Below are 56,736 nucleotides of genomic sequence, written 5' to 3'. Positions count from 1 at the left end.
GGGTGTGCTCGCGGGCGTCCTGATCGCGCTGATCATCCTCGGTCGTCGTGCCGAGCGTGCCGCGTACTCGCAGATCGAGGGACAGCCGGGCGCCGTCGGCGCTGTGCTCCGCTCGTCGCTGAAGCGCAGCTGGCGCGGCTCCGAGATGCCCGTCGCCGTCAACGGCAAGACGCAGGATGCGGTGTACCGGGCGACCGGGCGCGGCGGCGTTGTGCTCATCAGCGAGGGCCCGGTGACCCGCACCAAGCGCATGATCGACGAGGAGCGCCGCAAGGTGAACCGCGTGCTCCCGAACGTTCCGGTCACCGTCATCAGCGTCGGGCCGGACGCCGACTCCGTGCCGCTGCACAAGGTGCCGCGCACGCTCGCCAAGATCAAGCCGACCCTCACCAAGGCCGAGGTGCTCGCGATCAGCAACCGCCTCCAGTCGATGGAGAACCAGATGCCGATCCCGAAGGGCATCGACCCCATGAAGGTGCGCGCTCAGCGCGCGCGCTGACCCTCGCACTCCCCCTCCGTCGGGCCGCTCCGCCCGCCGTCGAGTACGCAAAAACTGCACGGATTCCACCCGGAAACCGTGCAGTTTTTGCGTACTCGGCGGCGGGTGGGAACCGCGTCAGGCGCGGATGAGGACGGTGCCGGCGATCTTGTCGTGGAAGCCGCGCTGGTCGGAGTCCCAGACCAGCGCCGGGATCACGATACAGAGGAGCAGCGTCCGGACGATCGGGCGCCACACCCCGACCCAGCCGCCGCGCACGGCGACGACGCGCATCCCGAGCGCCCTGTGGCCGACACTGCCCCCGAGAGTCGGGATGAACACGATCTGCAGCACGGCGAAGATCGAGATCGTCGCCCACGAGTCGTAACGGAAGAACGCGAACGACAGCAGGGATGCGATGGCCCAGTCGATGGCGATCGCCGCGATCCGGCGTCCCACCCGTCCGACGGACCGCGGACCGGCCTCGGGGAGTCCGAGGCGCTCCCCCGGGTAACGACTGGGGGCGATGTCGCCGGGGCGGTTGGCGGGATTCTGCGGCACCCGCCGAGTCTATCGAGAGCTCCCCGGCGCATCCTGAGCCCTGCTGACCGCGATCACGCATCCCCTGCCCGGGTACCCGTAACATGCCGGAAACATTTGCGTCACCCCCGGGAAACGGCCTCCCCTTAGCGTTGACGTGGGCTGCACGCGCAGTCCGGTCACCCGCAAAGCCATTGGGAGTCGTCCGTATGTTCCGTGATTCGTCTGAGGTGCTCAAGTTCATCAAGGACACCGACGTCAAGTTCCTTGATATCCGCTTCACCGACCTTCCCGGTGTGCAGCAGCACTTCAACATCCCCGCCTCGACGGTCGATGAGGAGTTCTTCTCCGTCGGTCAGCTCTTCGACGGCTCCTCGATCCGCGGCTTCGCGTCGATCCACGAGTCCGACATGCAGCTGATCCCGGACGTGTCGACGGCCTACATCGACCCGTTCCGTGCCGAGCGCACGCTGATCATGGTCTTCGACATCTACAACCCGCGCAACGGTGAGATCTACTCGAAGGACCCGCGCCAGGTCGCCAAGAAGGCCGAGAAGTACCTCGCCTCCACCGGCATCGCCGACACCGCGTACTTCGCCCCCGAGGCGGAGTTCTACATCTTCGACGACGTGCGCTACGAGGTGAAGCAGAACTCCAGCTTCTACTCCGTCGACTCCGAAGAGGGCGCCTGGAACTCGGGCCGCGTCGAAGAGGGCGGCAACCTCGCCAACAAGACCCCGTACAAGGGCGGCTACTTCCCGGTGAGCCCCGTCGACAAGCAGGCCGACCTGCGCGACGACATCTCGCTGAAGCTGATCGACGCCGGCCTCATCCTGGAGCGCGCGCACCACGAGGTGGGCACCGGCGGCCAGGCGGAGATCAACTACCGCTTCGACACGATGGTCCACGCGGCGGACGACATCCTCAAGTTCAAGTACATCGTCAAGAACACCGCCAACGAGTGGGGCAAGACGGCCACGTTCATGCCGAAGCCGCTGTTCGGCGACAACGGCTCGGGCATGCACACCCACCAGTCGCTGTGGAACGACGGCAAGCCGCTGTTCTACGACGAGGCCGGCTATGGCGGGCTCTCCGACATCGCCCGCTGGTACATCGGCGGCCTGCTGAAGCACGCTCCGGCCGTCCTGGCGTTTACGAACCCGACGGTGAACTCGTTCCACCGCCTGGTCCCCGGCTTCGAGGCCCCGGTCAACCTGGTCTACTCGGCCGGCAACCGCTCGGCGTCGATCCGCATCCCGATCACGGGCTCCAACCCCAAGGCGAAGCGCATCGAGTTCCGCGCCCCCGACGCGTCCGGCAACCCGTACCTCGCGTTCGCAGCCCAGCTGATGGCGGGCCTCGACGGCATCAAGAACCGCATCGAGCCGCACGAGCCGGTCGACAAGGACCTCTACGAGCTTCCCCCGGAGGAGGCGCGCAACATCCCGCAGGTGCCGGCGTCGCTCGGCGAGGCGCTCGACGCGCTCGAGGCCGACCACGACTTCCTCACCGCGGGCGGCGTGTTCACCCCGGAGCTCATCGAGACCTGGATCGAGTACAAGCGCGAGAAGGAGATCAAGCCGCTCGCGCAGCGCCCGCACCCGTTCGAGTACGAGCTGTACTACGGGGTCTGATCCGCACGTTCTCACGCGAAGGGCCGCATCCGATCACGGGTGCGGCCCTTTCGTGTGTTTCGGTATGTTGCCGTAGAACTGGGAGTCCACCTCCCCCGCTCCTAGCGTTGAAGCATGACTTCCACTTCGCTTTCCTCCCCTGCGCCACGGACCCGGCGCGGCCCCCGCTGGCTTCGCTCCTTCGGCGTCCAGGTCACCGCTGCGCTCGTGCTCGGCGTCGTCGCCGGCCTGATCGCACGCCAGCTCGGCGAACCGGGCGGGCAGCCCAACGGGCTCACTGCCACCCTCAACACGATCGGGCAGTCGTACGTCTCTCTGCTGAAGGCCGCGGTGATCCCGCTCGTCTTCCTCGCGATCGTCTCCAGCATCGGCAACCTGCGCCGCGTCTCGAACGCTGCGCGCCTCGCCGGGCGGACGCTGCTGTGGTTCGCGATCACCGCGTTCATCGCGGTGAGCATCGGCATCGCACTGGGCGTCGTCATCCAGCCGGGCAGCCGGGCGTCGCACGGGGAACTCGCCGCCGCCGATCCCGGTGTCACCGCGACGTGGTGGAACTTCCTGCTCGGCCTGGTGCCGGCGAACTTCGTCGGCGCTCAGGTCAACACCCATGTGGATGTGGTGGATGGCGTGGCCACTGCCACCTCCGCCGTCAGCTTCAACGTGCTGCAGGTGATCGTGGTCGCTGCGGCTATCGGCATCGCCGCCCTGAAGGTGGGCAGGAAGGCGGAGCCGTTCCTCACCTTCACCGATTCGGCGCTGAAGATCGTCCAGCGTGTGCTCTGGTGGATCATCCGGCTGGCCCCGCTCGGCACGTTCGCCCTCATCGGGAACGCTGTCGCGACCTACGGATGGACGACCATCGGATCGCTCGCCTGGTTCGTGTTCGCGATCTACCTCGGCCTCGCGATCGTGCTGTTCGTTGTGTACCCGATCATCGTCCGCAGCAACGGTCTCTCGATCCGCCAGTACTTCTCGGGCGTGTGGCCGGCGGTGCAGCTGGGCTTCGTGAGCCGGTCCTCGATCGGGACGCTCCCGCTCACGCAGCGCGTCGTCGAGCGCAACCTGGGCGTGCCGAGCGGATACGCGTCATTCGCCGCGCCGCTGGGGGCGACGACCAAGATGGACGGTTGCGCCGCGATCTACCCGGCCATCGCCGCGATCTTCGTCGCGCAGTTCTACGGCATCCAGCTCAACATCCTGCAGTACCTGCTCATCATCGTGGTGTCGGTCGTCGGATCGGCGGCGACCGCCGGGACGACCGGCGCGATCGTCATGCTGACGCTCACGCTCTCGACGCTCGGCCTGCCCCTCGACGGTGTCGGCCTGCTGCTCGCGGTGGACGCGATCCTCGACATGGGCCGGACCGCGGTCAACGTGGCCGGCCAGGCGCTGGTGCCGACGATCGTCGCCAAGCGGGAAGGCATCCTGGACCTCGAGCTGTACAACGCGCCGCGCTCCGGCGTGCCGTTCACCGACGAGGATGAGGCGCACGCCACGGAGGCCGGCGACACCGATGCGACGGTGGACGGCGGAGAGCCGGAGACCAGCGACAGCGGCGACGGCGCCCGGGGTAAGGTCGCGCAGCCGGTCTGAGGTCGGCATCCCGAAGATTTTGCACTGCTCTGTCGACCTTTCCTGCCGCCGTTCGACACCATGGTAGGAGGGTGCGACCGAAGCACCCCGGATCTGAGGGAGACACCCCATGAAGTACATGCTGATCATGCGCTCGGACGACGCCGCGAAGCAGGCCTACCAGGAGATGGACTTCAACGAGGTCATCACCCAGATGGGCAAGTACAACGAGCAGCTGATCTCCGCGGGCGTCCTGCTGTCGGGCGACGGCCTCGCGGATGATGTCGCCGAGACGGGATTCGTCGTGGACTTCTCGTCGACGCCCCCGGCGATCACGGACGGCCCCTACGGCGAGACCCACGAGCTGTTCAACGGCTTCTGGATCCTGGAGGTCGGCTCGAAGGAGGAGGCAGCGGAGTGGGCCAGCCGATGCCCGCTCGGCCCCGGCTCGAAGCTGGAGGTGCGCCGCGTCACCGACGAGAGCGACTTCGCCGCCTTCGCCGACAACGAGTACATCCAGAAGGAGGCCGAGTGGCGCGCGGCCTCCGACAAGGCCTGAGCAGAGCGGGAAGCAGCAGAAGATGAGCGGGATCCCGGCACGGGTCGACGCCGTCTGGCGCATCGACGGAGCGCGCGTCGTCGCGACGCTCGCGAAGGTGACCGGCGACGTCGGCCTGGCCGAGGATCTCGCGCAGGAGGCGCTCGTCGAGGCGCTGAACCAATGGCCCCGGGATGGCGTGCCCGAGAACCCGGGCGGCTGGCTCGTCGCCGTGGCGAAGCGCCGCGCGATCGACCAGTGGCGGCGGCGCGAACGGCTCGACGACCGGTACCGGGCGATCGCGGCGACACTGGAGGAGACGGCCGAAGACTCCTGGGAGCCGATCGACGACGACGTGCTCCGGCTCGTGTTCACCGCGTGCCATCCTGCCCTGTCGAGGGAAGGCCAGGTCGCGCTCACCCTGCGCGTGGTGGCCGGGCTCAGCACGGCGGAGATCGCCCGGATGTACTTCGTGCCGGTCGCCACCGTGCAGCAGCGGATCGTCCGGGCCAAGAAGACCATCGCCGCCGCGCGCATCCCCTTCGCCTCCCCCGAGCCGACCGAGTGGAAGCAACGGCTGGCCGGCGTGCTCAGCGTCGTCTACCTGATCTTCACGGAAGGCTACGCAGCGACGACGGGACGCGAGTGGATGCGGGCCGACCTCGCGAACGAGGCGCTGCGGCTGGGACGCATGGTCGCCGCCCTGCTGCCCCGGGAGCCCGAGGCGCATGCGCTCGTCGCTCTCATGGAGTTGCAGGCCGCCCGTTTCCCGGCGCGGACCCGGCCGGACGGGACTCCGGTGCTGCTGACCGAGCAGGACCGGACGCGATGGGACCGCGCGCAGATCCTCCGTGGACGGGCGGCGCTCGCCCGGGCGGACGAGCTGGGTCGCGGGCGCGGGCCGTACGCGCTGCAGGCCGCCATCGCCGAATGCCACGCGGTCGCGCCGAGCGCCGACGACACCGATTGGGACCGCATCGTCATCCTCTACGAAGCGCTCGGCCGGATCGCCCCGAGCCCGGTGGTGGAGCTGAACCGGGCCGCGGCGGTGTCGATGGCGACCGGTCCGGCCAACGCGCTGCGGATCGCCGACGAGCTCGCCGCACGCGGCGCCCTCCCGGGGTCGCACTTGCTGCCGAGCGTCCGCGGCGAACTGCTGGCGCGCCTCGGGCGCACCGAGGAGGCGGCCTCGGAGCTGACCGCGGCGGCGGCCCTCACCGCGAACGAACGCGAGCGCGACGTCCTGCTCGCCAAAGCCGCCCGCCTCCGCGACGCCTGACCCCTCCGCGCCCTCCGCGCCCTCCCCACCACCGTCGAGTCCGCAAACTTTGCACGCTGGGCGCCCCGAAACCGTGCAAAGTTTGCGGACTCGACGGTGGGGGGAAGGGGCGCGGGCGGGTCAGGCGGTGGGGGCGGGGCGCTGCGGGAGGCCGTAGAAGGCGCGCTCGAAGACCTGACGGGCGCGGCGCGTCACCGCGAGGTAGTCCTCCTCGAGGCGGGAGGCGGAGCCGGGCGGGTACTCCATGAGCCGGGCGACGCCGTCGAGCGCGACGCGGTCGGACGGCAGCACATCGGCGGTCTTGTCCGCCCACAGGGTCATCGCCGATCGGGTCCGGGATGCGAACACCCACGCGTCACGCAGCCGCGCGGCGTCCTCGGCGGAGACGAACCCGTGCTCAGCGGCCGCAGCCAGCGCATCCAGAGTGGATGTGGTCCGCAACGCGGGCACCTCGGCGGCGTGCTGCAGCTGGATCAGCTGGACGAACCACTCGACGTCGCTCAGCGAACCGCGCCCGAGCTTGAGGTGGCGCGACGGGTCGGCGCCCTGCGGCAGGCGCTCGTTCTCGACGCGCGCCTTGATGCGCTTCACCTCGCGGATCTCCTGCTCGCCGATGCTCTGCGGATAGCGCACCTCGTCGGCGAGCTCCGTGAAGTCGGCGAGCAGGCCGGTGTCCCCCGCGATCCCGCGGGCGCGCAGGAGCGCCTGCGCCTCCCAGGTGAGCGACCAGCGCTGATAGTAGGCACGGTACGAGTCGAGGGACCGCGCCGGCGGTCCGTTCTTCCCCTCCGGGCGCAGGCCGATGTCGAGGTCGAGCGGGAGCCGGTTGTCCTCGGTGAGCCGGTTCAGCTCCGAGACGATCGCCAGGGCGCTCCGGTTCGCGGCCTCCTGTTCCGCCGCCAGCGGCCGGAACACGTACATCACGTCGGCATCGGAACCGAAGCCGAGCTCGCGACCGCCGAAGCGCCCCATGCCGATGACGGCGAACTCCAGCTGGTCCGCATCCCCTCGGGCGAGCCGGATGGCCTCCAGCACACCCGAGATGATGTTCTCGGTGACGTCGGTGAGCCCGTGCGCCAGCTCCTCGATCGTGGCGAAGCCGAGGATGCCGGAGAACGCGAGCCGCAGGATCTCCCGTCGGCGCACCGCGCGGAGCGCCGCGGCGGCTGTGTCGACCGATTCGTGCCGGGCGAGGATCGCGGCCGTCTCCTCCCGCAGCAGCGCCGCCGGGCGGGGCCGCAGCTCGTCTTCGTCCTCAAGCCACGCAACGGACTCGGGGATGCGTCCCAGCAGCTCGCCGGCGAACCGCGAGCCGGACAGCACGCGCGTGAGGCCTTCGGCCGCCCCCGTGGAGTCGCGCAGCATCCGCAGGTACCAGTGCGTGCTGCCCAGCTCTTCGCTGAGTCGCCGGAAGGTGAGGAGGCCGTAGTCGGGATCCGGACCGCTCGCGAACCACTGCAGCATCACCGGGAGGAGGTGCCGCTGGATCGCCGCCCGCCGCGAGACGCCGGAGGTGAGCGCGCCGATGTGCGAAAGCGCCCCGCGCGGGTCGCGGAACCCGATCGCGGCGAGACGTGCCTCGGCCTGCTCGCTGGTGAGCCCCGCTCCCCCGCCGAGCCGCGCGTCGTCGGCGGGTGTCGCCGCGACCGCGCTGAGCAGAGGGCGGTAGAAGAGCCGCTCGTGCAGCCCGCGCACGCGGTGCTTGATCTCGTTCCACTGCACGAGGAGCCCATCGGCGCTGGGCGCCAAGCCGGTGGCGCGTGCGAGGATGCGCACATCCGCCTCGTCGCGCGGCATCAGGTGGGTGCGGCTCAGGCGGCGCAACTGTAGCCGGTGCTCCATCAGGCGGAGCGACCGGTAGTCGCGCGAGAAGGTCGCCGCCTCCTCCCGCCCGACGTAGCCCTGCTCGGCGAGGGCTGCCAGCGCGGAGAGCGTGTCGCGCTGCCGCACGGCGTCGTCGGTCTGGCCGTGGACGAGCTGCAGCAACTGGACGGTGAACTCGACATCGCGCAGCCCGCCCGGGCCGAGCTTCAGCTGGTAGTGGACCTCGTCGTCCGGGATGTGGTCGGTGACGCGCTCGCGCATCCGCTGCACCGACTCCACGAAGTTCTCGCGGGAGGCGCTGCTCCACACCTTCGGCGCGAGGGCCGCGACGTACCGCTCGCCGAGCCCGGGGTCGCCCGCGAGCGGACGTGCCTTGAGCAGGGCCTGGAACTCCCATCCCTTCGCCCACCGGTCGTAGTAGGCGATGTGCGAGTCGAGCGTGCGGACGAGCGCGCCGTCCTTGCCCTCCGGCCGCAGATTGGGGTCGACCTCCCACAGCCCCGGCTCGATGGCCGGCTCGTGGATGCCGCGCATCGTCAGCATCGCGAGACGGGTGGCGATGTCGACCGCGCGGCCCGGCTCCAGTCCGGCCGCGTCGTCGCCCTCAGTGACGAAGATGACGTCGACGTCGCTGACGTAGTTCAGTTCGCGAGCGCCCGCCTTGCCCATCCCGATGACGGCGAAGCGCGTCGCGCGCACCTGCTCTTCGGGGAAGCGGCCGGGACCGGTGCCGATGGTCATCCGCCGTGCCACGGCCAGCGAGGCCTCGAGCGCCGCCGCGGCGAGGTCGGAGAGCGTCGCGGCGACCGCGTCGAACCCGCCGACGGGGTCGGCCTGCTCCAGGTCGAAGCTCGCCACCTGGACGAGGCGGCGGCGGTAGCGGATGCGGAGGCGCGTCCACGCGCTCTCCTCGCCGTCGGCGGCCACGCCGTCGACCGCTCCGACGACGGCGAGCAGGTCCTCACGCAGTTCGTCGGCCGACGGGAGCTCGGCGATCGGCGCGGCGAGCGCATCCACCTCGAACGGCTGGCGGAGGAAGAACTCGGCCGCGCCCTCCGACGCCCCGATCACGCGGAACACCCGGCGGGCGTCCTCCTCGGCGCGGAGAGCCGCCGTCGCCTGTTCCGGCGCCTGCCGCAGCAGCCGCAGCGCGGAGGCGAGCGCGGTGTCGGGATCGGCCGCAGCGGACAGCGCCGAGATCAGCGTCTCGGGAGTCAGTCCGGTGAGGTCGGCGAGCTCGTCCAGCGCGTCACGGACCGAACTCAGCCCCACGAACCCGGCGCGCGCCAGGGCGGTGAGGGAGAGCTGCTGCCGCGTCACGACGAAGGGGTCAGAGGATCTCGAGGTTGGATCGCAGCTCGTACGGGGTGACCTGCGCCCGGTACTCCGCCCACTCCTTGCGCTTGTTGAGCAGGACGTAGTTGAAGGCCTGCTCGCCGAGCGTCTCGGCGACGAGCTCCGAGTCCTCCATCAGGGAGATGGCGTGGTCGAGGCTGGCCGGGAGCTGGCTGTACCCGAGGGCGCGGCGCTCGGCGTCGGACAGGGCCCAGACGTTGTCCTCTGCCTCCGGCGGCAACTCGTACTGGCCCTCGATGCCCTTCAGGCCGGCCGCGAGCAGGAGCGAGAACGCGAGGTACGGGTTCGCTGCCGAGTCCATCGCCCGGTACTCGACGCGCGAGCTCTGGCCCTTGCTCGGCTTGTACAGCGGGACGCGGACCAGCGCAGACCGGTTGTTGTGGCCCCAGCTGACGAAGCTGGGCGCCTCGTCTCCGCCCCACAGCCGCTTGTACGAGTTCACGAATTGGTTGGTGACCGCGGTGATCTCCGGGGCGTGACGCAGCAGGCCCGCGATGAACTGGCGGCCGATCTTCGACAGCTGGTACTGGGCACCCGGCTCGAAGAACGCATTGGTGTCGCCCTCGAACAGCGACATGTGGGTGTGCATCCCGGATCCCGGGTGACCGTAGAGCGGCTTCGGCATGAAGGTGGCGTACACGCCCTGCTCGATGGCCACCTCCTTGATGACCGTCCGGAACGTCATGATGTTGTCGGCCGTGGTGAGCGCGTCGGCGTACCGAAGGTCGATCTCGTTCTGCCCGGGACCGGCCTCGTGGTGGCTGAACTCGACCGAGATGCCGAGGTCTTCGAGCATGCGCACCGAGCGGCGGCGGAAGTCGTGGGCGGTGCCGCCGGGGACGTTGTCGAAGTAGCCGGCCGAGTCGACCGGCTCCGGCCCCTCGGTGCCGAAGGACGACGACTTGAGCAGGTAGAACTCGATCTCGGGATGCGTGTAGAAGGTGAAGCCGCGGTCGGCCGCCTTCTCCAGCGTCCGCTTGAGCACGTTCCGCGGGTCGGAGACGGCCGGCTGACCGTCCGGCGTCGTGATGTCGCAGAACATGCGCGCGGTCGGGTCGATCTCGCCCCGCCACGGAAGGATCTGGAAGGTCGTCGCGTCCGGAAGGGCGAGCAGGTCGGACTCGTAGGCGCGGGTGAGGCCCTCGATGGCGGAACCGTCGAACCCGAGCCCCTCGCTGAACGCCCCCTCGACCTCGGCCGGGGCGATCGCGACGGACTTCAGTGTGCCGACGACGTCCGTGAACCACAGCCTCACGAACTTGACGCCACGCTCCTCGATCGTGCGAAGAACGAAGTCGCGCTGCTTGTCCATCCTGCCCCTTTCCTCGGCCGTGTCCAGACTACTGGTTGCGGGCAGCGTCCACCCCGCAACGCGTCGGTGCAACACCGAGAAGCGGAGCCTGTTGGAGCCGGTTCCGGCCTGAGCCCAGGCGCCCCGATGTCCGTCACTAGACTGAGCCGCATGAGTGAGCAGTCACCGGTGCCCTCCGTCCATCCCGCGACCTCGTCGATGCAGTCGCTGAAGCGGGTGCGCACCCGCCACTTCCAGGCGGCGAAGGAGGAGGGGGCGCCGTTCACCGGCTTGACGAGCTACGACATGCTCACCGCCCAGATCTTCGATGAGGCGGGCATCGACTTCCTCCTCGTCGGCGACTCCGCCGGCAACAACGTGTTGGGCTACGACACCACGCTCCCGGTCACGGTCGACGACCTCATCCCCTTGACGCGTGCGGTCGCCGGCGCGGTCAAGCGGGCGTTCGTCGTCGCGGACATGCCGTTCGGCTCGTACGAGACCGGCCCGCTCGAGGCGCTGCACACCGCGGTCCGCTTCATGAAGGAGACCGGTGCGCACGCGGTGAAGCTCGAGGGCGGCCGGCGCAGCGCCGAGCAGATCCGCCGGATCGTCGACGCGGGCATCCCCGTCATGGCGCACATCGGCTTCACCCCGCAGAGCGAGCACGGGCTCGGCGGTCACCTCGTGCAGGGACGCGGCCAGGCGGCGGACGACGTGCTCGCCGACGCGCACGCTGTCGAGGAGGCTGGCGCGTTCGCGGTCGTCCTCGAGATGGTGCCGGCCGAGGTGGCCAAGCGCGTGACGGCCGAGCTGCGCATCCCGACGATCGGTGTCGGTGCGGGGCCGCACGTCGACGGCCAGCTGCTCGTGTGGACCGACTGGGCCGGCTTCACGACGGGCCGGGTGCCGCGCTTCGTCAAGCAGTACGCCGACATCAAGACCGTGCTGTCGGATGCGGCGCGCGCGTACAAGGCGGATGTGCAGGAGCGGACGTTCCCGACCGACGAGCACAGCTTCTAGCGGCCGCCGGCGCCGGCGAAGGGCGCCTCGGCGCGGCCGGCCGCGGCAGAGCGGCCGACCGTCGCGGGGCTAGCGACCGTCCTCGGCGTCCTCCTCGGCCCACTTCGCGGAGTTCTCGCGCAGCTTCTCGAGGGCGTGCTCGGCCTCGTCGCGGGTGTCGAACGGGCCGACGCGGTTCGGCGCGGGCGACAGGAAACCCTGCTCCACCTCGCCGGTCTTCATGTTGTACCAGTACTTGTGCTCGGCATCCTGCTTGATGCCGTACTCGTCGCTCGTCATAAGGTTGATCGTATGCCCAAGGATTCCGCCGGTCACCTGATCCCCGGTCGCGTCACACCGATGCGGCCCGTGCCCAGCCGGATCGCGCGCCCCGAGTACGTCGGCCGCCCCGGGCCCGCTCCGTACACCCGCGGCGACGTCTACACGCCCGACGAGGTGGAGCTCATCCGCGAGTCCGGGCGCATCGCCGCGCAGGCGATCGAGCGCGTCGGCGAGGCCGTCCGCCCCGGCGTGACGACGGAGGAGCTGGATGCGATCGGGCACGAGTTCCTGCTCGCCCACGACGCCTACCCGTCGACGCTCGGCTACCGCGGCTACCCGAAGTCGATCTGCAGCTCGGTCAACGAGGTCATCTGCCACGGCATCCCGGACGACACGGTGATCGAGGACGGCGACATCGTCAACATCGACATCACCGCCTACAAGAACGGCTTCCACGGCGACAGCAACCAGACCTTCATCGCCGGCACCGCCTCCGACGAGGTCGCCGGTCTCGTCGAGCGCACCCGCGAAGCCTTGAACCGTGGCATCAAGGCCGTCGCTCCAGGGCGGCAGGTCAACGTCATCGGCCGGGCGATCGAGTCGTACGCCAAGCGCTTCGGCTACGGAGTGGTCCGCGACTTCACCGGTCACGGCGTCGGCGCGGCCTTCCACTCCGGCCTGATCATCCCGCACTACGACTCGGCGCCCGCCCACGACGACGTGATGGAGCCGGGGATGGTGTTCACCATCGAGCCGATGCTCACCCTCGGCACGCACGAGTGGGAGATGTGGGCCGACGACTGGACGGTGGTGACCCGTGACCGGAGCATCACCGCACAGTTCGAGCACACCCTGGTCGTGACCGAGCGCGGCGCCGAGGTGCTCACGCTCCCCTGACGTCCACGGGAGCCGGCGCGACCGGCGCCGGAACTGCGTCGTCGGCCGTCGCCCGCGCGGGCGACGGCAGCACGAACGCGATCCCCACGCCGAGCACCGTCGCCGCCGTCGCCACCCAGAACGCGGTGTCGAAGGCCGACGACACCGACGCCCCGCCCTGCACCGCCGCTTGCAGCAGCACGGCGAACAGCGCCGTACCGAACGATCCGCCCAGCTGCTGCGCCGTCCGGGTCAGGATGCTGGAGTGCGCGATCTGCTCCCCCGCGAGCCCCTGGTACGACGCCACCATGAGCGGCATCGTGATCGCGCCGAGCCCGAACCCGCGCACGAACAGGGCGACAAGCAGCAGCGGATCGGCCGCCGACGTCGGACCGAGCGCGAACGGGATGGTCGCCACCGCGACCACCGCGAATCCGGCCACCGCGATCCACCGCGCACCGATGCGGTCGATGAGGCGCCCGGCGATCGGGCGACACGCCAGCGTCCCGAGCCCCTGCGGCACGAGGAGCAGTCCGGCGCCGAGCGCATCCGTCCCCCGTGCCTGCTGCCAGAACAACGGCAGCAATAGCATCGCGCCGTACAGGGCGACGCTGGAGAGGAACAGCAGAGTGGATGCCGACCAGACCGAGCGGACGCGCAGCAGCCGCACATCCACCAGCGCAGCGCCCTTCCGCCGCAGTGCCCAGAACACGAAGGCGGCGACGAGGATCGCGCCTCCCACCAGGGGCAGCCACGCGTCGAGCCGCGCGAACCCGCCGTCGAGCACCGAGTCGGACAGGCCCAGCAGCAGTCCCGCGAGCCCGGGCACCAGGAGCAGCACGCCGACCAGGTCGAGACGGCGCTTCGGGTCGCGGCCGCGGTCCGATGGCAGCATCCGCCAGGCCAGCAGGAGACCGGCGACCGAGAACGGGATGTTGACCCAGAACACCCAGCGCCAGTCGCCGAGCGCGAGGATGAGGCCGCCGATAACCGGTCCGAGGATCGGGCCGGCCATCGCCGGGAGGCCGATCACCGCCGAGACGCGGCCGAGCTGACGGCCGCCGGCCACCTCCATCACCATCGTCGTCATCACGGGCAGCATGAGACCGCCGCCGACGCCCTGGAGCACGCGGAAGGCGATGAGGGAGTCCGCGTTCCAGGCCAGGCCCGAGAGCACCGAGCCGGCGAGGAAGATCGCCAGTGCCACCATCCACACCCGTTTTCCGCCCCAGCGCGCCAGGCACCACGCCGACAGCGGCACCGTCGCGGCGAGCGCGAGCAGATACCCGGTGGTCACCCACTGGATCTGCGCGACCGTCGTGTGCAGGTCGCTCGCCAGGGTGTGGAGGGCGACGCTGAGGATGGTCGTGTCGAAGACCACCGCCAGCGCGCCGATGACGAGTGCGGTCGCCGTCCGCACGACCGTCCGGTCCAGTTTGTCCGCCATATCCGCTCCTTAAGATGCGCGTTTGTATCTTAACGAGATCGTACGACGATCGGATAAGATGCGCAAATGGACTCTAAAGAAACCGCTGGTCGTCGACGCCGCGGCGCGGCCCTCGAGAGCGCGCTGCTCGACGCCGCCTGGGACGAGCTCGATGAACACGGCTTCGCCGCCCTCACCATGGAGGCCGTCGCCGCCCGCGCGGGCACCAGCCGCCCCGTCCTCGCCCGCCGCTGGGCGACCCGGAGCGACCTGGCGCTCGCGGCCATCCGCCACCACTTCGCCGCCGAGCCGATCCAGGTGCCCGACCACGGCAGCCTGCGGGAGGACACGCTCGACCTGCTGCGCCAGATGAACACCCGGCGGCGCGGACTGGTGACGGAGGTGCTGCTCCGGTTCTCCGGCGTCGTCACCGAGGCCGACGGCGGCATCGCCGGCCTCCGTCAACGTCTGATCGGCGACCAGCCGACACAGCTCGGCGCCATCCTCGAGCGCGCGGACGCCCGGGGCGAGATCGACCTCGCCCGGCTCTCCCCCGTCGTCGCCGACCTCCCGCTCACCCTCGTCCGCCACGAGATGCTGATGCGGCTCACGCCGGCCGACGACGCGACGCTCCAGTCGTTCGTCGACGATGCGTTCCTCCCCCTCGCGCTGGCGACCCGTCGGCCGGGTGGCGGCACGCAGTGAGGTTCGCGGCGCGGTAGATTCGAGGCATGACTTCGCAGAAGCACGCGATCGGCATCGACATCGGCGGAACCGGCATCAAGGGAGGCCTGGTCGACCTGTCGACCGGCGAGCTCGTGAGCGACAGGGTCAAGCTGCCCACTCCGGAGGGCGGCAAGCCGGACGACATCGTCGAGACCACGAAAGAGATCGTCGACCGCCTGGCCCAGGAAGAGCCGGATGCGCCGGTCGGCGTCTGCTTCCCCGCGATCGTCAGCCACGGGGTCACCCTCTCGGCCGCCAACGTCGCGAAGGACTGGATCGGTCTGCACGCCGAGGACCTCTTCGAGAAGGCTCTCGGTCGCGACATCCACTTCGTCAACGACGCAGACGCCGCCGGATACGCCGAGACCCGCTTCGGCGCGGCGAAGGGCAAGGACGGCCTGGTCATCATGACCACGCTGGGCACGGGCATCGGCTCCGCGCTGATCTACGACGGCATCCTCATCCCGAACGCCGAGCTCGGCCACCTGGAGATCGACGGCCACGACGCCGAGTCGCGCGCCGCGTACTCCGCCAAGGAGCGCGAAGACCTCAGCTGGGAGAAGTGGGCGAAGCGCCTGCAGAAGTACTACTCGACCGTCGAGTTCCTGTTCACGCCCGACCTCTTCATCGTGGGAGGCGGTGTCTCGAAGCACTACGAGGAGTTCCTTCCTCTGCTGAAGCTGAAGACCCCGATCGTCCCCGCCGTGCACCGCAACAACGCGGGCATCCTCGGCGCCGCGGCCCTGACCGTCCGCAACGAGCGCCGCGACGCCGGCGAGCGCGGCCGCAGCGCGGAGGCCGGGACGCCCCAGGACGCGCCCGCGCCGACCCCGGCGTAACATCCCATGCCGCGGGGTCGCCTCCGGGTGATGCTGGGTGCCGCCCCGGGCGTGGGCAAGACGTTCGCCATGCTCGAAGAGGGCGAACGGCTCCGCGCGCTCGGGAAGGACGTCGTCGTCGCCATCGTCGAGACGCACGACCGCGCGGCCACAGCCGCTCTCGTCGACACGCTCGAGGTCGTGCCCCGGCGCACCATCGAGCACCGCGGGGTGACGCTCACCGAGCTGGACCTGGATGCGGTCCTGCGCCGCAATCCCCGCGTCGCCCTGGTCGACGAGCTCGCGCACACGAACGCTCCGGGCTCGGAGCACGAGAAGCGCTGGCAGGACGTCGAGACCCTGCTGGAGGCCGGGATCGACGTGATCTCGACCGTCAACATCCAGCACATCGAGTCGCTGAACGACGTGGTCGAGCAGATCACCGGTGTTCCGCAGCGGGAGACCATCCCGGATGCCGTGCTCCGGCGGGCGGACCGCATCGAGCTGGTCGACCTGGCGCCGCAGGCGCTGCGCGACCGGCTGGCCGACGGCCTCGTGTACCCGGCGGCGCGGGTGGATGCCGCCCTGTCGAACTACTTCCGCCTCGGCAACCTGACCGCCCTGCGCGAGCTGGCGCTCCTGTGGCTCGCCGACGAGGTCGACAACGCGCTGCTGGCGTACCGCGCCGAGCACGGGATCGCCGGCACCTGGGAGGCGCGCGAGCGCGTCGTCGTCGCGCTCACCGGCGGCCCGGAAGGCGAGACGCTGCTCCGCCGCGGAGCGCGCATCGCCGCACGGAGCGCCGGCGGCGAACTGCTCGCCGTGCACGTCACCAGCCAGGACGGCCTCCGTGAGGCCCAGCCCGGGGTCCTCGCGGCGCAGCGCGCGCTGGTGGAGCAGCTCGGCGGCAGCTATCACCAGGTGGTCGGCGACGACATCCCGCGCGCCCTGGTGGAGTTCGCCCGCGGCGAGAGCGCGACCCAGCTGGTGATCGGCGTCTCCCGTCGCAGCCGGCTCGCCGCGCTGCTGACCGGTCCGGGGATCGGCGCGACCGTCATCCGCGAGTCCGGTGACATCGACGTGCACATCGTGTCGCATGCGCGCGCCGGCGGGCGGTTCTCGTTGCCGCGTCCGCGCGGCGGGCTGACCGTGCGACGCCGGGTGTACGGGTTCGCGCTCGCCCTGATCGGCGGCCCTCTGCTGACCCTGCTGCTCACCAGTGTGCGGTCGAGCGAGTCGATGACGGCGGATGTCCTCAGCTACCAGCTCCTCGTCGTGCTGGTCGCCCTTGTCGGCGGCATCTGGCCGGCGCTCTTCGCGGCGCTGCTCTCGGGGCTGACGCTCGACTTCTTCTTCGTGGATCCGCTCTACACGATCACGGTCGGCGAGCCCCTGCACCTGCTCGCGCTCATCCTGTTCGTCGTCATTGCGGCGCTCGTCAGCCTGGTGGTCGACCAGGCGGCGCGCCGCAGCCGTGCGGCGATCCGGGCAGCAGCGGAGGCGGAACTGCTGGCCACGGTCGCCGGCGGGGTGATCCGCGGCGAGGATGCGCTGCAGGCGCTCGTCGCTCGCACCCGGGAGGCGTTCGGACTGAGTGCGGTGCGCCTCGTGGTCGCCGCGCAGGACGGCGGACAGACCATCGTGGCCGAGGACGGCGAGGCCGGCGCGTCGGACCCGGTGCAGCGCATCCCGGTCGGGCCGGCGGCGGGCGACGACAGAGGCGGGACGACGGGCCGCGCGTCCACCTCGTCCGCGCTGCGCGAGATCGCGACGTTGGAGCTGTACGGGCGCGACCTGGAGGCGAGCGACCGCCGGCTGCTGTCTGCCATCGTCGCGCAACTGGAGGCCGCGCTCGAACACCGCCGCCTCACCGCCACGGCCGCGGAGCTCGCGCCCCTCGCCGAAGCCGACCGCGTCCGCAGCGCGCTGCTCGCCGCGGTCGGGCACGACCTCCGCCGACCGCTCGCGGCCGCGACCGCAGCGGTGACCACCCTGCGGCAGTCGGACCTCGCGCTCGGCGATGACGACCGGGAGGCGCTGCTGGAGACCGCGGAGGACAGCCTCCACGGCCTCGCATCCCTCGTCACCGACCTGCTCGACGCCAGCCGGGTGCAGGCCGGCGCGCTGGCGGTCTCGCTGGCCCCGACCGAGGTGGATGACGTGGTGCTTCCCGCGCTCGACGAACTGGGGGCCGGCCCCGGCGACGTCGAGCTGGATCTCGGCGCCCACGTGCCGCCGATGCTGGCCGACGGCGTTCTGCTCCAACGTGTCATCGTGAATCTGCTCGGCAACGCCCTCCGCTACAGCCCTCCGGACGCGCGGCCTGTGCTCGCCGCCAGCGAGTTCGCCGGGACGGTCGAGCTGCGCGTCATCGACCGCGGGCCGGGCATCCCCGCCGAGCGCCGCGAGGCAGTCTTCGCGCCGTTCCAGCGGCTGTCGGACACCGACAACGATGCCGGCATCGGTCTCGGGCTCGCCCTGTCGAAGGGTTTCGTCGAAGGGATGGGCGGCACACTCGAAGCGGAGGACACGCCCGGCGGCGGACTCACCATGGTCGTCTCCCTGCCCGCGGCACGGGAGGCGGACGCGTGAAGATCCTCATCGCCGACGACGACCCGCAGATCCTGCGCGCGCTGCGCATCCTGCTCACCGCCCGCGGCTACCAGGTGCTCACCGCGCGGAGCGGGGCCGAGGCGCTCAGTGTCGCGGTCGACCAGCATCCGGAGCTGGTGATGCTCGACCTGGGGATGCCGGAGCTCAACGGCATCGAGGTCATCGAAGGGCTCCGCGGCTGGTCGAGCGTGCCCATCCTCGTGGTCTCCGGCCGCACGGGCTCCGCCGACAAGGTCGACGCCCTCGACGCCGGCGCCGACGACTACGTCACGAAGCCGTTCGCGGCGGACGAGCTGCTCGCGCGCATCCGCGCCCTCACCCGGCGGCAGAGTACGACGGCGGACGAACCGGTCATCACATTCGGTGACGTGACGGTCGACCTCGCGGCGCGCCAGGTGACCCGGCGGGACGGGGACGGCGGGGCCCATGCGGTGCGGCTCACGCCGACCGAGTGGCAGATCCTGGAGGTGCTGCTGCGGAACCCGCGGCGCCTGGTGACGCGCCAATCCCTGCTGACCCAGGTGTGGGGACCGCAGTACACGACGGACACCGGGTACCTGCGGCTCTACCTGTCGCAGCTGCGCAAGAAGCTGGAGCCGGAGCCGTCGCGGCCGCGCTACCTGCTCACGGAGCCCGGGATGGGCTACCGCTTCACGCCCGACGACGCCTGACGCCGAAGATTCGGCACGAATGTGCGTTTTGAGCGCCCGAAAGCGCACATTCGGCACGAATGTCGCGAGGGAATGGGCCGGCTGATACGCCGGGTTCTGTCACGGTGCGAACACCGCGGACGGCCATCTATCTCGGGACGACGTTGCCGCCGCCCTCCAGCGGTCTACCCGGGGACGAGACGAGCAGCCTCATGGTCCCCTGTCCGACCTTGCTCCGGGCGAGGTTTACCCAGCCGGCCGGGTCACCCCGGCCGCTGGTGGTCTCTTACACCACCGTTTCACCCTTACCGCGTGCCGAAGCCTGCGGCGGTCTGCTTTCTGTTGCACTTTCTCGCGGGTTGCCCCGGGTGGGTGTTACCCACCGCCCTGCTCTGCGGAGCCCGGACGTTCCTCGGCGGCCCGCTCTCGCGGACCGACGCGACCGTCTTGCCGACCCATTCCGCGCTCAACGATAGCGCAGGCGTCTGAGGTAGACCGCCGCCCGGCCTCGGATCACGGGGTCAGAGCCCGGAGTCCTCCCCGCGCACCAGGATGGCGCCGCTGTCGGGGCAGAGCACCACGTCGTCGGCCGCAGCGCGACGGATGTCGGAGAGGTCGGACTCGGTGAGCTTCACGTTGGAGCCCATGGAGACGCCGCGGATCAGCGCCGCCGCGCCGATGCCGTAGCGGGTGCGCTGGCGCTCGTACAGCTCGATCAGGTCGGCCGGGAGCGTCTCCGCGATGGCTGCCCGATCTTTCGCGAGCGCCGTGCGCTGCGCCTCCAGCTTGCCGGCCTCCTCGTCGCGTTCGCCTTCGAGCGCGGCGACGCGGCCGTTCAGTTCGGCACGCTCCGCCTCGACTGCGGCGAGCGCCTGCTCGAGGTCTTCGACGCGCTGCATGACGGTCAGCTCGATCTCTTCGAGGTCGTTCTTGCGCTTGGCGAGCGAGGCGAGCTCCGCCTCGAGTGCCTGGACGTCCTTCATCGAGGCCGACTGCTGCACGCGGTCGGAGTCGCGCTTCGCTCGCGCATCGACGACCTGGACGTCGGACTCGATGCGCTTGAGCTCGGCCCGGGCATCCTCGAGCTCTCCGGTCGCGGCGATCCACCGCGCTCTGAGCGCCTCCACCTCCGGCTGCAGCTTCAGGAGCTCGGCCGCCTGCGGCAGGTTCTTGGTGGCGTGGGCGAGCTGCGCCAGGCGGGTGTCGGCCGCCTGGAGGCGCAGCAGCTCGTTCTGGTCGGCGGGGCTGGCTTTCACGGTGTGGTGCTTCCTTCGTGCGAGGTGGTCATTGCAGGATCACGAAATCCCAGGGGTCGGTGCGGAGTTCGCTGACGACGACCTCCACCCCGGGCAGCGCGGCGCGCAGCTGATCGGCGGCGGTGTCGAGCCAGAGCCACTCGCTCGCCCAGTGGGAGACGTCGAGAAGGGCGGGACCACCGCCGAGCACCGCTTGCTCGCGTGCTTCGGAGGCGGGATGGTGCCGCAGGTCGGCAGTGATGTAGACGTCCGCACTGCGCACGGCGTCGCTGCCGAGCAGGGAGTCGCCCGCTCCGCCGCAGACGGCGACGCGCGTGACCGGCTGGTGGTAGTCGCCGGCGGCCCGGACTCCCCCGGCCGTCGGCGGGAGGATGTCGGCGAGCGCGCGAGCGAGCTGTCCGAGCGTCGTCGGCTGCGCGAGGTCACCGACGCGCCCGATGCCCGTCGTGCCGTCGGCCGCCGGTGAGATCGGGCGGGTGTCGCGGAGCCCCAGCCGCGCGGCCAGGACGTCGCTGGTGCCGTCGGCGACCACATCGGCGGTGGTGTGCGCCGCGTACAGGGCGACGCCGCCGCGGATCAGTCGGGCGAGCAGCGCGCCCTTGTAGCCGTCCTCCGCGATGCTGGTGATGCCGCGGAGCAGAAGCGGATGGTGGGCGATCAGCAGGTCGGCATCGAGTTCGACCGCCTCGCCCACGGTCGCCGCGACCGCATCCACAGACAGCAGGATGCGCTCGATCGCGGCAGCCGGATCGCCCGTCACGAGCCCGGGCGCATCCCAGCTCTCGGCACCGGCGAGCGGCCAGAGCTGCTCGATGGTGTCACGGGCGGAGGCGAGGGTGTGGGGCACGTCGTTCAGCCTACGGGATGCGGTCCGAACGGCACCGGACGGGGTCGGAGATGTGGACAACGCGCCAGCGCCCAACCCTGTGGACGGAATCCCCTTCGCGTCACGCGGCGGCCAGCTCCTGCCGCCGGACGGCGGGGACCGCGCTCACGAGCACTCCGAACATCCCGATGACGAGGGCGATGACCACCCCGATATTGCTCGCACCGATGCCCGCGTTCGGGTCGATGCCGACGAGCCGGAAGAGGTACCCCTCCCACGCCAGCCAGGGCAACGGCGAGCTGATCGTGCCCCACCCGACCGCCGTTCCGGCCACCAGCAGGCCCACGTTGATCCACCGCCAATCCGGGTAGACGCCGCCACGGGCGAGCAGCGACGCCTGGTGGAACCGCCGCGTGCGCAGCATCATCTCGCCCGAGAACACGCCGACCCACGCCGCGACCGGCACGGAGAGGGCGGTCGGGACGCCACGGATGACGGAGGAGAGGTCGGTCACCGTCGCGGCCAGCACGACACCCACCGCCGCGATCGCCGCACCGGCGATCAGCGTGCTCCATCGCCGCCCCAGCCGGACGCCCAGCGCGTCGAGCGTGAAACCGGCCGAATACACGGTCAGCACGAGCGCCGAGACGAGCGACAGCCCCACCGCGAGCAGCAGCGGCACGGGGTACCAGGCGGGCAGCCCGAGTTGCACCAGACCCGCCACCGGGTCGCGCGCGAGCTCCCCCGCGAGCCCCGGATTGGATGCGGCCAGCAGTCCCCCGTACGACACCAGCAGAAGCGGGGGGACGCCCGCGCCGAACGTCGCCCACAGCATCGCCGCACCGCCCGACGAGAGCGGCCGCTGGTAGCGCGCGACCTCGGCGCTGCTCATCGCCCATGCCAGTCCGACGTAGCTGAACACGATGACGGCACCGGTGACGACGTGCGTCCACAGCGCATCGGGCACGGCGAGCGCTCGCGACACATCCACGTGCCGCCAGGTCGCCGCCACCATCAGCGCGATGAGCACGGCGGAGGCGATCGTCAGCACCAGCTGCACCCGCGCGACGAGAGCGTACCCGAAGTAGGCCACGGCGACGGCGGCCAGGATGGTGACAGCCAGGCCAGCGGACGTCGCGAGCACCGCATCCCCCGGCCACTGCTCTGCGACCGTGAGCGACCCGGCCGCGGACCCGGCCAGCCAGAGCAGGACCGACCCCCAGAACAGCTTCACGACCAGCGCGAGCACCGTCGGGATGATGTTCCCGCGGAACCCGAACGACGCACGCGAGACGACCAGCGTCGGCTGGCCGCTCCACTTGCCGGCGAGCGTGCCGAGGCCGAGCGGCAGGAACGACAGTGCGACGCCGACGAGGGTCGCCACGAGCAGCTGGCGCAGGCTCAGCCCGAGAGCGAACAGCGTCGCGCCGACTCCCACGCTGATGAGGGAGGAGGTGCCGGCGAACCAGAGCCAGAACATCCGGGAGGCGCGTCCGACGCGGCGCTCGACGGCCGTCGGTTCGAGGTCGGCGGCCTCGGGGATGAAGATCGCTGGACGGCGTTTCGCGGAGGGCTCGGGTGCCGGCGCTTCTCCGGTCGTCGGCGGAGTGGCGGTCGCGGCTGCCGACGCGGCTACGGGAGCGGGGAGGTCGATATCGGTCGATTCGTCGCCGTCGGCCTCCGGCGTGGCTGCCTTGGACTCGATCGGAGGGGCTGCGGGAGCGACCGCCGTCACCACCGGGACGACGGGAACCGGTTCCGAATCCCGCGGCGCCAGCTCTTCCGGCACCAGCCCGAGCGGCTCCGCCCGCGCGAGCGGCGGGTACGCGGGCGGCGCGACGGCCGCGACGGGTTCCGGCTCCGGCTCCGGCTCGGCGTCGGCGGCCGCCGACGCGTGCCGCCCCGGCCGGTGCGCCTCGTCCTCGTCCTCCGGCTCGCGCTCGCCGATCGGCAGGGCGTGCGCGCCGGTGGGATGCGCCTCCCGCGTCACGGGCACCGCCTCGGGCACCGCCTCGGGCACCGCCTCCGGCTCCGGCTCGCTGCGCTGGATCGGGATGGCCGCCGTCGCCACCCACGGGCTGAACGTCGGCTCGGGTCCGGTCGGCTCCCGGCGAACGGGCAGGTCGTCGAAACTGATCGCCTGCGTGGGCGGCCCGATCCAGTCCCCTTCGTCATCTCCGGCGTCGGCATCCGCCTCGTCCGCATCCACCTCGTCGGGCGCCACGACGTCGGGCCCGGTCTCGCCGGGCGCGCCGCCCTCGGACGCCTCCTTCGCACCCCCGCGGAGCGCCTCGGGAAGGATGATCGGGATGGCGGACGTGATGCGCGCGACCTCTTCCTCGAGCACGCTCGCCAGCTCGTCGTCGCTGTGCCGATCGGCCGCTCCCCGGTCCATGGCCCCCAGACTACGACGCGCCGCCTCCCAGCAGCAGAGCCTCCCTCCCGCCGCCGCACCACCCGCCGCCCCACCCACCGACTCCATCCACCGTCGAGTCCGCACATTTTGCACGTTTCGCGCCGAGAAACGGTAAGTCTCTGCGGACTCGGCGGTGGCGGGCCGGGATGCGCGGGCGGGGGAAGTAGCATCGGGGGTGTGAGCGAGATTGCGACCCCGTACGAGGACCTCCTGCGCGACGTGCTGACGAACGGCGCCCACAAATCCGACCGCACGGGCACGGGGACGCGCAGCGTCTTCGGCCGGCAGCTGCGGTTCGACCTCGCCGACGGCTTCCCGCTTGTCACCACCAAGCGCGTCCACTTCAAGTCCATCGCGTACGAGCTGCTGTGGTTCCTGCGCGGCGAGAGCAACGTGGGCTGGCTGCGCGATAACGGCGTCACGATCTGGGATGAGTGGGCCGACGCCGACGGCGAGCTCGGCCCGGTGTACGGGGTGCAGTGGCGCTCCTGGCCGGCCCCGGACGGCCGGCACATCGACCAGATCCAGCAGGTCATCGACACGCTGCGCAGCGACCCGGACTCCCGCCGCATCATCGTGTCGGCGTGGAACGTGGCCGACATTCCGAACATGGCGCTCGCCCCCTGCCATGCCTTCTTCCAGTTCTACGTCGCCGACGGCAAGCTCTCCTGCCAGCTGTATCAGCGCAGCGCGGACATGTTCCTCGGCGTCCCGTTCAACATCGCCAGCTACGCGCTCCTCACGCTCATGGTCGCCCAGCAGGTCGGCCTCGAGCCCGGTGAGTTCGTCTGGACCGGTGGAGACGTCCACATCTACGACAACCACGTCGAGCAGGTCACCGAGCAGCTCACGCGCGATCCCTATCCCGCGCCCACCTTGCGCTTCGCCCGCACGCCCGACAGCATCTTCGACTACCGGTTCGAGGACTTCGTCGTCGAGGACTACCAGCACCACCCGGCGATCCGCGCGGCCGTCGCCGTATGACGATCGCACTGATCTGGGCGCAGGCCCACGACCGGGTGATCGGCGTCGACGGCGTCATGCCCTGGCACCTCACCGAGGACTTGCGGCACTTCCGCGCGCTCACCGGCGACGATCCGGTGGTGATGGGCCGCCGCACCTGGCAGTCGCTGCCCGAGCGCTACCGGCCCCTCCCCGGCCGCGACAACATCGTGGTCACCCGGCAGGCCGACTGGAAGGCCCCCGGCGCGATCGTGGCGCATTCTGTGGATGAGGCGCTCGCCTCCGCGGGAGACGCCCCCACCGTCTGGGTGATGGGCGGCGCCGAGCTGTACCGCCAGACGCTTCCGACGGCAGACCGGCTGGAGGTCACCGAGATCGACCTCGACGTCGCGGGAGACACGTACGCCCCCGAGCCCGGCGACGGCTGGACGGTCGACGCGGGCGAGTGGCTCACCGGCTCCAACGGGATGCGGTACCGCTTCGTCACCTACACGCGCTGAAGCACGTCAGGTCAGCCCGGCCACCAGGTTCACCGTCGCCGCGACGATGACCGTCCCGAACAGGTACGACAGCAGGGTGTGCCGGAGCACCGTCGCCCGGATGTACGCGTTCTGGATGTTCGTGTCGGAGACCTGGAACGTCATCCCGAGCGTGAATGCCAGGTAGGCGAAGTCGCTGTAGCGCGGCGGCTCCTTCTGGTTGAAGTCGATGCCGCCGCCGGTGCGGTAGAAGATGCGGGCGTACCGGAGCGCGTAGACGGTGTGCACCAGCGTCCACGAGAGCGCGACGCTGACGACGGCCAGCAGCGCGACTCCGAGCTGAGCTCCGCCCTTGAGAGTTTTCGCATCGACCAGGATGTACACGACGGCGACGACGCTCGCCAGCGACGCCAGGAGGAGCACCAGATCGGTGGTCCGCCTGCCCGGATCCTCGAGGGTGGCGTGGTCTTTCGTGGAGGTGCCGTCGAGCCGCCAGACCGACAGCCACACCCAGGCGATGTAGACGATGCAGGCGGCCGCCCAGCCCGCGATGATCGCGTAATGCCAGGCGTTCAGCAGCCCGACGGCCACGGCGACCACGACGCCGGCGGCGACGGCGGTCGTCATCTTCGCGCGGGTCCGGCCGCGGCCCTTGTGCAGATCGTCGGTCACACTCCGGATGTTCGCACACGCCGCCTGAGCGCGCCGGGAAGCAGCGCCGGTACGATCGATGTCGTGACGTCAGCAGCCCACTCCGCCTCCGCTCTCCGGCCCTCCTCTCTGGCCGACCTCGACACCGCCGCGCTCCGCGAGGCGCACTCCGCGTTCGCCCGCGCGTACGACGACCTGAAGGCCGCCGGCCTGAAGCTCGACCTCACGCGCGGCAAGCCGTCGGCCGAGCAGCTGGACCTCTCGAACGACCTGCTGCACCTGCCCGATGGCCGCTATCGGGATGCGGCGGGCACCGACCTGCGCAACTACGGCGGCGCGGCGGGGCTGCCCGAGCTCCGTGCGATCTTCGCGGACGCGCTCCGCGTGCCGGTCGAGCAGCTGCTCGCGCTCGGCAACTCCAGCCTGACCCTCATGCACGACACCGTCATGTTCGCCCTGCTGCACGGCGTTCCGGGCGGCGAGCTGCCGTGGGCCGGCCGCCCGATCAGCTTCCTGGCACCCGTCCCGGGCTACGACCGGCACTTCACCATCGCCGAGCGTCTCGGCATCCGGCTCATCCCGGTGCCGTCCGACGACAACGGCCCGGACATCGATGCGGTCGCGTCGCTGCTGGAGACGGATGACAGCATCCGCGGCATGTTCTGCGTCCCGGTGTACTCGAACCCGACCGGCGCCGTGTACTCGGAGGAGGTCGTGCGGGCGCTCGTGTCGCTGCCCGCCGCCGACGACTTCCGGTTGATCTGGGACAACGCGTACGCCGTCCACCACCTCACCGACGAACGTCCAGAGCCGATCGACGTGCTCGCCCTCGCCGCGGAGGCCGGCAACCCGGACCGCCCGCTCGTGTTCGCCTCCACCTCCAAGGTCACCTACCCGGGCGCGGGCGTCTCGTTCTTCGGCGCCTCCCCCGCGAACATCGAGTGGATGCGGCACAACCTGTCGGCGCAGAGCATCGGCCCCGACAAGCTCAACCAGCTGCGGCATGCCGAGCTGTTGCGCGATGCGGACGGCCTGGCGGCGCACATGGAGAAGCACCGCGCCATCCTGGAGCCGAAGTTCGCCGCCGTCGACGCGGCCTTCCGCGAGCGGCTCGCACCGTGGGGCGGCGGCACCTGGACGGCACCGCGCGGTGGGTACTTCGTGAGCCTCGACGTGATCGACGGCGCCGCGAAGCGCGCCGTGCAGCTCGCCAAGGAGGCCGGGATCGCGGTCACGCCCGCCGGGGCGACGTTCCCGTACGGCGACGACCCGCGCGACGCGAACATCCGCATCGCCCCGACGTTCCCGCCGCTCGACGAGCTGACGGCCGCGCTCGACGGGCTCTGCACGGCGATCCTCCTCGCCGAGGCGGAGACCCTGCTGTCCGCGCGGGACTGACCAGCGTGGCCGGCTGGACGGTCCGCGCCAGCACGGAGGACGACTGGCAGGCGTACCGCGCGCTGCGGTTCGAGATGCTCGAGGATGCGCCGATCGCGTTCCTGGAGACGCTCGAGCAGGCGCGCGCGCACCCCGACGAGCATTGGCGGAGGCGCGCGGCGAACACGTCGTCGACGAGCCGGCTGTTCGCCGCGGTCGCGGATGACGGCCGGTGGCTCGGCAGCATGGGCGGATTCCAGTCCGCGCCGTCGCGGGAGCCGTACCTGGTCGGCGTGTACGTGTCGCCGGCGTGGCGGGGCCGGGGCCACGGCATGACGGACGCCCTGCTGGATGCGGTGATCGACTGGGCGCGCGGGCGCGGCAGCCGCCTGCTGCTGGAGGTGCACGAGGACAACGAGCCCGCCATCCGCTCGTACCTCCGCCGCGGCTTCACCTTCACCGGCCGCACGCAGCCGTATCCGCTCGACCGCACCGCCGACGAGCGCGAGATGCAGCTCCCCCTGACCGACGACTCCCCCACGTCCCCCAGCGCCGGCTCCTGAGTTTTTCGCGTTCCCGACGGCGTGTCGGGCGAAAAACTCAGGAGCTGATGGCGTGGATGCGGTCAGACCTCGCCGAAGCCGGTGTCGACGAGGTCGGCGAGAGCGTCCACCGCGGTGCGACCGTCGGGGTCGTCGGACGAGATGCGCGCGGTGGAGCCCGCGGTGAGCCCGAGCGACATGATGCCGAGGAGGCTCTTCGCGTCCTTGCCGTTGACGGTCACCTTCACCGGGAAGGTGTTCGCGAGCTTCACGAACTCCGCGGCAGGGCGGGCGTGAAGCCCCTCCGGGTTGCGCACGAGCACCTCGCGCTCGTACGGGCCGGCGGTCTCGGTTACCACTGGCTCGGCCGCTTCGGCCGGAGTGGATGCGGCCGCCGGCTCGCCGCCGGACCTCCCGGCCCACGCATCCACCGCACCCTCCGCGGCAGCGACGACCTCGTCGAGACTCCCGCCGGACTCCGCGGCGACCGCCGCAGCGACACCGCCCTCGACGAACGGCACGTCCACGACCCGCACGCGAGACCGCTGCGCCTCGTCGAGCATGTCCAGCACCGTCTCCGCGGTGAGCAGAGCAGAGCCGAGGTCGCTGATCACCACGACACCATCGCCGCCGTCGGCCTCCGACACGGCGGACATCACCTTCGTGAAGCTGGTGCCGATCCCGTCGTCGTCGGTTCCGCCCGCCGCGACCAGCCGCACCGAGCCCGCCATCTGACCGGCGAGCTGCACCATCCCCGCGGCGATCTGGGAGCTGTGCGAGACGAAGACGACGCCGACCTTCCCGGTCATCCGGCCGCCTCGGCGGTCTGGGCCGCTGCGCGCAGCAGCAGCGCCGTCGACTGGGCGCCCGGGTCGCGGTGCCCGGCCGACCGCTCGCCGAGGTAGCTCGCGCGGCCCTTCCGGGCGACGAGCGGCTCGGTCGCCTCCGCGCCCTTCTCGGCGGCCTCCGCGGCAGCCGCCAGGATGCCCGCGGCCGAAGCCCCGGACTCCTGGGCGGCCGCAGCGGCGTCCACCGCGGGCGTCCATGCGTCGATCATGGTCTTGTCGCCGGGTTCGGCCTTTCCGCGGGACACAATGCCGTCGCGCGCGGCCGCCAGGGCCGCGACGAGCGCCTTCTCATCGATCGCGGCGGCGTCGCCCACGGGGTCGGCCGCCTTCAGGAACGCCGTGCCGTAGAGCGGACCGGACGCACCCCCCACCGTCGAGATCAGGGTCATGGCGACCGACCGCAGCGCCGCGTTCGGCGTGGTGTCGTCCGGCAGCTTCTCCAGGGCGATGACCGATGCGTGCAGCCCGCGGTCCATGTTCTCGCCATGGTCGCCGTCGCCGATCTCCCGGTCGAGAGTGTTCAGCTCCTGCTTGTGCTCGCCGATGGATGCCGCCGCGGCGGCGATCCACTGCCTCACCCAGTTCGTGTCCAGCGTCATCGACGCCTCCTCCTCGTTGTCGTTCCGGCTTCCTACAGGCCCCAGCGCAGAGCCGCGGTGTGGACGGGGGCGTCCCACAGCTGCGTCAGCTCGTCGTCCAGCTTGAGGAGCGAGATGGATGCGCCCTGCATCTCGAGCGACGTGACGTAGTTGCCGACGAGGGAGCGGCTGAGGGTGATGCCGCGCTCGTCGAGCACCTCGGCCGCCCGCCGGAACAGGATGTACAGCTCCGACAGCGGCGTGCCGCCCATGCCGTTGACGAACAGCAGCACCTGCGAGCCGTCGAACGAGAGGTCGGTGAGCACCGCATCCATCATCCGGTCGACCAGGCGGTCCGCCGGCTCCAGCTTGATGCGCTCGCGACCCGGCTCGCCGTGGATGCCCACGCCGAACTCGATCTCGTCCTCCGGGAGCACGAAACCGGGCTCTCCGGCGTGCGGCACCGTGCCGTCGGTCAATGCCAGGCCGATCGAGCGCACATTCGCGTTGACGCGCTCCGCGATGGCCGTGACCCCGTCGAGGTCGTCACCGCGGTCCGCGGCGGCTCCGGCGATCTTCTCGACCAGGACAGTGCCCGCGACACCGCGCCGGCCCGCCGTGTACAGGGAGTCCTGCACGGCGACATCGTCGTTGGTCACCACGGAGCGGACCGTGATGCCCTCCGCCGCCACCAGGTCGGCCGCCGTCTCGAAGTTGAGCACGTCGCCCGTGTAGTTCTTGACGATGTGGAGCACGCCGGCGCCGCCGTCGGCGGCCTTGGTGGCCTCCACGATCGGCATGGGCGTCGGCGAGGTGAACACCTCGCCCGGCACCGCGGCATCGAGCATCCCCTTGCCGACGAAGCCGGCGTGGAGGGGCTCGTGACCACTGCCACCGCCGCTGACCAGGCCGACTTTCCCCTGCACCGGGCCATCGGCCCGGGAGACGAAGCGCGGATCCTGGGACACCGTGACGATGTCCGCGTGTGCCCGGCCGAACCCCGCGAGGGACTCGGCCACGACGTCGGGTACGTCGTTGATGAGCTTCTTCATCGAAACCCTTCCTTCCATTCCAGTGGAATGCTCCACTTTGTCAGTGCGTCGCCGCCACCCACTCGTCGAGCTTCGCGGCCGCAGCCCCGGAGTCGATCGCTCGAGCAGCGACCGCCATTTGCGAACGGAACCGATCCAGGATGGATTCCTGAACCCTCGACGGGTCGGACGCGAGCTCGAAGGAAACGAGCCCGGCCGCCGCGTTGAGCAGGACGATGTCGCGCACGGGGCCTTCTTCGCCCGCGAGCACGGCACGCACGACCGCCGCGTTGTACGCGGCGTCCTTCCCGAGCAGGTCGTCGATCCGCGCGCGGGGGATGCCCAGATCGCGCGGGTCGATGTCGTGCTCGGTGACGAGGCCTCTCGAGACCTCCCAGACGTGGCTGTGACCGGTGGTCGACAGCTCGTCGAGCCCGTCGTCTCCGCGGAAGACCAGCGCGGTCGCGCCGCGGGTCTGGAACACGCCGACGATGAGCGGGATGCGGTCGAGCGTCGCGACGCCGACCGCGGACGCCTCGGGGCGCGCCGGGTTGCACAGCGGTCCGAGGTAGTTGAAGACGGTGGGGACGCCCAGCTGGGCGCGGACGGGACCGGCGTGGCCGAACCCGGGGTGGAACGCGCTGGCGAAGGCGAACGTGATGCCGACCTTCTTCAGCACCTCGGCGACGCGGTCGGCGGGGAGTGTGAGGTCGATGCCGAGGGCGGCCAGCACATCCGAGGAGCCGGACGACGAGCTCGCGGCGCGGTTCCCGTGCTTGATGACGGGGACACCGGCGGCCGCCGCGACGATCGACGCGGTCGTCGACACGTTAACGGTGCCGAAGCGGTCGCCGCCCGTTCCGACGATGTCGAGCGCCATCGGATCCACCACCAGCGGCACGGCGTGGTCCAGGATCGCGTCGCGGAACCCGACGATCTCATCCACCGTCTCGCCCTTGGCGCGCAATGCGATGAGGAATGCCGCCAGCTGGGCGTCGGTCGCCTCGCCGGTCATCACCTGGTCCATGGCCCAGGCTGCGTCCGCCACGCTCATGTGCTCCCCCGCCAGGAGAGACGTCAGCACGGACGACCAGGACTGCGTGTGGACCATGAAGCGATCCTATCGGCGGGCGACACGCCACGGCGATAGCGGCCGCTGGACGCCTGGTAAGGCTGTCCTAACCGGAAATCCGGTCGATTCACGCCCCTCAGGTGGGAAAACCAAGGGTTCTTTTCAGCCATAATGGGTTACGTGACGAGCACCTCCATTTCTCCCTCAGCGAGTGCGCCGGCGATCAACCGGCCCAATGTCGTGGCCGTCGGCACGATCGTCTGGCTCGGCTCGGAGGTGATGTTCTTCGCGGGGCTCTTCGCGATCTACTTCACCCTCAAGTCGACGTCGCCCGATCTGTGGGCCGCCGAGACGCAGCACCTCAACATCCCGTACGCGGCGACCAACACGCTGATCCTGGTGCTCAGCTCGGTCACCTGCCAGTTCGGCGTCTTCGCCGCTGAGCGCATGCAGCCGCGCCGCACGGGCGGTCTGCTGCAGTTCTGGCGCTGGGGCATGGTCGAGTGGTTCACGCTGACCTACCTCATGGGCGCGGTCTTCGTCTCCGGCCAGGTGCTCGAGTACGCGACCCTCGTCTCCGAGGGCATCTCCCTCAGCTCCAACGCCTACGGATCGGCGTTCTACCTGACGACGGGCTTCCACGCCCTCCACGTCACGGGCGGCCTCATCGCCTTCCTCCTCGTGATCGGCCGCGCGTTCGCGGTCAAGATCTTCGGCCACAAGGAGGCGACGAGCGCCATCGTCGTCTCGTACTACTGGCACTTCGTCGACGTCGTGTGGATCGGACTGTTCGCGGTCATCTACATCATCCGATAGGAAACAGGAGCGTTCTTCACCCCATGCGTCCGAAAAACCCCCGCCCGGCCACCCAGCCTCGCACGGGCAAGCCCGCCCGCAAGGCCGGCCGTCGACACCCTCTGGCCACCGTCGCGCTGCTCGCGATCGGCCTCGGGCTGACCGGCGGCGCGTACGCCGCGTTCACGACGACCACCGCGTCCGCCGACGAGCCGCAGGTGGCCGCCGCCAGCCAGAACTCGGTCGACGAGGGCAAGAAGCTCTTCCAGGCCAACTGCGCCACCTGCCACGGGCTCGACGCCCAGGGCAGCTCGGTGGCCCCGAGCCTGATCGGCGTCGGCGCCGCCGCCGTCGACTTCCAGGTCGGCACCGGCCGCATGCCCATGCAGATGCAGGGCCCGCAGGCGCAGGAGAAGCCGGTCCAGTTCACCGACGACCAGGTCAAGGCACTCGCCGACTACGTCGCGTCCCTCGCCCCCGGGCCGTCCATCCCCGAGCAGAAGTACCTCGACGGGAAGGGCGACGCGGCCCACGGCGCCGAGCTGTTCCGCATCAACTGCGCCATGTGCCACAACGTGGCCGGCGCGGGTGGAGCGCTCACCGAGGGCAAGTACGCCCCGCCGCTCACCGGCGTCAGCGCCGAGCACATCTACGAGGCCATGGTCACCGGCCCGCAGAACATGCCGGTCTTCAACGACCTGAACATCACGCCGCAGGGCAAGGCCGACATCATCACGTACCTGAAGTACATCCAGAACAACCCGTCCCCGGGCGGCTTCGAGCTGGGCAACCTCGGCCCGGTCGCCGAGGGCCTGTTCCTCTGGATCTTCGGTCTGGGCGCCATCGTCGCCCTCACCGTGTGGATCACGGCCAAGTCCAACTAGTCGGCCCGCACAGGCACGAACCACAGCGTAAGAAGGAGAGCAATGGCACAGGACGAGAACGGCGGTCGCGAGCTGACGCCCGCCAGTTCGTCTGAGGCGCACCGCACCGGCGACCCCGGGACGGCGGTGATCATCCGCGACGCCGTCGAGAACCCCGGCTTCCCGCCTCACCGCCCGCGCGTCACCGACCTCGACCCGCGGAAGGAACGGCGCGCCGAGCGCACCGTCTACACGCTGTTCTACCTGTCGATCGCGGGCTCGGTCTGGGCGGTCGCCGCCTACCTCGCCTTCCCGATCGTCGACGGCGACCCCGGCTCGGTCCGCCTGAACAACCTGTTCATCGGCATCGGAGGGGCGCTCGCGCTCCTCGCGATCGGCATCGGCGCCGTCCACTGGGGCAAGGCGCTCATGCACGAGAAGGAGGGCGTCGACCTCCGCCACCCGGTGCGCGGCAGCGAGGCGACCACCGAGCGCGCCGCGGAGATCTTCCGCCAGGCCGACGAGGAGTCCGGCTTCAGCCGACGCACGCTCGTGCGCAACAGCCTCATCGGCGCGCTGATCGCGTTCCCGCTGCCCGCCGTCGTCCTGTTCCGCGGCCTCGCGCCCGAGAACGAGGACCCGGTCGAGCTGCTCTCGAACACGATGTGGGCGAAGGGGGTCCGCCTCACCCGCGACCCAACCGGAACCCCGATCAAGGCCTCGGATGTGACCCTCGGGAGCGCGTTCCACGTGATCCCGGAAGGCCTCAACGAGTCGGAGAACATGCTGGAGGAGAAGGCCAAGGCGGCCGTGCTCCTCATGCGCCTCAAGCCCGAGGACCTGCACGTGTCCAAGGGCCGTGAGAACTGGAACTACGACGGCATCGTCGCCTACTCCAAGATCTGCACGCACGTCGGGTGCCCGGTGGCGCTCTACGAGCAGCAGACCCACCACCTGCTCTGCCCGTGCCACCAGTCGCAGTTCGACATCACGCACGAAGCGCAGGTCATCTTCGGACCGGCGAAGCGGCCGCTGCCGCAGCTGCCGATCACCGTCGACGCCGATGGCTACCTGGTCGCCCGCAGCGACTTCACCGAGCCCGTCGGCCCAAGCTTCTGGGAGCGCCATTGAGCACCACGACCGCCGCACCCGCGGCAACGACGACGGCCAAGAAGGGTGGCTTCACGGCGGCAGCCGCGAACTACCTCGAAGACCGCACCAGCATCTCAGGGGCCGTCAAGGAGTTCGGTCGCAAGATCTTCCCCGACCACTGGTCGTTCCTCCTCGGTGAGGTCGCGCTCTACAGCTTCATCGTCATCCTGCTGTCCGGCACGTTCCTGACGTTCTTCTTCCAGGCGTCGATGGCCGAGGTCACCTACAACGGCTCGTACGTGCCGCTGAAGGGCATCGAGATGTCCTCGGCGATGCAGAGCACACTGAACATCTCGTTCGAGGTGCGCGGCGGTCTGCTTGTCCGTCAGATCCACCACTGGGCGGCTCTGCTGTTCGTGGCGTCCATCGGCCTGCACATGCTCCGCATCTTCTTCACGGGCGCGTTCCGCAAGCCGCGTGAGCTGAACTGGGTGATCGGCTTCGTGCTGTTCATCCTGGCGATGGCCGAGGGCTTCACGGGCTACTCGCTCCCGGACGACCTGCTCTCGGGCAACGGCCTCCGCATCATCGACGGCCTCATCAAGGGCCTTCCGGTGGTCGGAACGTGGATCTCGTTCCTGCTCTTCGGCGGCGAGTTCCCGGGCACGGCGATCGTCGGGCGCCTCTATACGCTGCACATCCTGCTTCTGCCCGCGTTCGTCGTGGCGTTCATCGCGCTGCACCTGATGTTCGTGGTCATCCACAAGCACACGCAGTACGCGGCTCCCGGTCGCACCCAGGGCAACGTCGTCGGCTACCCGGTCCTCCCGGTGTACGCGGCGAAGGCCGGTGGATTCTTCTTCATCGTCTTCGGTGTCCTGGTGCTGATGGCCTCGCTGTTCACGATCAACCCGATCTGGAACTACGGCCCGTACGACCCCTCCCCGGTGTCGGCCGGTACCCAGCCGGACTGGTACATCGGCTTCGCGGACGGCGCCCTGCGTCTGGTCCCGCCGGGCTGGGAGTTCGTGTGGCTCGACCGCACCTGGTCGTTCAACATCATCATCCCGGTGGCGATCCTCGGTCTGTTCATCGTGACCGTCATGATCTACCCGTTCCTCGAGTCGTGGATCACCGGCGACAAGCGTGAGCACCACATCCTGGACCGCCCGCGCAACGCGGCCACCCGCACCGCCATCGGCGCTGCCGGTGTCACGTTCTACGCGGTCTTCTGGGCAGCGGCGAGCTCTGACATCATCGCGACGCACTTCAAGCTGACGATGGAGGGTGTCATCCACACCCTGCAGGCGCTGCTGTTCGTCGGTCCTGTCGTCGCGTACGTCGTGACGAAGCGCGTCTGCCTGGCGCTGCAGAAGAAGGACCGCTCGATCGCGCTCCACGGCTACGAGAGCGGCCGCATCGTGAAGCTGCCCGGTGGCGAGTTCATCGAGGTGCACGAGCAGCTGAGCGACTACGAGCGCTGGCGTCTGGTGTCGTTCGAGTCCTACGAGCCGCTGATGCTGCGTCCGAACCGTCGGGGCAAGATCACGGCGGCGAACCGCATGCGCGCTGGCCTGTCCCGCTGGTTCTTCGAGGACCGCATCGTTCCGCCGACCCGGAACGAGCTCGAGTCGGGTCACGACCACCACTGAGGCCCGCCTCCGTCGGAAGCGCCGGTGCGTTCATTCGCGCCGGCGCTTTCGTGTTCCCGCCCGTTGTTCCCGTTCCTTGACCGAGGGGCTGCCGATGTCCGCTGATCCGTCCCGCCTCTCGACCTGGCTGCGCTGCCCCGCCTGCGAGGCCGACCTGGAGCCGGTCGACCGCCTCACACTCGGTTGTGTCAACGGGCACCGTCACGACGTGAACAAGCGCGGCTACGTCTCGCTTCTGGGCGGAGGCACCAAACACCTGGGCGACACCGCCGAGATGCTGGATGCGCGCGACCTGGTGCTCGAAGGCGGCGCCTACTCCCCCATCGCCGACGCCGTGGCGGCCTCTGCCGTCGGGACGCGCGTGCTGGATGCGGGCGCCGGGACCGGCCACTACCTCCGCGCGGCTCTGTCGGCCCTGCCGGATGCCCTGGGGCTCGCCATGGACCTGTCCCCGCAGGCGGTCGCTCGCGCCGTGCGGTCCTCGGACCGGATGGACGGCCTCGTCGCCGACACCTGGCGTCCGCTGCCCGTGCGCTCGGACACGGCCGACACCGTGCTCGACGTGTTCGCCCCGCGCAACCTCCCGGAGTTCCACCGCGTCCTGCGTTCCGGCGGAACCCTCGTGGTGGTGGTCCCCCGCGCCGACCACCTCGGCTCGCTGCGCGCCGCGGGGACCATGCTCGACATCCCCTCCGATAAGGCGGACGACGTGATCGCCGCCGCAGAGCCGCTGTACGCCCTTCTGGCGCGCGAACCGGTCGCATATGACCTGGCGCTCGCGCCGTCTTTGCGCGAGGCTCTGGCGGGCATGGGGCCTTCGGCCCGTCATGCGGCCGCGGGCGCTGCCGTTCCGGCCGACGTCGACGCCACGCGCGTCTCCGTCGACGTCCTCCGCTTCACCCGCCGCTGAAGCCGCCTGCCTCGCCTTCACCCTGAAGGCCCCGTCCTCAGCACCTGGTGGACGCAACACGCCGTCCAGGGCGTCGCAGCCACGGCGTGTTGCGTCCACTGGGTGGAGCAGGCCGCGCCCGGCGGCCACCTCCGCCCCGGCCGGAGCACGAGACCAGCCCGCGCGGGACATCATCCGTGGGTCGCAACACGCCGTTACGGCTGCGGGATAACGGCGTGTTGCGTCCCACAGAGCGACAAACGCGGGCCACACTGCGACTCGCGTCTCACGTGCGCAGGGCGCCAGGCGGGACGACGCGACGCCGCACTCGTGCGCAGCGCCAGTTAGAGGCGCAACCCTCGTTGCCCACGACCGCGCCATCCCTGGGTCGCAACACGCCGTTATGCCGGCGGGATAACGGCGTGTTGCGTCCCGCGCGCGAGGAGTGCGCGTCACACACGCTGAGTGCCCACGTCCGTGTCATCCCTGGGTCGTGACACGCCGCTATGCCGGCGGGATAACGGCGTGTCACGTCCCACACGCGAGGAGTGTGCCACACACTCTGAGTGCCCGCGACCGCGCCATCCCTGGGTCGCAACACGCCGTTTGGGCAGGGGGGTAACGGCGTGTTGCGTCCCACACGCGAGGAGTGTGCCACACACGCTGAGTGCCCGCGACCGCGCCATCCCTGGGTCGCAACACGCCGTTTGGGCAGGGGGATAACGGCGTGTTGCGTCCCACACGCGAGGAGTGCGCGCCACACACGCCGAGTGCCCACGTCCGTGTCATCCGGGGGTCGCAACACGCCGTTATAGCGGCGGGATAACGGCGTGTTGCGTCCCATAGACAACGTGCTCGGACACGCAGCGAGGGCCGCCTCCCGTGGGAGACGGCCCTCAACAGGCGCGGACGGCGCGCTCAGCGCGCGAAGTAGCCGCGGTAGTACTCGTAGACCCAGCCGACGATGCAGACCAGGGCGAAGGCGACGCCGATGTAGCAGATCCAGAAACCGACGGCGAGGCCCAGGACGACCAGGCCCGCGCCGAACGCGAGGGCGACCGGCCACCAGCTCCACGGGCTGAAGTGACCCAGCTCGGGGTCACCGTCGTCGATGTTCGCGTCGAGACGGTCCTCCGGCAGCTCCCCGCCCTGCGAGGCGTGGGAGCGGCCGACATAGAACGCGATGAACGCGGCGAGGATCGCACCGAGCAGCATGCCGATGGTGCCGACCCACTCGACGTTGCGGTGGGACTGGTCGAGCAGGTTCCACAGCGTATAGACGACCGCCGAGAGCAGGAAGAAGATCGACAGGATCCAGAACAGGATGGCATTGGCGCGCATGGGTTACTTCACCTCGTCGTTCGCGACATCGTGCACAGGGGCGTCGGGGGCGTCCTTCGCGGGACCCACACCGATCGGGATGCCCGCCTCGGGGTGGTTCAGGTCGAACGCCGGCGACTCCGAACGGATGCGCGGGATCGACGTGAAGTTGTGCCGCGGCGGCGGGCAGCTGGTCGCCCACTCGAGCGAACGGCCGTAGCCCCACGGGTCGTTGACCGTGACCTTGGGCGCGTTGCGCGCGGTCAGGTACACGTTCACGAAGAACGGGATCATCGAGATCGCCAGGATGCCGGCGCCGATCGACGAGACCTGGTTCATCCAGGTGAAGCCGTCCGACGGCAGGTAGGTGGCGTACCGGCGCGGCATGCCCACGACTCCCAGCCAGTGCTGGATGAGGAAGGTCGTGTGGAAGCCGATGAACAGCAGCCAGAAGTGCCACTTGCCCAGCCGGTCGTTGAGCATCTTGCCCGTCCACTTGGGCCACCAGAAGTAGAAGCCGGCGAACATGGCGAACACGACCGTTCCGAAGACCACGTAGTGGAAGTGCGCGACGACGAAGTACGTGTCGGACACGTGGAAGTCGAGCGGCGGCGACGCAAGGATGACGCCGGTCAGACCACCGAAGGTGAACGTGATCAGGAAGCCGATCGACCAGAGCATCGGCGACTCGAACGTGAGCGACCCGCGCCACATCGTGCCGATCCAGTTGAAGATCTTCACACCGGTCGGGACGGCGATGAGCATCGTCATCAGCGAGAACCACGGCAGCAGCACCGAGCCGGTGACGTACATGTGGTGCGCCCACACCGTCACGGACAGGGCGGCGATCGCGATCGTCGCGTACACCAGCGTCTTGTATCCGAAGATCGGCTTCCGGCTGAACACCGGGAAGATCTCGGACACGATGCCGAAGAACGGCAGAGCGATGATGTACACCTCGGGATGGCCGAAGAACCAGAACAAGTGCTGCCAGAGCAGGGCTCCGCCGTTCGCCGCGTCGTAGATGTGCGCGTCGAACACGCGGTCGGCCGCGAGGGCGAAGAGGGCGGCGGCGAGCACCGGGAAGGCCATCAGCACGAGGATCGACGTCACCAGGGTGTTCCAGGTGAAGATCGGCATGCGGAACATGGTCATGCCCGGGGCACGCATCGTGATGATCGTGGTGATGAAGTTCACCGCGCCGAGGATGGTGCCGAAGCCCGACAGACCGAGGCCGAGCACCCAGAGATTGCCGCCGATTCCTGGCGAGAACGTCGTGCTCGAGAGCGGTGCGTAGGCGAACCAGCCGAAGGACGCTGCGCCCTGCGGGGTGAGGAAGCCGGCGACCGCGATCAGCGAACCGAACGAGTAGAACCAGTACGCCAGCGCGTTCAGACGCGGGAACGCCACGTCGGGTGCGCCGATCTGCAGCGGCATGAGCACGTTGGCGAAACCGGCGAAGAGCGGCGTCGCGAACATGAGCAGCATGATCGTGCCGTGCATGGTGAACAGCTGGTTGTACTGCTCCTTGGTGGCGACCACCTGCAGGCCCGGCTCGAACAACTGGGCACGGATGATCAGCGCCATCACGCCGCCGATGAGGAAGTACACGAACGACGAGACCAGGTACATGTACCCGATGGTCTTGTGGTCCGTCGACGTGATGTAGTTCACGAGGATGTTGCCCTTGCGCTCCACACCGTTCGCGGTGAGGAACGTGGGCGCTGGCTTGGGGGCGGTGGTCGCTCCCGGTGCCGGTGCTGTCGTCGTCATCTGTGCGTCCTACTCGTTGCCCTGCGGGGCGCCCGTTCCGGGCAGGTTCTGGTTGCGGTCGTACTCGGAGCCCAGCTGACCCTCGTAGCCCTGGGCGCGGAGGCTCTTGATGTGTGCGTCGTACTCGGACTGCGGGACGATCTTCACGTTGAAGAGCATCGCGGAGTGGTACTCGCCGCAGAGCTCGGCGCACTTGCCGACGAAGGTGCCCGTGCGGTCGGTCGTCTCGAAGTACATGTAGTTGGTCTTGCCCGGGATGACGTCCTTCTTGTAGAGCATCGCCGGCACCCAGAAGGAGTGGATCACGTCGCGCGAGTCGAGCTGGATCGTGATCTTCTTGTTCTCGGGGAGGTACAGGGTCGGGACTTCGCCCTCCTGGACCGATCCGGGGGTGGCGCTGTTGTCATCCGGCTGGACCTGGATTCCCGGGTCGTAGACGTTGTCGCTGACGTAGTTGAAGTCCCATGCCCACTGCTTGGCGTAGACCTGGATCTTGACGTCCGGGTTCGCGTAGGGCTGCTCGATGGCGTTCTGGTCGCGCGCGGTGAAGGCGAAGAAGCCGAGCACCAGGATGAGCGGCACGATCGTGTAGAAGATCTCGATCGGCATGTTGTAGCGCAGCTGCACGGGGAGGCCGGTCTGGCCCTTCCGGCGGCGGTACACGATGACCGCCCAGAGCGTGAGGCCCCAGACGACGATGCCGACGATGAGCAGGACGATCCAGCTGGTCACCCAGAGGCCGCTGATGCGGTCGGTGTGGTTCGTGACGGGCGGCTCGCCCTCGACGAAGCCCGGGAGGAATCCGTGCAGCTGAGCCTGCGTGCAGCCCGCGAGTGCCACGACGAGCGTCGCGGCGATCGGGATGGCAGCCCATCGGAGACGGCGATTGTGACGCACCGGTGACCTTTCGAGTGACTACTGGACAGTTCACATGCAACTGTATGTGGCTGTGTCTACCCTACTCCGACTGACACCCTGATCCGAACAAAAGGGCCGCCCTGTGGAGGGCGGCCCGATGTGTTTCTCTGTGCTATATGAGGCTCAGTGGAAGGAGTCTCCGCACGCGCAGGAACCGGTCGCGTTGGGGTTGTCGATCGTGAAGCCCTGCTTCTGGATCGTGTCCTCGAAGTCGATCGACGCACCGTCGAGGTACGGGACGCTCATCTTGTCGACGATGACCTCCACTCCGTCGAAATCGACGGTCGCGTCCCCGTCGAGCATGCGCTCGTCGAAGTACAGCTGGTAGATCAGACCCGAGCATCCGCCGGGCTGGACGGCGACGCGCAGACGCAGGTCGTCGCGGCCCTCCTGCTCGAGCAGGCTCCTGACCTTGGATGCCGCGGCGTCGGTCAGGCCGACTCCGTGGGCCTTGGTCGCGGTCAGCGTTGTGTCGGTCATGGGACTCCTCACGAAGGTGAAACGGGACTTCGGAACGAAATCTGCGTCGATTGTACGTCGCCGAACTGGAAATTCGGCAGAGCGCGGGATCTGCTCAGGATGCGGTGCGCCCGTTGAGCCGCGAGAGCAGGAGCGCCTCGGTCAGCACGGCGCGCTTGAACACGCCCAGGTGCAGCGACTCGTTGGGGCTGTGAGCCCGCGTGTCCGGGTCCTCGACGCCGGTCACGAGGATCTGCGCGGCCGGGAACTCGCGGACGAGATCGGCGATGAACGGGATGGAGCCGCCGACGCCGGTCTCGACCGCTTCGGCGCCCCAGGCGTCGGTCATCGCGCGCTTCGCCTCGGTCGCCGCCCATCCGTCGGTGTCGACGAGGAACGGGTCGCCGAGGTCGACGTCGTCGATCGCGATGTGCGCGCCGAACGGCGCGTGCGCCCGCAGGTGGCGTTCGAGCGCCTCGTACGCCTCGCGAGCGGGCTGGCCGGGTGCGACGCGGGAGCTGATCCGCACGGCGACGCTGGGCAGCAGGGTGTTGGATGCGTTGGCCACGCTGGGCGCGTCGATGCCGGTGACGGTGATGGTCGGCTGCGACCACATCCGCGACAGGATCGGCCCGCGGCCGACGCTGGTGACGCCGGGCAGGAACGCCGCGTCCTCCGCGAGCTGCTCCTCCGTGAACGCCGGCGGCTCGGCCGCGGCGTCGTACGAGGTGAGCCCCTCGACGGCCACCGCCCCATCGTCGTCGTGCAGGGTGGCGAGCAGCTTGACCATGGCGAGCATCGCATCCGGTGCCGCTCCCCCGTACATGCCCGAGTGGGACGCGTGCTCCAGGGTCGAGACGGTGAGCCGGAACGTCACGTTGCCGCGCAGCGACACGGTCAGCGCGGGAGTGTTCACGTCGACGTTGTCGGAGTCGGCGACCACGATGACGTCCGCAGCGAGGGCCGCGGTGTTCTGCTGCAGGAAGTTCGCGAACGAGCGCGAGCCGAACTCCTCCTCCCCCTCGATGAAGACGGCGAGACCGACCTCCAGGTCGTCGCCCAGCACATCGCGCAGGGCGCGGACGCTCGCGACGTGGGTCATCACGCCGGCCTTGTCGTCGGCGGCGCCGCGGCCGTAGAGGCGGTCACCGCGCACGGTCGGCTCGAACGGCGGCGTGTCCCAGTTCGCCTCGTCGCCCTCGGGCTGGACGTCGTGGTGCGCGTAGAGGAGCACGGTCGGGCGGCCGTTCTTCGCGGCCCGTGTCGCCAGCACGGCCGGCTGCCCGAGCGCGTCGCCGTCGCCGATCGGCGCCTGCTTGATCTCGACGCTGTCGAACATCCCCGTGTCCGTCAGAAGCGCGGCGACGGCTTCGGCGCTGCGGCGCACGTTCTGCGGGTCGAACGCGGACCACGACACCGAGGGGATGCGGACGAGCTGCGAGAGGTCGGCGACGGCCGACGGCAACCCCGCCTCGACCGCGGCGCGGACCTCCGCCTCGACGCCGGGGGTCGCTCCGCCCGACGCATCGTCGGCGGCCGCGGGAACTGGGGTCTGCTGGCTGTCTGTCATGCGGGTAATCTTAAGCGGACCCCACAAGCGAAGGCTCGAAGTTGGCGAAACGACAGAATGCGGCAAGCGAGGCGGAGACGCCCGTCGCCGAGACCCCCGAAGAGACGGCTGCCCGGCTGAAGCAGGGCAAGGGCGCACCGACGCCCTCGCGCCGCCAGCAGGAGGCCGCCCGCAAGCGCCCGCTGGTGCCGACGGACCGCAAGGAGGCGGCACGCGTCGCCCGGCAGAAGCAGGCGGAGGCACGCGAGAAGGCGCGCATCGGCATGGCGGCCGGCGACGACCGCTATCTGACCGCTCGCGACCGCGGACCGCAGCGCCGGTACGTGCGCGATTACGTCGACGCCCGGTTCTCGATCGGCGAGTTCCTCATCCCGGTGATGCTGATCGTCATCATCCTGACCTTCCTGCCGTGGCCGGAGATGCAGGTCTACGGCCTGTTCGCGCTCTGGGGCTTCTTCCTGATCGCGGTGATCGACTGCTTCGTGCTCGGTTTCCTGGTGCGCAAGCGCATCGGCGCCAAGTTCGGCACGACGAAGGTGGAGCGCGGCCTGCGCTGGTACGCCGCGATGCGCGCACTGCAACTGCGGGTCATGCGCCTGCCGAAGCCGCAGGTCAAGCGCGGCCAGTTCCCGAGCTGACGTGGCGATCGTCGCGGCGGCGGACGGCTCCGCCCTCGGCAATCCCGGCCCGGCCGGCTGGGCCTGGTACGTGGACGACGACCACTGGTCCGCGGGCGGCTGGCCGCACGGCACCAACAACCAGGGCGAGCTCATGGCGGTCATCGACCTGCTGGAGACGACCGCCCACCTCGGCGACGACCTGCACATCTTCTGCGACAGCCAGTACGTGATCAACGCGGTGACCAAGTGGATGCCGGGCTGGAAGCGCAAGGGATGGCGCAAAGCCGACGGCGCTCCGGTGCTGAACCGCGAGCTGTTGGAGCGTCTCGACCGTGCCCTGCAGGGCCGCAGCTATCGCTTCGAGTGGGTCAAGGGCCACGCGGGCCACGAGCTCAACGAAGCGGCGGACGAGCGTGCTCGCGCCGTCGCGCTCGCGTATCAGAAGGGCGATCCCATCCCGATCGGTCCGGGCTGGCCGGGTCGCGCGGCCGCCGTGGAGGAGCCGGCTCCGGCACCCGCGGCAGCGGCGCCCGCGACTGCACCGGCTGCTGCCGCTGCAGCCGCCGCACCCGCCCCCGCGCAGGACGCCTCTCTCGAGCTCGACCTCTTCGCCGACCTCGCGGCCGACGAGACGGACGAGCAGGTCGTCGCGCGACTGGAGCGCGAGTTGCTGGAGCCCGCGGTTCGCTCGGACGCATCCCGCCTCGCCGAGCTGCTGCATCCCTCGTTCGAGGAGATCGGGCGCTCCGGCCGGCTCTGGGGTCGGGATGCGATCATCTCCGAGCTGGCCGTCGAAGACGACCAGGCGGCCGCCATGGAGGTGCTCGCGGTCGACCGCGTCGCCTCGGAGACGCTGCTGCTCACCGCACGGACGACGGATGCCCGCGGGGCGACCCTGCGCAGCTCGCTGTGGGTGCGCAGCTCCGGACGCTGGCGCCTACGCTTCCACCAGGGCACGCCGGAGGCGTAGCAGCCCCCGGTTGATCTGCCGGGCCCAGAGCGGGCCGCGGTAGAGGAACGCGGTGTAACCCTGCACGAGCGTGGCCCCGGCATCCAGCCGCTCCTGCACGTCCTCCGCGGTGTCGACGCCTCCGACGGAGATGACGCAGAGCTCGGCGGGCACGACGGCCCGGATGAGTCGCAGCACCTCCAGGGAGCGTGCGGCGAGCGGGGCGCCGCTGAGGCCGCCCGCCCCGGCCGCCTCGACGACGGAGGGATCGGTGCGGAGCCCGTCGCGCGAGATCGTGGTGTTGGTGGCGATGATGCCCGCGAGCCCGAGCTCCACGGCGAGGCGCGCGATGCGCTCGACCTGCTCGTCGGTGAGGTCGGGGGCGATCTTGACCAGGAGCGGCGTCGTACCGGCGACATCCTTGACGGTGGTGAGGAGCGGGCCGAGCAGTTCGAGCTCCTGCAGACCGCGGAGGCCGGGGGTGTTCGGGGAGCTGACGTTGACCACCAGGTAGTCGGCGACCGGTGCGAGCGCGCGGGCGCTGGTGAGATAGTCCTCCGTCGCGTCCTCGACGGCGACGACCCGCGACTTGCCGATGTTCACGCCGAGCACGGGACGCCGGGATGCGCGTCGCACGCGGAGCAGCCGGTTGGCAGCGGCACCGGCGCCGTGGTTGTTGAAGCCCATCCGGTTGATGACCGCACGGTCCGGGATGAGACGGAACAGCCGCGGCTTGTCGTTGCCGGGCTGCGGCCGCGCGGTGATCGTGCCGACCTCGACGTGGCCGAAACCGAGTGCGCCGAGACCGAGCACGCCCTCGCCGTCTTTGTCGAAGCCGGCGGCGACGCCGAACGGCGAGTCGAACCGCAGACCGAGCGTCTCGACGGCGAGCGACGAATCTGGGGCCGTGAAGCGCCGGGCCAGCCCGCCGAGCCCGACGGCCGGGAGGGCGCGGATCACCACGAAGGCGAGGTGATGGGCCCGCTCGGGGTCGAGTCGGGACAGGACGAGGTCGAAGAGTGCGCGATACATGCCGGTAAGAGAATACCTGGCTTAGTCGACCTGCACCGGCTCCGCGTGGTGCGCCAGCCGCAGCGAGCGGATGGCCTCCTCGAAGTCGTCGAGCGAGTCGAAGCCCTGGTAGACGCTCGCGAAGCGCAGGTACGCCACCTCGTCGAGCTCGCGCAGCTCCGGAAGGATCGCCAGGCCGATGTCGTTGGCCTCGATCTGCGACGCACCCGTCGAGCGGATGGTCTCTTCCACCTTCTGCGCCAGCACGGCGAGATCGGAGTCGGTCACCGGCCGGCCCTGGCAGGCCTTGCGGACGCCGAGCACGATCTTCTCGCGGCTGAACGGCTCCGCCACCCCGCTGCGCTTGATCACGCTGAGGCTCGCCGTCTCCGTCGTCGAGAAACGACGGCCGCACTCCGGGCACTGCCGGCGGCGGCGGATGGACAGCCCGTCGTCGCTCGTCCGAGAGTCGATGACGCGGGAGTCCGGGTGACGGCAGAAGGGGCAGAACATGGAGGGATTCTATCGCTCAGCGGGTGCGGAACCGCTGGGTGACCGCTTCGCCGTGCGCGGGCAGGTCTTCCGCCGTCGACAGGGCGACGATCCGGTCGGCGACCTCCTGCAGAGCCTCGCGGTCGTACTGCACGACCTGCTGCGGGCGGAGGAAGGAGTACGCGCCGAGTCCCGACGAGAACCGCGCCTGACCGCCGGTCGGCAGCACGTGGTTCGACCCCGCCAGGTAGTCGCCGAGGCTCACCGGCGACGTCGGCCCGAGGAAGATGGCGCCGGCGTTGCGGATGGAGGCGAGGAGCTCCTGCGGGTCGGCGGTCTGGAGTTCGAGGTGCTCCGGGCCGTAGGCGTTGCTGAACGCGGCCGCAGCGGCCAGGTCATCCACGAGCACCACCGCGGACTGCGGGCCGCCGAGCGCGGTGCGCACCCGCTCGCTGTGCTTGGTGGCGCCGGCCAGCGCATCCAGCTCGGCCACGACTCGCTCGGCGAACGCCGGGCTGTCGGTGACCAGCAGGGATGCGGCGGCCTCGTCGTGCTCGGCCTGCGACACGAGGTCTGCCGCGACGTAGGCGGGGTCCGCCGTGTCGTCGGCGATCACGAGGATCTCGGTGGTTCCGGCCTCGGAGTCGATGCCCGCCTGACCGCGCACCACACGCTTCGCGGCGGCGACGTAGATGTTGCCCGGGCCGGTGATGACCTGGACCGGGTCGAGCCCGACCTCTTCGACGCCGTACGCCAGCGCGCCGATCGCACCCGCGCCTCCCATCGCGTACACCTCGTCGATGCCGAGGAGGCCCGCCGCGCCGAGGATGACCGGGTGGACCGCTCCCCCGAACTCGCGCTGCGGAGGGCTCGCGAGGGCGACGGAGGCGACGCCGGCGATCTGCGCCGGCACGGCGTTCATGACCACGCTCGACGGGTACACGGCCTTTCCGCCCGGCACGTAGAGTCCGGCACGCTCGACCGGCTCCCAGCGCTGCACGATGGAGGCGCCCGGGCGGATGACGGTCTCGGTCGGCGGCGGGACCTGCGCGGCCGTCGCCTCGCGCACGCGGGCGATCGCCTCCTCCAGCGCCTCTCGGACGTCGGCGGGAAGCGCCTTGACTGCCGCATCGATCTCGGCCTGAGGAACACGGACGGAGGCCGGGGCCGCGCCGTCGAAACGCTCGGCCTGCTCGGCGAGGGCGGCGACGCCGCGATGGCGCACGTCGTCGATCAGCTCGGAGGCGACCGACATCGCCACCTGCACGTCCACGACGGGACGGGGCACGAGTCGCTGGAAGGCGGCGCGAGTAGGCTGGACACCGCGGAGGTCGATGGTCTGGATCATGGCCCATCCACCTTATCCGCTCGGGCGAGTCCCTCCCCCGCGGAATGGTCCACACAGATTCGGGCTTGTATCCAACAGTATGAACAGCGCATCCCCCGACCCCACCGACGGCGCCATCGCCGACGCGACCCCCGACCTCGCGGCCTTCCGGCAGACGTTCCGGCGGCACGCGGCCGGGGTGGCCATCATCACGGCCCAGCGGGAGGACGGCACGCCCGTCGGGTTCACCGCGACCTCGCTCGCCTCACTCGCCGCCGTCCCGCCGCTCGCGACGTTCAACATGGCGCTGTCCGCCTCGAGCTGGCCGGCGATCGCGGAGACCGATCGCGTCGTCATCCACACCCTCGGTGTGCGCAACCGTGAGGTCGCCCAGACGCTGTCCGGCGACAACAGCCAGCGGTTCCTCGGCGACCACTGGTACCGCGGCCCGCACGGCCTGCCGGTGATCAAGGACACGACGGCGTGGATGATCGGACGGATCGTCGACCGCGTGCAGGTGCACCAGAGCGCCGTCGTCATCGTGCAGATCGAACAGGGCGGACTCGGCGAGGACGACGCGCCGCTGGTCTACCACGAGCGCACCTACTGGCGTCCCGGCACCCCGGTCTGACCCGGCGCCCTCCGGACCCCGGTCAGACCAGGCAGTGCGGGCCCAGCAGGCCCTTCAGCTCGCCGTAGAGATCGGCGCTCACCGTCACCGGCTTCGGCACCTCGAACACGCGCGCGACCTGCCCCTTCACCAGCCGGAGACGCACCTCGCTCTCGCCCGGATGCCGCGCGAGCACCTCGCTCAACGACATGACCGTGTCGGTCGTCGCCCGCTGGTCGGGCATCGTGATGACGAGCGGACCGGAGTCGTTCGCCTGCCCGAGGTCGGGCGTCATCAGCGAGAACGCGTGCAGGTTCATCCCGTCGTCGCGCAGGCTCACCCGGCCGCGGACGACGACGATCGCGTCTCCCTGCAGCTGCGCCGAGTACTCCTGGTACGCCTTGCCCATGAACATCACGGTCAGCTCGCCGCCGAAGTCCTCGACCTGGATCATGCCGTACTGATTGCCCGACGCCTTCGCCACGCGATGCTGCACGCTCGTCACGAGGCCCGCGATCGTCACCGTCTCGCCGTCCTGGATGTTCTCCGACGCCACGAGCTCGGCGATCCCTGTGCTGGCGAGCTTCGCCAGCTGTAGTTCGAGGCCGGCGAGGGGATGGTCGGAGACGTACAGCCCGAGCATCTCGCGCTCGAACGCCAGCTTGTCGCGCTTCGCCCACTCCGGCCGCTGCGGGATGTGGTGCTGCGTCTGCGACACCTCGTCCTCGCCCCAGAGGCTGTCGAAGTCGAACCCGACGTCGCCGTTGGCCTCGTTGCGCTTGATCTTCACGGCCGATTCGACCGCATCCTCGTGCACCTCGACGAGCGCACGGCGGGTGTGGCCGAGCGAGTCGAACGCGCCCGCTTTGATCAGCGACTCCACCGTGCGCTTGTTCGCGGCGTGGATGGGCACCTTGTTCAGGAAGTCGTGGAACGACTCGAAGCGGCCCTTGCTCTCGCGCGCCTCGCGGACGCCCTCGACGACGTTGGCGCCCACGTTGCGGACGGCGCCCATGCCGAAGCGGATGTCCTCGCCGACGGCGGCGAAGTAGAGGTTGGACTCGTTGACGTCCGGCGGGAGCACCTTGATGCCCATGCGGCGGCACTCGTTGAGGTAGAGCGCCATCTTGTCCTTGGAGTCGCCGACGCTGGTGAGCAGCGCGGCCATGTACTCCGCCGGGTAGTGCGCCTTGAGGTACGCCGTCCAATACGAGATGACCCCGTAGGCCGCCGAGTGGGCTTTGTTGAACGCGTAGTCGGAGAACGGGAGCAGGATCTCCCACAGCTTGTTGACGGCGTCCATCGAGTAGCCGTTGGCCTGCATGCCCTGCGAGAAGCCCTCGAACTGCTTGTCCAGCTCCGACTTCTTCTTCTTGCCCATCGCGCGGCGCAGGATGTCTGCTTGACCGAGCGAGAAGCCGGCGACCTTCTGCGCGATCGCCATCACCTGCTCCTGGTAGATGATGAGGCCGTAACTGGTCGAGAGGATGTCGGCGAGCGGCTCGGCGAGCTCCGGGTGGATGGGCGTGATCGCCTGCTGCCCGTTCTTGCGGAGCGCGTAGTTGGTGTGCGAGTTCGCGCCCATCGGGCCCGGGCGGTACAGCGCGATGAGTGCCGAGATGTCCTCGAAGTTGTCCGGCTTCATCAGGCGCAGGAGGGACCGCATGGGGCCGCCGTCGAGCTGGAACACGCCCAGCGTGTCACCGCGCGAGAGCAGTTCGTAGGCGGGCCGGTCGTCGAGCTCCAGGTCTTCGAGCACCAGCTCTTCTCCGCGGTTGTCGCGGATGTTGTCGAGGGCGTCGTTGATGATGGTGAGGTTGCGGAGCCCCAGGAAGTCCATCTTGATCAGACCGAGCGACTCGCAGGCCGGATAGTCGAACTGCGTGACGATCTGGCCGTCCTGCTCCCGCTTCATGATCGGGATGACGTCGATCAGCGGGTCGGACGACATGATCACACCGGCGGCGTGCACACCCCATTGGCGCTTCAGGTTCTCGAGCCCGAGCGCCGTGTCGAAGACGGTCTTCGCCTCGGGGTCGGTCTCGACGACCGCCCGGATGTCGACGGCCTCCTTGTAGCGCGGGTGGTTCTTGTCGAAGATCCCGGTCAGCGGGATGTCCTTGCCCATGACGGGCGGGGGCATCGCCTTCGTGAGCTTCTCGCCCATCGAGAAGGGGAAGCCGAGGACGCGGCCCGAGTCCTTGAGCGCCTGCTTCGCCTTGATCGTGCCGTAGGTGACGATCTGGGCGACGCGCTCCGAGCCGTACTTCTCGGTCACGTACTTGATGACCTCGCCGCGGCGACGGTCGTCGAAGTCGACGTCGAAGTCGGGCATGGAGACGCGGTCGGGGTTGAGGAAGCGCTCGAAGATGAGGCCGTGCTGCAGCGGGTCGAGGTCGGTGATCCGCATCGCGTAGGCGGCCATCGAGCCGGCGCCGGAGCCACGGCCCGGACCGACGCGGATGCCGTTGCGCTTCGACCAGTTGATGAAGTCGGCGACGACGAGGAAGTAGCCCGGGAAGCCCATCTGCGAGATCACGCCGATCTCATAGTCCGCCTGCTTGCGCACCTCGGGCGTGATGCCGTTCGGGTAGCGCTGCTCGAGGCCCTTCTCGACCTCCTTGACGAACCAGGTCTGCTCGGTCTCGCCCTCGGGCACCGGGAAGCGCGGCATGTAGTTGGCCGCCGTGTCGAACTTCACGTCGCAGCGCTCGGCGATCGCGAGCGTGTTGTCGCAGGCGTCCGGATAGTCGCGGAACAGCTGCCGCATCTGCTCCGGGGTCTTCAGGTAGAACTCATCGGCGTCGAACTTGAAGCGGTTCGGGTCGTCGAGGGTCGAACCGGACTGCACGCACAGCAGCGCCGCGTGGCTCTTGGCGTCCTCCGCGTGCGTGTAGTGGAGGTCGTTGGTCGCCACGAGCGGGAGGCCGAGGTCTTTCGCCAGCCGGATGAGGTCGGACATGATCCGGCGCTCGATGCCGAGGCCGTGGTCCATGATCTCGGCGAAGAAGTTCTCCTTGCCGAAGATGTCGCGGTAGTCGGCCGCCGCGGCCCGTGCCGCCTCGTACTGCCCCAGCCGCAGGCGGGTCTGCACCTCGCCGGACGGGCACCCCGTCGTCGCGATGATGCCCTTGGAGTACTTGCTCAGCAGCTCGCGGTCCATGCGCGGCTTGAAGTAGTAGCCCTCCATCGAGGCGTACGACGACAGCCGGAAGAGGTTGTGCATCCCCTCGGTCGTCGCCGCGAGGAGCGTCATGTGCGTGTAGGCGCCCGACCCGGAGACGTCGTCGCCGCCGCCGTCGCCCCACCGGATGCGGGTCTTGTCGGAGCGGTGCGTACCCGGGGTGAGGTAGGCCTCCGTGCCGATGATCGGCTTGATCCCGGCGTCGGTCGCCGTGCGCCAGAAGTCGAACGCGCCGAACATGTTGCCGTGGTCGGTGATCGCGACGCCGGGCATTCCCTGGGCGGCCGCGGACTCCACCAAGGGTTTGACACGCGCCGCCCCGTCGAGCATCGAGTACTCGCTGTGGACGTGGAGGTGGACGAAGGAGTCGGACATCGATCTAAGCCTAAGGCCGTCCTCCGACGTCGGCCCTACGACTCTCGGAGGACGTCCAGAGCGTGCTGCAGGTCGGCGGGATACGTCGTCGTGAAGGTGACCCACTCCCCCGTCGCCGGGTGGTCGAACGAGAGCTGAACGGCGTGCAGCCACTGCCTGGTGAGGCCGAGCTTCGCGCTGAGGACGGGGTCGGCGCCGTACATCGCATCCCCCACACACGGGTGCCGCTGAGCGGCCATGTGGACGCGGATCTGGTGCGTGCGCCCGGTCTCCAGGTGGATCTCCAGCAGGCTGGCGGAGGGGAACGCCTCGATGGTCTCGTAGTGCGTCACGGAGGGCTTGCCGCCGGCGACGACCGCGAACTTCCAGTCGGATCGGGGATGCCGGCCGATCGGGGCGTCGATGGTGCCGGTCAGCGGGTCGGGGTGCCCCTGGACGACCGCGTGGTAGATCTTCTCGACCGTGCGGTCGTGGAAGGCGCGCTTCAGCACCGTGTAGGCGTGCTCCGACTTGGCCACGACCATGAGCCCGCTGGTGCCCGCGTCGAGCCGGTGGACGATGCCCGCTCGCTCGGCGGCGCCGGAGGTGGAGATGCGGAAACCCGCGGCGGCCAGGGCCCCGAGCACGGTCGGGCCCTCCCAGCCGACGGAGGGATGCGCAGCGACGCCGACGGGCTTGTCGATGACCACGATGTCGTCGTCATCATGGACGATCGTCAGCTCGGGGACCGCGATCGGCACGATCTCGACGTCGGACTTCGGCTGCCACGAGACCTCGAGCCAGGAGCCGGCGGAGAGGCGGTCGGACTTGCCCGCCTCGCGGCCGTCGACGGTGACCCCGCCGGCCTCGGCGATCTCGGCGGCGAAGCTCCGGGAGAAGCCAAGCAGCTTGGCGAGGCCCGCATCGACCCGCGAGCCCTCCAGGCCGTCCGGGACGGGGAAGCTGCGCGACTCCATCTAGGCCTGCGGTTTGTCGTCGTGCGGTTCGGGCGCGGGGCGAACGGTGTCAACGGCCGCTGCATCCGCGGCCTCAGCATCCGCATCCACGGCCTCCGCATCCACGTCGTCCGCATCCACCTCATCCTCGTCCTCGTCGCGCGCATGCCGGCCGTCGAGGCCGACACCACGGAGGGTGAGGATGAGGAAGAGCGCCATGCTCGACACGATGGCGACGTCCGCCAGGTTGAAGATCGCCGGCAGCAGCGGGATCTGCAGGAAGTCGACCACGTGGCCGACCCCGAAGCCCGGCTCGCGGAACAGGCGGTCGGTCAGGTTGCCGAGCAGGCCGCCCAGCAGGAGGCCGAACAGCACGGCCCAGGCGGTGGAGCGGATGCGCGGGGCGTACCAGATCACGAAGCCCAGGACCCCGACCCCGACGATGGAGAAGATCCACGTCGAGCCGCTGCCGATGGAGAAGGCCGCGCCGGCGTTCTTGACGAAATGGAACTGGAGCAGCTGCCCCAGGACCTCGATCTGCTGGCCCTCGTACAGGTTCGAGACGACCAGGACCTTGGCGATCTGATCGACGAGGTACACGCACAGCGCGACCACCGCCAGGACCGCCAAGGCCCTGATGCTGACCTTGGACCGGGAGGGACTAGCCTCCAAAGCCGGGGAACGCCGGGGGCTGCTGCCCCTGGCCGGAGTCGTCGGAGCCGCCCGCGGGGACCGGCGCCGGGACGGAGCCGCTCACGGGCGCCGCGGAACGGCTGCCGGACGCACCGCCGGGCTGGGCTCCGCCGCCCTGCACCGGAGCGTCGAGGTCGCGGAGCTGGCCCTCGATGTAGCTCTTGAGGCCCTTGCGGTAGTCGCGCTCGAACGTGCGCAGCTCGTCGATGCGGCGCTCGAGGCCGCTGCGCTCCTGGTCGAGGGCGCTGATCTGCGCGCGCTGCTTCGACTCGGCCTCTGCGACGATCCGGGCCGCCGTCGCGTGACCCTCGGCGATGAGCTGGTCGCGCTTCTCGACGCCCTCGCGCACGTGCTCCTCGTGGAGACGGCGGGCGAGCTGGAGCAGGTTGTTGGTGGCGTTGGGGTCGTTCGCGTCGTCCGCGGGCGCCTGGTAGGCCGGAGCGGCCTGCGCCTGCTGCTCGGCCTGCTGCTTCGCCTGCGCGGCCTCCTGCTGGGCCTGGGCGAGGCGCTGCTTGAGCTCCTCGTTCTCGCGCTGGAGGCGCTCGGTCTCGGCGTTGTCGGCCGCCTGCGGCGCTGCGGCGGCGACCGGGGCGGCACCGCCCTGACCGCCGCTGCGCTGCAGCTCGGCGATCCGCGAGTCGGCCGCCACGAGGCGCTGCTTGAGCTCTTCGTTCTCCTGGTTCAGGCGACGCAGCTCGACGACGACCTCATCGAGGAAGTCGTCGACCTCGTCCTGGTCGTAGCCCTCGCGGAACTTCGTCGGCTGGAACCGCTTGTTGACTACATCTTCCGGAGTCAGCGCCATGGCAAGCCACCTTAGATCGTGAAATTGGAACAGAAACGCGTTCAGCCAACGCTAGCAAAGCGGGCGGGAGTCGCGCACTCCAGCGCCTGTCCGGCGCGTCGGCTCGTCAACGATACAACGGGCCTTCCCCCGAACCGCGGACCGACGCTCAGCGGAATCCCAGGGTCACGTACAAGCCGATGATCACCACGAGCATGGTGAGGCTCCAGCCGAAGTCGATCGCCACCGGGCCCATCGAGACGCGCGGGATGATCCGGCGGAAGAAGCGGATAGGCGGATCGGTCACCACGTACGTCGACTCGGCGAGCACGAGCCCGAAGCCCCGCGGGCGCCACTGGCGCGCGAAGACGCGCACCAGATCGAGCACGAACCGGGCCCACAGAACGAAGAAGTAGAGCAGCAACGCATAGTAGAGGACGGTCGCGATGAGGGAGACGACAAACACCTTCCCAGTATGGACGAAAGCGCACCGCGTCCCCTGAGCGTCCGCAATGGACGACGAGGGAGGCGGTGCGCTTCGAGCGTCGACGGGCCGGAGCCCGCAGGTTCAGGCCTGGGCGAAGAAGGAGGCGTCGACCTCGGCGTCCTGGCCGCCGTGCTCGCCCGAGACGACGACGTGGCTGGGCGACAGCAGGAACACCTTCGGGGTGACCCGCTCGATCTTGCCGTAGAGGCCCTGCGAGAGGCCGCTGGCGAAGTCGATGAGGCGGCGGGCGTCGCCCTCGCTCATCTGCGAGAGGTTGATGATGACCGGGATGCCCTCCCGGAACGACTCGGCGATCGCCTGGGCGTCGCGGTACTGGCGGGGGTGGACCGTGAGGATCTCGTTCATTTCCTGTACCGATCCATTCCGTGCGGTGGACGACTTGCGCAGCGGCGTGACCGGAGCGCGACCGGCCGCGGGAGCGACCGGAGCGGGGTGGGGGACGGCCTGGACCGGCGACGGGGCCGGGGTGTGGACCGGTGCTTCGCGGCGCGGCTGGTGATGAGCCTGCTCCTGCGGCTGCTCCTCGAACTCCAGTTCCTCGTCGGCGAGGCCCAGGTAGACCATCGTCTTCTTCAGCGGGTTGGCCATGGTTCCTCCGTACAGACCTGCGCGTCGACGCCTCGCCACGCACTTCGAACTCTTCGTTTCGAGATTAACGAAGCTCCGGCCGATTCCCGGTAATGGCGGTCCCGATCCGAAGGTGTGTCGCGCCGGCCGCGATGGCTTCGCGGTAGTCCTGCGACATCCCCGCGGAGATCGACGCGGCCTCCGGCGCGAGGGTACGGACGCGGTCGGAGGCGGCACGGACCCGCTCGAAGGCGCTGGCCGGCGTCTCGCCGAGCGGGGCGACGGCCATGACGCCGAGCAGGTTGAGCCCGGGCGCGGCGAGCACGTGCTCCACCAGCGGTTCGAGGTCGCGGTCGGCGACACCGCCGCGCGCGGGGTCGTCGGTGAGGTTCAGCTGGACGAACACGTCCACATCCGGGTCGCCTTCGCCCTCGCGCGCGGCGAGGGCGTCGACGAGCGAGAACCGGTCGACCGAGTGGATGACGGACGCGTAGCGCCGCGCCTGCCGCGCCTTCTTGCTCTGCAGCTGGCCGACGAAATGCCAGGTGAGGTCGAGGTCGGCGAGCTCCGCCGCCTTCTCCTGCGCCTCCTGGTGGCGGTTCTCCCCCACGTCGTGCACGCCGAGCGCGCCCAGCTCGCGGACGAGCGAGGCCGGGTGGAACTTGGTCACCACGATCGTCGTCAGCTCGTCGGGCGAACGGCCGGCGGCCCGGGCGGCGTCGGCGACGCCCTCCCGGACCGCGGCGAGCCGCTCGGCCAGCGGACTACTTGAGGAAGTCGGGGATGTCGAGGTCGTCATTCTCGTCGTCGAACGCCGGGTCCTTCTGCTGGGCGGCCTCGGTGACCGGGCTCTCGCCGGTCTGCCAGGCGTCGGTCGTCACGGGCGCGGGGATCTCGCCGGCCTCGACCTCGGCGGAGGAGGCCACCTGGGACTCCTCGGAACCGGCCTCGATGTAGCTGGCGCGGCGCGCATCCACCGCGGCCGGCCGCGTGCTCGGCTCGCCGCCGTCGAATCCGGCCGCGATCACGGTCACGCGCACCTCGTCGCCGAGCGTGTCGTCGATGACCGCACCGAAGATGATGTTCGCCTCCGGGTGCACCGCCTCCTGCACCAGACGGGCGGCGTCGTTGATCTCGAAGATGCCGAGGTTCGATCCACCCTGGATCGAGAGCAGGACGCCGTGGGCGCCGTCGATGGACGCCTCCAGCAGCGGGGAGGCCACGGCCAGCTCCGCCGCCTTGATCGCCCGGTCGGCGCCACGGGAGGAGCCGATGCCCATGAGGGCGGAGCCGGCTCCCTGCATGACCGACTTGACGTCGGCGAAGTCGAGGTTGATGAGGCCGGGGGTCGTGATGAGGTCGGTGATGCCCTGGACACCGGCGAGGAGCACCTGGTCGGCGGTGGAGAACGCCTCCAGCATGCTGATGCCGCGGTCGCTGATCTCCAGCAGCCGGTCGTTCGGCACCACGATGAGGGTGTCGACCTCTTCCTTCAGGCGCTGCACGCCGGCCTCGGCCTGCTGCTGGCGGCGCTTGCCTTCGAAGGAGAACGGCTTGGTGACGACACCGATGGTCAGTGCGCCGATCGACTTCGCGATGCGCGCGACGACGGGTGCGCCACCGGTTCCGGTGCCGCCGCCCTCTCCCGCGGTGACGAAGACCATGTCGGCGCCCGCGAGGGCCTCCTCGATCTCCTCCGCGTGGTCCTCGGCGGCGCGACGGCCGACCTCGGGGTCCGCTCCGGCGCCGAGGCCGCGCGTGATCTCACGGCCGACGTCGAGCTTCACGTCGGCGTCGCTCATCAGCAGCGCCTGGGCGTCCGTGTTGATGGCGATGAACTCGACGCCGCGGAGGCCGAGCTCGATCATGCGGTTGACGGCGTTGACGCCGCCTCCGCCGATGCCGACGACCTTGATCACGGCGAGGTAGTTCTGTTGTGCTGTCACGTCCGGCCTCCACTGGAACCTTCAACCTCTAGCTGAGGCTTAAAGTCTTGCTGAGTATGCAATTCTCGATCCGACGTTAGGTGGGCCGGGCCGCCGCCCCGGTATCCGGTCAGGCGTGTCGGAAAAGTCGTGCCCAACCCGGTCATCCCGTCGTCACGCTGTGGGGCGAGGAGACGTCGTACCGCGACGATCCCGGCGCACTCTTCAGCAGGGCGCCCAGGTCCGCCGCCTTGAGCGACGAGTCCTCCGCGCTCCCCCAGACCACGGTCGCACCGTTGCCCCGGAGAGTGAAACTCACGTCGTCCTTCGTCTTGGCCGCGATGGTGTCGACCTGCGCCAGCACGTCGGCCGGGAGGGCGCTAAGGACGCTGGCCGCCGCCGCGAAGCCGGAGTCGGCATCCACGTCGGCCGCCCCGCCGCTCGCCGCGATCAGGGGGTACCCGTCCGGCCGCTTCTCGCT

Annotated in this window: 53 protein-coding genes and 1 other RNA gene (2 of these 54 cut by a window edge); 23 read left to right on the top strand and 31 right to left on the bottom strand. The window is 70.0% G+C overall.

What is annotated here, in order from left to right:
• A protein-coding gene (locus H284_RS0118660) for a DUF4191 domain-containing protein (protein WP_020077407.1) crosses the window boundary here: on the top strand, positions 1-499 show its 3' portion. 197 nt of this gene lie to the left of the window's left edge; only the last 499 of its 696 coding nucleotides appear in the window; its start codon lies off the left edge, out of view; it ends in the stop codon at positions 497-499.
• A 117-nt stretch (positions 500-616) separates the two neighbouring features.
• Here the strand turns inward: H284_RS0118660 and H284_RS0118655 are convergent, their stop codons facing one another.
• Positions 617-1,039 carry an RDD family protein gene (locus H284_RS0118655; RefSeq protein ID WP_018191310.1) on the bottom strand — a complete coding sequence of 141 codons (423 nt, stop codon included), beginning with the start codon at positions 1,037-1,039 and terminating at the stop codon, positions 617-619.
• 188 nt (positions 1,040-1,227) lie between these two features.
• Between H284_RS0118655 and glnA (H284_RS0118650) the strand changes: the two genes are divergently transcribed.
• The 4 genes from glnA (H284_RS0118650) (at position 1,228) to H284_RS0118635 (ending at position 6,041) form a co-directional block, all read left to right on the top strand.
• Entirely contained in the window at positions 1,228-2,652 is a 1,425-nt protein-coding gene (glnA, locus tag H284_RS0118650) for a type I glutamate--ammonia ligase (protein WP_018191311.1), read from the top strand.
• 114 nt (positions 2,653-2,766) lie between these two features.
• Entirely contained in the window at positions 2,767-4,245 is a 1,479-nt protein-coding gene (locus H284_RS0118645) for a dicarboxylate/amino acid:cation symporter (protein WP_231371278.1), read from the top strand.
• Between the two features lie 109 nt (positions 4,246-4,354).
• A complete protein-coding gene (locus H284_RS0118640; RefSeq protein ID WP_020077405.1) occupies positions 4,355-4,783 on the top strand; it encodes a YciI family protein in 429 nt (142 codons plus the stop codon).
• Between the two features lie 22 nt (positions 4,784-4,805).
• Positions 4,806-6,041, top strand: a complete 1,236-nt coding sequence (locus H284_RS0118635; RefSeq protein ID WP_020077404.1) for an RNA polymerase sigma factor — start codon at positions 4,806-4,808, stop codon at positions 6,039-6,041.
• Positions 6,042-6,161: 120 nt separating this feature from the next.
• Here H284_RS0118635 and H284_RS0118630 read toward each other — a convergent pair whose 3' ends face one another.
• Together H284_RS0118630 and glnA (H284_RS0118625) are read right to left on the bottom strand one after the other, a co-directional pair.
• Positions 6,162-9,185 carry a bifunctional [glutamine synthetase] adenylyltransferase/[glutamine synthetase]-adenylyl-L-tyrosine phosphorylase gene (locus H284_RS0118630; protein WP_020077403.1) on the bottom strand — a complete coding sequence of 1,008 codons (3,024 nt, stop codon included), beginning with the start codon at positions 9,183-9,185 and terminating at the stop codon, positions 6,162-6,164.
• Between the two features lie 10 nt (positions 9,186-9,195).
• Entirely contained in the window at positions 9,196-10,533 is a 1,338-nt protein-coding gene (gene glnA / locus H284_RS0118625; RefSeq protein ID WP_020077402.1) for a type I glutamate--ammonia ligase, read from the bottom strand.
• Positions 10,534-10,683: 150 nt separating this feature from the next.
• Here glnA (H284_RS0118625) and panB point away from each other — a divergent pair, with 150 nt between their 5' ends.
• Positions 10,684-11,535 carry a 3-methyl-2-oxobutanoate hydroxymethyltransferase gene (gene panB, locus H284_RS0118620; protein ID WP_018191319.1) on the top strand — a complete coding sequence of 284 codons (852 nt, stop codon included), beginning with the start codon at positions 10,684-10,686 and terminating at the stop codon, positions 11,533-11,535.
• 69 nt (positions 11,536-11,604) lie between these two features.
• On the opposite strand, the gene H284_RS0118615 is transcribed toward panB, so the two are convergent.
• Entirely contained in the window at positions 11,605-11,814 is a 210-nt protein-coding gene (locus tag H284_RS0118615) for an SPOR domain-containing protein (protein ID WP_018191320.1), read from the bottom strand.
• Between the two features lie 12 nt (positions 11,815-11,826).
• Here H284_RS0118615 and map point away from each other — a divergent pair, with 12 nt between their 5' ends.
• Entirely contained in the window at positions 11,827-12,693 is an 867-nt protein-coding gene (gene map, locus H284_RS0118610) for a type I methionyl aminopeptidase (protein ID WP_020077401.1), read from the top strand.
• On the opposite strand, the gene H284_RS0118605 is transcribed toward map, so the two are convergent.
• The gene (locus tag H284_RS0118605; protein ID WP_020077400.1) at positions 12,680-14,119 is read right to left on the bottom strand and encodes an MDR family MFS transporter; all 1,440 of its coding nucleotides are present in this window, start codon (positions 14,117-14,119) and stop codon (positions 12,680-12,682) included. The two genes, map and H284_RS0118605, sit on opposite strands and share 14 nt — an antisense overlap.
• A gap of 66 nt (positions 14,120-14,185) precedes the next feature.
• Between H284_RS0118605 and H284_RS0118600 the strand changes: the two genes are divergently transcribed.
• The 4 genes from H284_RS0118600 to H284_RS0118585 are packed head-to-tail and all read left to right on the top strand — an operon-like array spanning position 14,186 to position 18,926.
• Entirely contained in the window at positions 14,186-14,803 is a 618-nt protein-coding gene (locus H284_RS0118600; RefSeq protein WP_020077399.1) for a TetR/AcrR family transcriptional regulator, read from the top strand.
• A gap of 26 nt (positions 14,804-14,829) precedes the next feature.
• Positions 14,830-15,663 carry a polyphosphate--glucose phosphotransferase gene (gene ppgK / locus H284_RS0118595; RefSeq protein ID WP_018191324.1) on the top strand — a complete coding sequence of 278 codons (834 nt, stop codon included), beginning with the start codon at positions 14,830-14,832 and terminating at the stop codon, positions 15,661-15,663.
• Between the two features lie 6 nt (positions 15,664-15,669).
• Positions 15,670-18,234 carry an ATP-binding protein gene (locus H284_RS0118590; protein ID WP_020077398.1) on the top strand — a complete coding sequence of 855 codons (2,565 nt, stop codon included), beginning with the start codon at positions 15,670-15,672 and terminating at the stop codon, positions 18,232-18,234.
• On the top strand, positions 18,231-18,926 hold the full coding sequence (locus tag H284_RS0118585) for a response regulator (RefSeq protein ID WP_020077397.1): 696 nt from the start codon (positions 18,231-18,233) through the stop codon (positions 18,924-18,926). The genes H284_RS0118590 and H284_RS0118585 overlap by 4 nt, the downstream gene beginning before the upstream one ends.
• 69 nt (positions 18,927-18,995) lie before the next feature.
• Here H284_RS0118585 and rnpB read toward each other — a convergent pair.
• The 4 genes from rnpB to H284_RS0118570 all read right to left on the bottom strand — a co-directional run bounded on the left by rnpB (position 18,996) and on the right by H284_RS0118570 (position 23,382).
• Positions 18,996-19,363: RNase P RNA component class A (gene rnpB / locus H284_RS20610), an RNA gene on the bottom strand.
• Between the two features lie 63 nt (positions 19,364-19,426).
• The gene (locus H284_RS0118580; RefSeq protein ID WP_020077396.1) at positions 19,427-20,161 is read right to left on the bottom strand and encodes a zinc ribbon domain-containing protein; all 735 of its coding nucleotides are present in this window, start codon (positions 20,159-20,161) and stop codon (positions 19,427-19,429) included.
• A 28-nt stretch (positions 20,162-20,189) separates the two neighbouring features.
• Positions 20,190-21,008: a Nif3-like dinuclear metal center hexameric protein gene (locus tag H284_RS0118575; RefSeq protein WP_020077395.1), complete on the bottom strand. Its 819-nt coding sequence runs from the start codon at positions 21,006-21,008 to the stop codon at positions 20,190-20,192.
• 100 nt (positions 21,009-21,108) lie between these two features.
• Positions 21,109-23,382 carry a purine-cytosine permease family protein gene (locus H284_RS0118570; RefSeq protein WP_020077394.1) on the bottom strand — a complete coding sequence of 758 codons (2,274 nt, stop codon included), beginning with the start codon at positions 23,380-23,382 and terminating at the stop codon, positions 21,109-21,111.
• A gap of 198 nt (positions 23,383-23,580) precedes the next feature.
• Here H284_RS0118570 and H284_RS0118565 point away from each other — a divergent pair, with 198 nt between their 5' ends.
• Together H284_RS0118565 and H284_RS0118560 are read left to right on the top strand one after the other, a co-directional pair.
• Positions 23,581-24,387 (top strand): thymidylate synthase, encoded by an 807-nt coding sequence (locus H284_RS0118565; protein WP_020077393.1) that lies wholly within the window; start codon positions 23,581-23,583, stop codon positions 24,385-24,387.
• The gene (locus H284_RS0118560) at positions 24,384-24,866 is read left to right on the top strand and encodes a dihydrofolate reductase (protein WP_020077392.1); all 483 of its coding nucleotides are present in this window, start codon (positions 24,384-24,386) and stop codon (positions 24,864-24,866) included. The genes H284_RS0118565 and H284_RS0118560 overlap by 4 nt, the downstream gene beginning before the upstream one ends.
• Positions 24,867-24,872: 6 nt before the next feature.
• Here the strand turns inward: H284_RS0118560 and H284_RS0118555 are convergent, their stop codons facing one another.
• Positions 24,873-25,472 (bottom strand): DUF1345 domain-containing protein, encoded by a 600-nt coding sequence (locus H284_RS0118555; RefSeq protein ID WP_020077391.1) that lies wholly within the window; start codon positions 25,470-25,472, stop codon positions 24,873-24,875.
• A gap of 108 nt (positions 25,473-25,580) precedes the next feature.
• Between H284_RS0118555 and H284_RS0118550 the strand changes: the two genes are divergently transcribed.
• Positions 25,581-26,894: an aspartate aminotransferase type Ic gene (locus H284_RS0118550; protein WP_155885519.1), complete on the top strand. Its 1,314-nt coding sequence runs from the start codon at positions 25,581-25,583 to the stop codon at positions 26,892-26,894.
• A gap of 5 nt (positions 26,895-26,899) precedes the next feature.
• Positions 26,900-27,436, top strand: coding sequence for a GNAT family N-acetyltransferase (locus H284_RS0118545; RefSeq protein WP_020077389.1), 537 nt, complete (start codon positions 26,900-26,902; stop codon positions 27,434-27,436).
• A gap of 62 nt (positions 27,437-27,498) precedes the next feature.
• On the opposite strand, the gene dhaM is transcribed toward H284_RS0118545, so the two are convergent.
• The 4 genes from dhaM to trpD are packed head-to-tail and all read right to left on the bottom strand — an operon-like array spanning position 27,499 to position 30,983.
• The gene (gene dhaM, locus H284_RS0118540) at positions 27,499-28,224 is read right to left on the bottom strand and encodes a dihydroxyacetone kinase phosphoryl donor subunit DhaM (RefSeq protein ID WP_018191335.1); all 726 of its coding nucleotides are present in this window, start codon (positions 28,222-28,224) and stop codon (positions 27,499-27,501) included.
• Positions 28,221-28,862, bottom strand: coding sequence for a dihydroxyacetone kinase subunit DhaL (dhaL, locus tag H284_RS0118535; protein ID WP_020077388.1), 642 nt, complete (start codon positions 28,860-28,862; stop codon positions 28,221-28,223). Before dhaL ends, dhaM begins: the two co-directional genes overlap by 4 nt.
• 32 nt (positions 28,863-28,894) lie before the next feature.
• Positions 28,895-29,893, bottom strand: a complete 999-nt coding sequence (gene dhaK, locus H284_RS0118530; RefSeq protein WP_020077387.1) for a dihydroxyacetone kinase subunit DhaK — start codon at positions 29,891-29,893, stop codon at positions 28,895-28,897.
• Between the two features lie 40 nt (positions 29,894-29,933).
• Positions 29,934-30,983: an anthranilate phosphoribosyltransferase gene (trpD, locus tag H284_RS0118525; RefSeq protein ID WP_018191338.1), complete on the bottom strand. Its 1,050-nt coding sequence runs from the start codon at positions 30,981-30,983 to the stop codon at positions 29,934-29,936.
• Between the two features lie 132 nt (positions 30,984-31,115).
• On the opposite strand from trpD, the gene ctaE reads away from it, so the two are divergent.
• From ctaE to H284_RS0118500, 5 genes are all read left to right on the top strand, one after another.
• Entirely contained in the window at positions 31,116-31,760 is a 645-nt protein-coding gene (gene ctaE, locus H284_RS0118520; RefSeq protein WP_026307206.1) for an aa3-type cytochrome oxidase subunit III, read from the top strand.
• Positions 31,761-31,783: 23 nt separating this feature from the next.
• Positions 31,784-32,623, top strand: coding sequence for a cytochrome bc1 complex diheme cytochrome c subunit (qcrC, locus tag H284_RS0118515; protein ID WP_018191340.1), 840 nt, complete (start codon positions 31,784-31,786; stop codon positions 32,621-32,623).
• Positions 32,624-32,665: 42 nt separating this feature from the next.
• On the top strand, positions 32,666-33,733 hold the full coding sequence (gene qcrA, locus H284_RS0118510) for a cytochrome bc1 complex Rieske iron-sulfur subunit (RefSeq protein WP_018191341.1): 1,068 nt from the start codon (positions 32,666-32,668) through the stop codon (positions 33,731-33,733).
• Positions 33,730-35,346 (top strand): cytochrome bc1 complex cytochrome b subunit, encoded by a 1,617-nt coding sequence (qcrB, locus tag H284_RS0118505; RefSeq protein WP_018191342.1) that lies wholly within the window; start codon positions 33,730-33,732, stop codon positions 35,344-35,346. The genes qcrA and qcrB overlap by 4 nt, the downstream gene beginning before the upstream one ends.
• A 94-nt stretch (positions 35,347-35,440) precedes the next feature.
• A complete protein-coding gene (locus H284_RS0118500) occupies positions 35,441-36,256 on the top strand; it encodes a methyltransferase domain-containing protein (RefSeq protein WP_020077386.1) in 816 nt (271 codons plus the stop codon).
• Between the two features lie 897 nt (positions 36,257-37,153).
• On the opposite strand, the gene H284_RS0118495 is transcribed toward H284_RS0118500, so the two are convergent.
• The 5 genes from H284_RS0118495 to H284_RS0118475 all read right to left on the bottom strand — a co-directional run bounded on the left by H284_RS0118495 (position 37,154) and on the right by H284_RS0118475 (position 42,275).
• A complete protein-coding gene (locus H284_RS0118495; RefSeq protein ID WP_018191344.1) occupies positions 37,154-37,576 on the bottom strand; it encodes a cytochrome c oxidase subunit 4 in 423 nt (140 codons plus the stop codon).
• A gap of 3 nt (positions 37,577-37,579) precedes the next feature.
• Positions 37,580-39,328 carry an aa3-type cytochrome oxidase subunit I gene (ctaD, locus tag H284_RS0118490; RefSeq protein ID WP_018191345.1) on the bottom strand — a complete coding sequence of 583 codons (1,749 nt, stop codon included), beginning with the start codon at positions 39,326-39,328 and terminating at the stop codon, positions 37,580-37,582.
• Between the two features lie 9 nt (positions 39,329-39,337).
• A complete protein-coding gene (gene ctaC / locus H284_RS0118485) occupies positions 39,338-40,225 on the bottom strand; it encodes an aa3-type cytochrome oxidase subunit II (protein ID WP_018191346.1) in 888 nt (295 codons plus the stop codon).
• Between the two features lie 144 nt (positions 40,226-40,369).
• A complete protein-coding gene (erpA, locus tag H284_RS0118480) occupies positions 40,370-40,726 on the bottom strand; it encodes an iron-sulfur cluster insertion protein ErpA (RefSeq protein ID WP_018191347.1) in 357 nt (118 codons plus the stop codon).
• Between the two features lie 94 nt (positions 40,727-40,820).
• Entirely contained in the window at positions 40,821-42,275 is a 1,455-nt protein-coding gene (locus H284_RS0118475) for a dipeptidase (RefSeq protein WP_020077385.1), read from the bottom strand.
• A 41-nt stretch (positions 42,276-42,316) separates the two neighbouring features.
• Here H284_RS0118475 and H284_RS0118470 point away from each other — a divergent pair, with 41 nt between their 5' ends.
• Together H284_RS0118470 and H284_RS0118465 are read left to right on the top strand one after the other, a co-directional pair.
• Positions 42,317-42,913: a DUF3043 domain-containing protein gene (locus tag H284_RS0118470; protein WP_018191349.1), complete on the top strand. Its 597-nt coding sequence runs from the start codon at positions 42,317-42,319 to the stop codon at positions 42,911-42,913.
• Between the two features lies 1 nt (position 42,914).
• Positions 42,915-43,865 (top strand): ribonuclease HI family protein, encoded by a 951-nt coding sequence (locus tag H284_RS0118465; RefSeq protein WP_020077384.1) that lies wholly within the window; start codon positions 42,915-42,917, stop codon positions 43,863-43,865.
• On the opposite strand, the gene H284_RS0118460 is transcribed toward H284_RS0118465, so the two are convergent.
• From H284_RS0118460 to hisD, 3 genes are read right to left on the bottom strand one after another with little or no spacing between them, the layout of a single operon-like run.
• Positions 43,833-44,876 (bottom strand): quinone-dependent dihydroorotate dehydrogenase, encoded by a 1,044-nt coding sequence (locus H284_RS0118460; protein ID WP_020077383.1) that lies wholly within the window; start codon positions 44,874-44,876, stop codon positions 43,833-43,835. The two genes, H284_RS0118465 and H284_RS0118460, sit on opposite strands and share 33 nt — an antisense overlap.
• A gap of 21 nt (positions 44,877-44,897) precedes the next feature.
• On the bottom strand, positions 44,898-45,368 hold the full coding sequence (gene nrdR / locus H284_RS0118455) for a transcriptional regulator NrdR (protein WP_018191352.1): 471 nt from the start codon (positions 45,366-45,368) through the stop codon (positions 44,898-44,900).
• 16 nt (positions 45,369-45,384) lie between these two features.
• The gene (hisD, locus tag H284_RS0118450) at positions 45,385-46,695 is read right to left on the bottom strand and encodes a histidinol dehydrogenase (protein WP_020077382.1); all 1,311 of its coding nucleotides are present in this window, start codon (positions 46,693-46,695) and stop codon (positions 45,385-45,387) included.
• Positions 46,696-46,774: 79 nt separating this feature from the next.
• Here hisD and H284_RS0118445 point away from each other — a divergent pair, with 79 nt between their 5' ends.
• Entirely contained in the window at positions 46,775-47,305 is a 531-nt protein-coding gene (locus tag H284_RS0118445; protein WP_020077381.1) for a flavin reductase family protein, read from the top strand.
• A 22-nt stretch (positions 47,306-47,327) separates the two neighbouring features.
• Here H284_RS0118445 and dnaE read toward each other — a convergent pair whose 3' ends face one another.
• The 9 genes from dnaE to H284_RS0118400 form a co-directional block, all read right to left on the bottom strand.
• Positions 47,328-50,843, bottom strand: coding sequence for a DNA polymerase III subunit alpha (gene dnaE, locus H284_RS0118440; protein WP_020077380.1), 3,516 nt, complete (start codon positions 50,841-50,843; stop codon positions 47,328-47,330).
• A 35-nt stretch (positions 50,844-50,878) separates the two neighbouring features.
• Complete coding sequence (locus H284_RS0118435; RefSeq protein WP_020077379.1) at positions 50,879-51,799, bottom strand: RluA family pseudouridine synthase; 921 nt, start codon at positions 51,797-51,799, stop codon at positions 50,879-50,881.
• The gene (gene lspA / locus H284_RS0118430) at positions 51,800-52,408 is read right to left on the bottom strand and encodes a signal peptidase II (RefSeq protein ID WP_020077378.1); all 609 of its coding nucleotides are present in this window, start codon (positions 52,406-52,408) and stop codon (positions 51,800-51,802) included.
• A 31-nt stretch (positions 52,409-52,439) separates the two neighbouring features.
• Positions 52,440-53,276 (bottom strand): DivIVA domain-containing protein, encoded by an 837-nt coding sequence (locus H284_RS21235; RefSeq protein ID WP_020077377.1) that lies wholly within the window; start codon positions 53,274-53,276, stop codon positions 52,440-52,442.
• Between the two features lie 148 nt (positions 53,277-53,424).
• Positions 53,425-53,721, bottom strand: a complete 297-nt coding sequence (locus tag H284_RS0118420) for a YggT family protein (RefSeq protein ID WP_018191359.1) — start codon at positions 53,719-53,721, stop codon at positions 53,425-53,427.
• A gap of 102 nt (positions 53,722-53,823) precedes the next feature.
• Positions 53,824-54,351: a cell division protein SepF gene (locus H284_RS0118415; protein WP_020077376.1), complete on the bottom strand. Its 528-nt coding sequence runs from the start codon at positions 54,349-54,351 to the stop codon at positions 53,824-53,826.
• Positions 54,352-54,415: 64 nt separating this feature from the next.
• Positions 54,416-55,129, bottom strand: coding sequence for a YggS family pyridoxal phosphate-dependent enzyme (locus tag H284_RS0118410; protein ID WP_020077375.1), 714 nt, complete (start codon positions 55,127-55,129; stop codon positions 54,416-54,418).
• The gene (ftsZ, locus tag H284_RS0118405; RefSeq protein ID WP_018191362.1) at positions 55,095-56,276 is read right to left on the bottom strand and encodes a cell division protein FtsZ; all 1,182 of its coding nucleotides are present in this window, start codon (positions 56,274-56,276) and stop codon (positions 55,095-55,097) included. The genes H284_RS0118410 and ftsZ overlap by 35 nt, the downstream gene beginning before the upstream one ends.
• Before the next feature lie 142 nt (positions 56,277-56,418).
• Positions 56,419-56,736, bottom strand: the end of a protein-coding gene (locus tag H284_RS0118400; RefSeq protein ID WP_155885518.1) for an FtsQ-type POTRA domain-containing protein. 705 nt of this gene lie beyond the right edge of the window; 318 of the gene's 1,023 nt are visible here — the last part of the coding sequence; its start codon lies beyond the right edge, outside the window; its stop codon occupies positions 56,419-56,421.

Source organism: Cryocola sp. 340MFSha3.1 (assembly GCF_000383315.1).
Taxonomy (GTDB): domain Bacteria; phylum Actinomycetota; class Actinomycetes; order Actinomycetales; family Microbacteriaceae; genus Leifsonia.
This window is presented reverse-complemented; position numbering and strand designations above follow the sequence as displayed.

Bases quoted from the DNA above. Each gene is read 5' to 3' on its own strand.
- glnA (WP_018191311.1), top strand. From the start codon at position 1,228: ATGTTCCGTGATTCGTCTGAGGTGCTCAAGTTCATCAAGGACACCGAC.
- H284_RS0118645 (WP_231371278.1), top strand. From the start codon at position 2,767: ATGACTTCCACTTCGCTTTCCTCCCCTGCGCCACGGACCCGGCGCGGC.
- H284_RS0118640 (WP_020077405.1), top strand. From the start codon at position 4,355: ATGAAGTACATGCTGATCATGCGCTCGGACGACGCCGCGAAGCAGGCC.
- H284_RS0118635 (WP_020077404.1), top strand. From the start codon at position 4,806: ATGAGCGGGATCCCGGCACGGGTCGACGCCGTCTGGCGCATCGACGGA.
- glnA (WP_020077402.1), bottom strand. From the start codon at position 10,533: ATGGACAAGCAGCGCGACTTCGTTCTTCGCACGATCGAGGAGCGTGGC.
- panB (WP_018191319.1), top strand. From the start codon at position 10,684: ATGAGTGAGCAGTCACCGGTGCCCTCCGTCCATCCCGCGACCTCGTCG.
- H284_RS0118615 (WP_018191320.1), bottom strand. From the start codon at position 11,814: ATGACGAGCGACGAGTACGGCATCAAGCAGGATGCCGAGCACAAGTAC.
- map (WP_020077401.1), top strand. From the start codon at position 11,827: ATGCCCAAGGATTCCGCCGGTCACCTGATCCCCGGTCGCGTCACACCG.
- H284_RS0118605 (WP_020077400.1), bottom strand. From the start codon at position 14,119: ATGGCGGACAAACTGGACCGGACGGTCGTGCGGACGGCGACCGCACTC.
- H284_RS0118600 (WP_020077399.1), top strand. From the start codon at position 14,186: ATGGACTCTAAAGAAACCGCTGGTCGTCGACGCCGCGGCGCGGCCCTC.
- ppgK (WP_018191324.1), top strand. From the start codon at position 14,830: ATGACTTCGCAGAAGCACGCGATCGGCATCGACATCGGCGGAACCGGC.
- H284_RS0118590 (WP_020077398.1), top strand. From the start codon at position 15,670: ATGCCGCGGGGTCGCCTCCGGGTGATGCTGGGTGCCGCCCCGGGCGTG.
- H284_RS0118570 (WP_020077394.1), bottom strand. From the start codon at position 23,382: ATGGACCGGGGAGCGGCCGATCGGCACAGCGACGACGAGCTGGCGAGC.
- H284_RS0118560 (WP_020077392.1), top strand. From the start codon at position 24,384: ATGACGATCGCACTGATCTGGGCGCAGGCCCACGACCGGGTGATCGGC.
- H284_RS0118555 (WP_020077391.1), bottom strand. From the start codon at position 25,472: ATGACGACCGCCGTCGCCGCCGGCGTCGTGGTCGCCGTGGCCGTCGGG.
- dhaM (WP_018191335.1), bottom strand. From the start codon at position 28,224: ATGACCGGGAAGGTCGGCGTCGTCTTCGTCTCGCACAGCTCCCAGATC.
- dhaL (WP_020077388.1), bottom strand. From the start codon at position 28,862: ATGACGCTGGACACGAACTGGGTGAGGCAGTGGATCGCCGCCGCGGCG.
- dhaK (WP_020077387.1), bottom strand. From the start codon at position 29,893: ATGAAGAAGCTCATCAACGACGTACCCGACGTCGTGGCCGAGTCCCTC.
- trpD (WP_018191338.1), bottom strand. From the start codon at position 30,983: ATGGTCCACACGCAGTCCTGGTCGTCCGTGCTGACGTCTCTCCTGGCG.
- ctaE (WP_026307206.1), top strand. From the start codon at position 31,116: ATGGGTTACGTGACGAGCACCTCCATTTCTCCCTCAGCGAGTGCGCCG.
- qcrC (WP_018191340.1), top strand. From the start codon at position 31,784: ATGCGTCCGAAAAACCCCCGCCCGGCCACCCAGCCTCGCACGGGCAAG.
- qcrA (WP_018191341.1), top strand. From the start codon at position 32,666: ATGGCACAGGACGAGAACGGCGGTCGCGAGCTGACGCCCGCCAGTTCG.
- H284_RS0118500 (WP_020077386.1), top strand. From the start codon at position 35,441: ATGTCCGCTGATCCGTCCCGCCTCTCGACCTGGCTGCGCTGCCCCGCC.
- H284_RS0118495 (WP_018191344.1), bottom strand. From the start codon at position 37,576: ATGCGCGCCAATGCCATCCTGTTCTGGATCCTGTCGATCTTCTTCCTG.
- ctaD (WP_018191345.1), bottom strand. From the start codon at position 39,328: ATGACGACGACAGCACCGGCACCGGGAGCGACCACCGCCCCCAAGCCA.
- erpA (WP_018191347.1), bottom strand. From the start codon at position 40,726: ATGACCGACACAACGCTGACCGCGACCAAGGCCCACGGAGTCGGCCTG.
- H284_RS0118475 (WP_020077385.1), bottom strand. From the start codon at position 42,275: ATGACAGACAGCCAGCAGACCCCAGTTCCCGCGGCCGCCGACGATGCG.
- H284_RS0118460 (WP_020077383.1), bottom strand. From the start codon at position 44,876: ATGTATCGCGCACTCTTCGACCTCGTCCTGTCCCGACTCGACCCCGAG.
- nrdR (WP_018191352.1), bottom strand. From the start codon at position 45,368: ATGTTCTGCCCCTTCTGCCGTCACCCGGACTCCCGCGTCATCGACTCT.
- hisD (WP_020077382.1), bottom strand. From the start codon at position 46,695: ATGATCCAGACCATCGACCTCCGCGGTGTCCAGCCTACTCGCGCCGCC.
- H284_RS0118445 (WP_020077381.1), top strand. From the start codon at position 46,775: ATGAACAGCGCATCCCCCGACCCCACCGACGGCGCCATCGCCGACGCG.
- dnaE (WP_020077380.1), bottom strand. From the start codon at position 50,843: ATGTCCGACTCCTTCGTCCACCTCCACGTCCACAGCGAGTACTCGATG.
- H284_RS0118435 (WP_020077379.1), bottom strand. From the start codon at position 51,799: ATGGAGTCGCGCAGCTTCCCCGTCCCGGACGGCCTGGAGGGCTCGCGG.
- H284_RS21235 (WP_020077377.1), bottom strand. From the start codon at position 53,276: ATGGCGCTGACTCCGGAAGATGTAGTCAACAAGCGGTTCCAGCCGACG.
- H284_RS0118415 (WP_020077376.1), bottom strand. From the start codon at position 54,351: ATGGCCAACCCGCTGAAGAAGACGATGGTCTACCTGGGCCTCGCCGAC.
- H284_RS0118410 (WP_020077375.1), bottom strand. From the start codon at position 55,129: ATGACGACCTCGACATCCCCGACTTCCTCAAGTAGTCCGCTGGCCGAG.